Annotated in this window: 41 protein-coding genes, 2 pseudogenes and 1 CRISPR repeat array (1 of these 44 running past the window's edge); of the genes and pseudogenes, 20 read left to right on the top strand and 23 right to left on the bottom strand. The window is 46.2% G+C overall.

Features of this window, described 5'->3' with window-relative positions:
- From BUC22_RS10605 to mtpB, 9 genes and pseudogenes are all read right to left on the bottom strand, one after another.
- On the bottom strand, positions 1 to 3,197 hold the 5' portion of the coding sequence (locus BUC22_RS10605; protein WP_013378452.1) for an Ig-like domain-containing protein. It extends 2,914 nt beyond the left edge of the window; the window shows 3,197 of its 6,111 coding nt (coding positions 1-3,197); its start codon is at positions 3,195 to 3,197; its stop codon lies beyond the left edge, outside the window.
- Positions 3,198 to 3,201: 4 nt separating this feature from the next.
- A complete protein-coding gene (locus BUC22_RS10600) occupies positions 3,202 to 4,014 on the bottom strand; it encodes a nucleotidyltransferase family protein (protein WP_013378453.1) in 813 nt (270 codons plus the stop codon).
- Between the two features lie 192 nt (positions 4,015 to 4,206).
- On the bottom strand, positions 4,207 to 5,445 hold the full coding sequence (locus BUC22_RS10595) for a tyrosine-type recombinase/integrase (RefSeq protein ID WP_013378454.1): 1,239 nt from the start codon (positions 5,443 to 5,445) through the stop codon (positions 4,207 to 4,209).
- Between the two features lie 343 nt (positions 5,446 to 5,788).
- Positions 5,789 to 6,478 (bottom strand): GntR family transcriptional regulator, encoded by a 690-nt coding sequence (locus BUC22_RS10590; RefSeq protein ID WP_013378455.1) that lies wholly within the window; start codon positions 6,476 to 6,478, stop codon positions 5,789 to 5,791.
- Between the two features lie 21 nt (positions 6,479 to 6,499).
- Positions 6,500 to 7,000: a UTRA domain-containing protein gene (locus tag BUC22_RS10585; RefSeq protein ID WP_013378456.1), complete on the bottom strand. Its 501-nt coding sequence runs from the start codon at positions 6,998 to 7,000 to the stop codon at positions 6,500 to 6,502.
- Positions 7,001 to 7,009: 9 nt separating this feature from the next.
- Positions 7,010 to 7,177: pseudogene (locus BUC22_RS22635) on the bottom strand (winged helix-turn-helix domain-containing protein); the annotation flags it as partial.
- Between the two features lie 10 nt (positions 7,178 to 7,187).
- On the bottom strand, positions 7,188 to 7,835 hold the full coding sequence (locus tag BUC22_RS10580; protein ID WP_013378457.1) for a cobalamin B12-binding domain-containing protein: 648 nt from the start codon (positions 7,833 to 7,835) through the stop codon (positions 7,188 to 7,190).
- A gap of 16 nt (positions 7,836 to 7,851) precedes the next feature.
- Positions 7,852 to 9,228, bottom strand: a complete 1,377-nt coding sequence (locus tag BUC22_RS10575; RefSeq protein ID WP_013378458.1) for a trimethylamine methyltransferase family protein — start codon at positions 9,226 to 9,228, stop codon at positions 7,852 to 7,854.
- 105 nt (positions 9,229 to 9,333) lie between these two features.
- Positions 9,334 to 10,791 (bottom strand): proline betaine:corrinoid methyltransferase, encoded by a 1,458-nt coding sequence (gene mtpB / locus BUC22_RS10570; protein ID WP_013378459.1) that lies wholly within the window; start codon positions 10,789 to 10,791, stop codon positions 9,334 to 9,336.
- Between the two features lie 333 nt (positions 10,792 to 11,124).
- Here mtpB and BUC22_RS10565 point away from each other — a divergent pair, with 333 nt between their 5' ends.
- Entirely contained in the window at positions 11,125 to 12,642 is a 1,518-nt protein-coding gene (locus tag BUC22_RS10565; RefSeq protein ID WP_013378461.1) for a BCCT family transporter, read from the top strand.
- 58 nt (positions 12,643 to 12,700) lie between these two features.
- The gene (locus BUC22_RS10560; RefSeq protein ID WP_013378462.1) at positions 12,701 to 13,975 is read left to right on the top strand and encodes an MFS transporter; all 1,275 of its coding nucleotides are present in this window, start codon (positions 12,701 to 12,703) and stop codon (positions 13,973 to 13,975) included.
- 110 nt (positions 13,976 to 14,085) lie between these two features.
- Here the strand turns inward: BUC22_RS10560 and BUC22_RS10555 are convergent, their stop codons facing one another.
- Both BUC22_RS10555 and BUC22_RS10550 read right to left on the bottom strand, forming a co-directional pair.
- Entirely contained in the window at positions 14,086 to 15,468 is a 1,383-nt protein-coding gene (locus tag BUC22_RS10555; RefSeq protein ID WP_013378463.1) for an SLC13 family permease, read from the bottom strand.
- 18 nt (positions 15,469 to 15,486) lie between these two features.
- Positions 15,487 to 16,869 carry a uroporphyrinogen decarboxylase/cobalamine-independent methonine synthase family protein gene (locus BUC22_RS10550; protein ID WP_013378464.1) on the bottom strand — a complete coding sequence of 461 codons (1,383 nt, stop codon included), beginning with the start codon at positions 16,867 to 16,869 and terminating at the stop codon, positions 15,487 to 15,489.
- Positions 16,870 to 17,547: 678 nt separating this feature from the next.
- On the opposite strand from BUC22_RS10550, the gene BUC22_RS10545 reads away from it, so the two are divergent.
- Entirely contained in the window at positions 17,548 to 19,023 is a 1,476-nt protein-coding gene (locus BUC22_RS10545) for a hypothetical protein (protein ID WP_013378466.1), read from the top strand.
- 127 nt (positions 19,024 to 19,150) lie between these two features.
- A complete protein-coding gene (locus tag BUC22_RS10540; RefSeq protein ID WP_013378467.1) occupies positions 19,151 to 19,957 on the top strand; it encodes a class I SAM-dependent methyltransferase in 807 nt (268 codons plus the stop codon).
- A 296-nt stretch (positions 19,958 to 20,253) separates the two neighbouring features.
- On the opposite strand, the gene BUC22_RS10535 is transcribed toward BUC22_RS10540, so the two are convergent.
- The 3 genes from BUC22_RS10535 to BUC22_RS10525 form a co-directional block, all read right to left on the bottom strand.
- A complete protein-coding gene (locus BUC22_RS10535; RefSeq protein ID WP_013378468.1) occupies positions 20,254 to 21,636 on the bottom strand; it encodes an SLC13 family permease in 1,383 nt (460 codons plus the stop codon).
- 17 nt (positions 21,637 to 21,653) lie between these two features.
- The gene (locus BUC22_RS10530) at positions 21,654 to 23,039 is read right to left on the bottom strand and encodes a uroporphyrinogen decarboxylase/cobalamine-independent methonine synthase family protein (protein WP_013378469.1); all 1,386 of its coding nucleotides are present in this window, start codon (positions 23,037 to 23,039) and stop codon (positions 21,654 to 21,656) included.
- A gap of 162 nt (positions 23,040 to 23,201) precedes the next feature.
- Complete coding sequence (locus BUC22_RS10525) at positions 23,202 to 24,599, bottom strand: SLC13 family permease (protein ID WP_013378470.1); 1,398 nt, start codon at positions 24,597 to 24,599, stop codon at positions 23,202 to 23,204.
- Between the two features lie 304 nt (positions 24,600 to 24,903).
- Between BUC22_RS10525 and BUC22_RS10520 the strand changes: the two genes are divergently transcribed.
- Entirely contained in the window at positions 24,904 to 26,784 is a 1,881-nt protein-coding gene (locus BUC22_RS10520; protein WP_013378472.1) for a sensor domain-containing diguanylate cyclase, read from the top strand.
- A 40-nt stretch (positions 26,785 to 26,824) separates the two neighbouring features.
- On the opposite strand, the gene BUC22_RS10515 is transcribed toward BUC22_RS10520, so the two are convergent.
- From BUC22_RS10515 to BUC22_RS10505, 3 genes are all read right to left on the bottom strand, one after another.
- Positions 26,825 to 27,721: a hypothetical protein gene (locus BUC22_RS10515; protein ID WP_013378473.1), complete on the bottom strand. Its 897-nt coding sequence runs from the start codon at positions 27,719 to 27,721 to the stop codon at positions 26,825 to 26,827.
- 168 nt (positions 27,722 to 27,889) lie between these two features.
- Positions 27,890 to 29,317 (bottom strand): trimethylamine methyltransferase family protein, encoded by a 1,428-nt coding sequence (locus BUC22_RS10510; RefSeq protein ID WP_013378474.1) that lies wholly within the window; start codon positions 29,315 to 29,317, stop codon positions 27,890 to 27,892.
- Positions 29,318 to 29,338: 21 nt separating this feature from the next.
- Positions 29,339 to 30,508: an MFS transporter gene (locus BUC22_RS10505; protein WP_013378475.1), complete on the bottom strand. Its 1,170-nt coding sequence runs from the start codon at positions 30,506 to 30,508 to the stop codon at positions 29,339 to 29,341.
- Between the two features lie 300 nt (positions 30,509 to 30,808).
- Between BUC22_RS10505 and BUC22_RS10500 the strand changes: the two genes are divergently transcribed.
- The 3 genes and pseudogenes from BUC22_RS10500 to BUC22_RS22535 all read left to right on the top strand — a co-directional run.
- Positions 30,809 to 32,215 (top strand): sigma-54 interaction domain-containing protein, encoded by a 1,407-nt coding sequence (locus BUC22_RS10500; protein ID WP_013378477.1) that lies wholly within the window; start codon positions 30,809 to 30,811, stop codon positions 32,213 to 32,215.
- A 214-nt stretch (positions 32,216 to 32,429) separates the two neighbouring features.
- Positions 32,430 to 33,248, top strand: a complete 819-nt coding sequence (locus BUC22_RS10495; RefSeq protein WP_013378478.1) for a hypothetical protein — start codon at positions 32,430 to 32,432, stop codon at positions 33,246 to 33,248.
- A gap of 952 nt (positions 33,249 to 34,200) precedes the next feature.
- A pseudogene (locus BUC22_RS22535) lies at positions 34,201 to 34,278 on the top strand (SEC-C metal-binding domain-containing protein); the annotation flags it as partial.
- Between the two features lie 48 nt (positions 34,279 to 34,326).
- Here the strand turns inward: BUC22_RS22535 and BUC22_RS10485 are convergent.
- The 6 genes from BUC22_RS10485 to BUC22_RS10460 all read right to left on the bottom strand — a co-directional run bounded on the left by BUC22_RS10485 (position 34,327) and on the right by BUC22_RS10460 (position 43,000).
- The gene (locus BUC22_RS10485) at positions 34,327 to 34,686 is read right to left on the bottom strand and encodes a helix-turn-helix domain-containing protein (RefSeq protein ID WP_073382986.1); all 360 of its coding nucleotides are present in this window, start codon (positions 34,684 to 34,686) and stop codon (positions 34,327 to 34,329) included.
- A 516-nt stretch (positions 34,687 to 35,202) separates the two neighbouring features.
- Positions 35,203 to 37,929 (bottom strand): bifunctional diguanylate cyclase/phosphodiesterase, encoded by a 2,727-nt coding sequence (locus BUC22_RS10480; RefSeq protein ID WP_013378481.1) that lies wholly within the window; start codon positions 37,927 to 37,929, stop codon positions 35,203 to 35,205.
- A 7-nt stretch (positions 37,930 to 37,936) separates the two neighbouring features.
- Positions 37,937 to 39,490, bottom strand: coding sequence for a sensor domain-containing diguanylate cyclase (locus tag BUC22_RS10475; protein ID WP_013378482.1), 1,554 nt, complete (start codon positions 39,488 to 39,490; stop codon positions 37,937 to 37,939).
- Between the two features lie 264 nt (positions 39,491 to 39,754).
- On the bottom strand, positions 39,755 to 40,687 hold the full coding sequence (metA, locus tag BUC22_RS10470; RefSeq protein ID WP_013378484.1) for a homoserine O-acetyltransferase MetA: 933 nt from the start codon (positions 40,685 to 40,687) through the stop codon (positions 39,755 to 39,757).
- Between the two features lie 78 nt (positions 40,688 to 40,765).
- Positions 40,766 to 41,692: a cysteine synthase A gene (gene cysK, locus BUC22_RS10465; RefSeq protein ID WP_013378485.1), complete on the bottom strand. Its 927-nt coding sequence runs from the start codon at positions 41,690 to 41,692 to the stop codon at positions 40,766 to 40,768.
- A gap of 21 nt (positions 41,693 to 41,713) precedes the next feature.
- Complete coding sequence (locus BUC22_RS10460) at positions 41,714 to 43,000, bottom strand: O-acetylhomoserine aminocarboxypropyltransferase/cysteine synthase family protein (RefSeq protein ID WP_013378486.1); 1,287 nt, start codon at positions 42,998 to 43,000, stop codon at positions 41,714 to 41,716.
- Positions 43,001 to 43,228: 228 nt separating this feature from the next.
- Between BUC22_RS10460 and BUC22_RS10455 the strand changes: the two genes are divergently transcribed.
- From BUC22_RS10455 to cas2, 12 genes are all read left to right on the top strand, one after another.
- Positions 43,229 to 44,491: a deoxyguanosinetriphosphate triphosphohydrolase family protein gene (locus BUC22_RS10455; RefSeq protein ID WP_013378487.1), complete on the top strand. Its 1,263-nt coding sequence runs from the start codon at positions 43,229 to 43,231 to the stop codon at positions 44,489 to 44,491.
- Positions 44,492 to 44,859: 368 nt separating this feature from the next.
- A complete protein-coding gene (gene aroF / locus BUC22_RS10450) occupies positions 44,860 to 45,870 on the top strand; it encodes a 3-deoxy-7-phosphoheptulonate synthase (protein WP_013378490.1) in 1,011 nt (336 codons plus the stop codon).
- A gap of 1 nt (position 45,871) precedes the next feature.
- Positions 45,872 to 46,774, top strand: coding sequence for a prephenate dehydrogenase (locus BUC22_RS10445; protein ID WP_013378491.1), 903 nt, complete (start codon positions 45,872 to 45,874; stop codon positions 46,772 to 46,774).
- Between the two features lie 396 nt (positions 46,775 to 47,170).
- Positions 47,171 to 47,941 (top strand): TatD family hydrolase, encoded by a 771-nt coding sequence (locus tag BUC22_RS10440; protein WP_013378492.1) that lies wholly within the window; start codon positions 47,171 to 47,173, stop codon positions 47,939 to 47,941.
- Between the two features lie 218 nt (positions 47,942 to 48,159).
- A complete protein-coding gene (cas6, locus tag BUC22_RS10435) occupies positions 48,160 to 48,852 on the top strand; it encodes a CRISPR-associated endoribonuclease Cas6 (RefSeq protein WP_013378493.1) in 693 nt (230 codons plus the stop codon).
- A gap of 14 nt (positions 48,853 to 48,866) precedes the next feature.
- Entirely contained in the window at positions 48,867 to 50,606 is a 1,740-nt protein-coding gene (locus BUC22_RS10430; protein WP_013378494.1) for a hypothetical protein, read from the top strand.
- Entirely contained in the window at positions 50,599 to 51,534 is a 936-nt protein-coding gene (locus BUC22_RS10425; RefSeq protein WP_013378495.1) for a type I CRISPR-associated protein Cas7, read from the top strand. The genes BUC22_RS10430 and BUC22_RS10425 overlap by 8 nt, the downstream gene beginning before the upstream one ends.
- A 1-nt stretch (position 51,535) precedes the next feature.
- The gene (gene cas5b, locus BUC22_RS10420; RefSeq protein ID WP_013378496.1) at positions 51,536 to 52,276 is read left to right on the top strand and encodes a type I-B CRISPR-associated protein Cas5b; all 741 of its coding nucleotides are present in this window, start codon (positions 51,536 to 51,538) and stop codon (positions 52,274 to 52,276) included.
- Complete coding sequence (locus tag BUC22_RS10415) at positions 52,263 to 54,848, top strand: CRISPR-associated helicase/endonuclease Cas3 (protein ID WP_013378497.1); 2,586 nt, start codon at positions 52,263 to 52,265, stop codon at positions 54,846 to 54,848. Before cas5b ends, BUC22_RS10415 begins: the two co-directional genes overlap by 14 nt.
- Positions 54,849 to 54,858: 10 nt before the next feature.
- Positions 54,859 to 55,353: a CRISPR-associated protein Cas4 gene (cas4, locus tag BUC22_RS10410; protein WP_013378498.1), complete on the top strand. Its 495-nt coding sequence runs from the start codon at positions 54,859 to 54,861 to the stop codon at positions 55,351 to 55,353.
- Positions 55,354 to 55,364: 11 nt separating this feature from the next.
- Entirely contained in the window at positions 55,365 to 56,363 is a 999-nt protein-coding gene (gene cas1b, locus BUC22_RS10405) for a type I-B CRISPR-associated endonuclease Cas1b (protein WP_013378499.1), read from the top strand.
- Complete coding sequence (gene cas2 / locus BUC22_RS10400) at positions 56,360 to 56,650, top strand: CRISPR-associated endonuclease Cas2 (protein ID WP_013378500.1); 291 nt, start codon at positions 56,360 to 56,362, stop codon at positions 56,648 to 56,650. The genes cas1b and cas2 overlap by 4 nt, the downstream gene beginning before the upstream one ends.
- A 180-nt stretch (positions 56,651 to 56,830) precedes the next feature.
- Positions 56,831 to 57,648: direct repeats of the CRISPR family, unit length 30 nt; unit sequence GTTGAAGATTAACATGAGATGTATTTAAAT.
- Positions 57,649 to 57,671: the final 23 nt, after the last annotated feature.

The raw sequence follows: 57,671 nt of genomic DNA, 5'->3' as shown, positions 1-57,671 counted from the left end.
TTTCCATCATAAACCTTACTCTTGACAGTGGTACCGGAAACTGTTAGCTGAATGGGCTCCTTAACCGTGATGGTACATTTTGCTGTCTTGCTGCCATCGGCGGTTGTGGCGGTGATGTCGGCGGTTCCTGCTGTTAGGGCGGTAACCGTTGCTTTTGTGCTATTTTCAACTGCGGCCACTGTTGCCACAGCGCTATCGCTGCTGCTCCAGGCAAGGGCTTTATTGGTCGCGTTTTCTGGGGTAACCGTTGCGGTTAACTCAAGGGTTTTGTGTCCTTCCACGGTGTAGAGCTCTGCGCTCACAGGTGCTAAGGTTACACTTTCCACAGAAATTACCGGATTGGTGACAGTGACAGCACAGGCAGCGGTTTTTCCGCCGTCTGTTGTGGTCACTGTGACAGTGGCCTGGCCCGCTGCCACAGCGGTGACTTTGCCGTCTGCGTCAACGGCTGCCACGGCTGCGTCACTGCTGCTCCAGGTAACGGTTTTATCCGCCGCGTACTCCGGTGTGACCGTTGCGGTCAGCACTTTGGAATCGCCGGCTTTCATGTCCAGCGTCGCTTGATCCAGGGTGACGTCCGTGACCTTGTTATCCAGAATCTTGCTGATGCTCGCGCTTGAGCTGCCCTGATAATCGCCGGTTCCGGTGACGGTCAGCTGTAGCACCTTACCGATATCGTCGCTTCTCAGGGTATAAACCGCGCTGTCTGCGTCAGGAATGGGTTCAAAGGCGGTGCCGTTGCCTCTCTGCCACAGGTAGTTGACTGTGGCGTCTTCGGGGTCAGTGGTGGCTGTGACCTGATGCCCGACAACGGCCTGATTCTTTTCAATACTCAGGCGAACAGCGGTGACAGGTGTCTTTAAGACCAGCTCGTCCATGGCCTTGCTGATGGTTTCTGTTTTTGCCACAATTTCTGCCTGTGTGGTTTCGGGCAGTGCTTTTGCTGCTCCATAGGCGCTCTGGAATGCCTGCCAGCTGGCAGCGGTGTAGTCACTTTCCTGCTTGGCGTCGGCTGTCTTTTTCAGTTCTTCCAGCTTGTCGATACCGGCAAAAATCAACTGGGCTTTTGCGGTACCAATGTTGTTGATGGCAGCGCTCACCTGCCCGGTGGTGGCCAGTGGATCGGCTTCCACACCAATGGCGGCATTGACGGCATCGGTGTAGGTGTTCCAGGTGACTGCTTTATAGTCGTCTTTTTTCAGCTTATAGGTGGGGTTCTGGTGATCCTCCCCGATCTCTGCATTGAGGGCAGCGGTTAAAGCGGTCTTGTTGGCTGTGACGGCTTTGGTGGCCTCGCTTGTCACACTGCCGGTGTAATGGCTGTTTTCTTTGCCGGTGACGGTCAGGGTCAGGGCTTTGCCGATATCCCCTTCGCTCACCGTATAGGCGCTGCCGTTGCCAACCTCCTGCCCGTCTGCTTTCCAGGAGAACAGGGCATCGGATAACCCGTTTTCCGGGTCGACTGAGGTGAAGGTAAGGACATCCCCGACCATAACCGCTTTTCCGCTGCCGCTCATGACAACCGCCTTAAACGGCGCGGTTACCCGGAGGGTGATGGCGGTAGTGACGGAAGGCGAGGCCGGATTTTCAGGAGTCGCTGTGATAACCGCGTCACCGGGCGCCTTGGCGGTGACGACGCCGGCTTCATCGACGGAGGCAACGCTCTCTGCGGCGCTGTGCCACTTGACGTTTTTGTTCGTGGCATTATCGGGTTTAACAGAAGCGGTCAGGCGCAGGGTATTCCCCACCTCAATGCTGTCCGCTGTTTTCTGAATGGCAATGCTCTCAACGGGGATATCCGTTGGCGCTTTTTTGTGGATGGTAATATCGCAGAAGGCTTTGTGGTCCCCGTCCCTTGTGACAACGGTGATCCTGGTCTGGCCTTCTGCAAGGGCGGTTATTTTGCCGTTTCCATCGACGGCTGCGATTTTGCTGTCCTCGGCATACCACGCGATGGTCTTGTCTGTGGCGTTGTCCGGAGCGACCCTGGCGGTCAATACAGTGCTGTCACCCACGGTCATGATCAGCTGGCTTTGATCCAGGGTTACGCCGGTCACGTGTACCACAGATGGTGTTGGTGTTGGCGTCGGCGGTGGAGTTGGCGTTGGTGTCGGATCAGGTGCCGGCTGTGGCGCTGGGCCGGGAGCTGGCTGCGGTGCCGGTGGATTGTCCTGTCCGCTGCCGGTATTGCCAGTATTACTGCTGGTATTGTTATTTTCAGGACTGGTGCTGCCAGTGGAGCTGTTGTTGGCCGTCGTGCTGGTGTTTGTATCGGTATTTTTGGCCGCGTCTGTTTTGCTGTTTACATCGTTTCCGTTGGGGCTTTTCGCGATTGGATTGGCGGAAACCCGGATGCCGGCGGGCTTGATGCTGCCCTGAATATTTTCTTCTTTGTTGGTAATAACATTCTCGACGCTGCCTTCGCCGTTAAGGCTCAGTGGGGTTTCTGTGGCCAGTGTGCTCACCTTGGCGTCCTTTGCGATGTTCACAGTGCTGTCTTTGGCTTTGTCTGTCACGATGAGCTTTCCGACTTCGGCGCCGGCATTGAGGTTGATCTCTGCTTTGGCGTTCACGTCAAGCTTGTCAACCCTGCCATTGATGACGAGTCTGGATTCCTGGGCGTTTTCCCCGATGACCAGTGTCTTGAGCGGGCTGTCGACGGTCATTTCAGCCTTGCCGTCCAGCTTGACGGTTTCGACCTTTGCGTCTTTGGCGATGGTAACCGTACTCCCCTCACCGTTTTTAGCGATTGACAGGGTGGTGACTTTCCCGCTGAGCTCCAGCTTTGCGGGCTGGATAACGTTCAGCTCTGCCGCCTCAGATTCTTTGTCCAGTGTAAGGCGGACGTCTTTCTTGTTGAGGCTGACCTTATGCAGCGCAGTTTTTTCAAAATGGACGGAGTTCGCACCGCCGCCATTGATGTCTGTATCCTTTGATATACGGCTGTTCCGGATGATGACAGTCCCTTCTCCGACGGCCTTGTCTACGGTCAGGGTGCCGGTGATAGTGGCGTTCTCTAAAGTGACGCCGTCCGATTTAATCTGCACGTCACCATAGGTGGCCTGATCGCTGTAGGTTCCGGCTGTGTCAAAGACCTTTGCCTCTGCCTGAGGGCTGCTCTTTTTACCGCAGCCAAAAACCAGTAAAAGTATGGTGATCACTGCCAGAAGGACGATCGCGATGTTTTTCTTTTTCATCTTTTTACCTCTCGTGTATAATTGTTTTATCTATATTTAAGGGACGTTGCCCTTGATGGGAAAATAGGGATTTCAAGTTTACCTGAAAAGCGCTGTGTCTCGCGGGTAAACTAAAATGATAAAAGCGCTGGAGCATGCTTAAATCAAAGTATGGCCAGATAAACTCTTTTTGGCCGCGGGCGGCTTGGGCGGCACTGCCGGCCAGCTGTCTGTACAGAGCTTCCGGTGGTGGCTCATATATGTTTGAATAATGCTTGTATTTTTGAATTTTTTCGCCAGAGGATGGAAAGGAAGCTTCATCAGCGTATTTTTTTACAATGAGGGTGGTTTGGCCAAACCGGCAGCAGCCAAAATCCGTGCTCTCCGCTGCCACGGGCGAACCGCCCAAATCCCGCAGGATACAGCGGGCACAGGGAATGGCTTCAGCGGGCATAAAAATCTCGACTTCCTGGCGGCAGCGCAGGTCTGGATAGGGGTACAGGCGCTTTAAAGGCAGATCGCTGCACAAAAGGCATTTTAGATTTTGCGCGTCAAAACCGCAGAATACATTTGTCAGCAGCCGCTGCTGTTCGGCTTCTTTTAATATACCCTTAATTTTCCATTTTTTTAATTCTGACATGACAGAATTACTGGGTTGATCGTTTTCACCTAGGCCTTCCAAACCATAACAGATAAATGAAAGCATGGATAAACGCTCTGCCTCCCGGCAGACAAGCTCCCAATTTAATTTTGAGGGAGGACGGGCCGGCGGGCGCACTTCAAGCACTGAAGCTGCCAGTTCATACAGATATTGCATTTCAACCGTATTTTCTTTCATACTGTCTCCTTAAGCCCAAAAGCGATTAAATATTTCTTTAACCTTATTTGTTTATAATATTAGCTGCCTGTTTAGAGGATACAGGCACAGCTCGTTTTTCATTCGTGGAATAATGTCATTCCACGAACTTATCTGCATTCATCCCATAAGTACGGGGATTTTTCGATTCTGTGACCAGATTTTGACCAGATTTTAAATACTTTCGATTTTAGCCATCTCGATACGGTCCTGTTCATCAACGGCGTGCACGTAAATCTGTAAGGTTATGGTGGGAGTTGAGTGTCCAAGAATTCTGCTCAGCGTTGAAATCTGCATATTTTTGCTGGCCGCGATGGTGGCAAAGGTATGCCGCAAAGCATGAAAATTCACACAGCGGATGCCTGCTTTCTTCAAAAGCTTTGAAAAATAATTTTGATAAGCCCGCGGGTCAAGATAGGAGCCCTGCCGGTTACTGAACACAAAGCTTTCTTCAGTGAAAATGCCGCTTTTTTTCAAGACCTTCTGGTATGAGTATAAAAGGGTGTAGATACCGTCGTTCATAGGGATGTCTCTTTGGGAACAGACGGACTTTGTTTGGCCAAATACAATTTCGGTTTTATTTTTTCCAGGCGATTTGGCCTTGACCCGCTGGATTGAATGGCGGACATGAATTGTTTTTGACTGAAGATCAATGTCTGTCCAGCGCAAGGCTGCCAGCTCACCCAGGCGGATACCTGTTTTTAAGGCGAGCAGGATGGCGCGGGCTCTTTTGTCGCAGATTTTATCCTCGAGTACCTTTTCTAATTTTTGATACTCATTCTGTTTTAGATAATTGGGTTTTTTCTTCTGACTGGGTGGAATCCGGACCGCTTCACAGGGATTGTTCTGAACCATTTCTAATTCGATCATTTTTTCAAAAAAAGATGACAGCAGAACAAGGTGAATTTTTATCGTCGATGGCGCCAGTCCCTTATGCTTATTCGCGTCTGTACGAAGATAATGAATATAGTCCTGGACTACCGCCGCTGTGACATCAGCGACCGGAAAATCACCAAGCTGCGGCACAATATGTTTATAAACGATGCTGCAATAGCGCGTGTATGAGGAGGCTTTTACTGAGAACTTTTTATGTTCTTCCAGCCATTGGACAAGGCATTGTCTCAGCGTTGTGCCTCCCTGGACAGAGTTTCTGAAAGAATAATTTTCGGCCATGTGCTCTAAACTTGTCACGGGCAGATTGTTTCTTTTCTGTTTGCGAATCAGACGTTCAAACGCTACTTTTTCAGAGACACTTTTTTCAGCTTCTTCCAAGAGCGCTACAATTTCCCGATAAGTGTCGGCATAGATTGACCGATAAATTGCTTTACCATGAATTTCCTTATAGCCAGTAATATAACGCCCTTCGTAGCGGTTATCAGAGCGTTGATATATATTTTTGCGATGCTTCTTCATTGCCTTACCTCCTTATACCATTTTTTTGACCAGATATATAATAATTATAAAACTTCAATAGCTCTAAAAGTGCTACTTAGGCAATCAAATTTTTGCAAAAAAAGATTTTAATTGTAATTTTTTTAAAAATTAATATACATATTTAATGAAGAAAGTGATATAATAAAAACAATATTTAATATTTTCTCTAAAGAGCACGTTATTTTTGCTCGTGGAATGACATTATTCCACGAGCTTTTTATATTTTTGAGCTTTATTTTGATAAAGAGAAGATTTCTGCAAATTTTGGAAGTAAAAAAGCACAGCTGTTTCCATGCAGCTGTGCTTTTTCTAAAAGAAAAGTTTATTTCAAAAAAGATTTCCCATACAAATCAATGTTCTCCCCCGCTGCGTAGAGCACGCTTTTTCCAACGGGTTCGTCCTTCATGGTGTAATAATAGGTGGTAAAGCAGAACACGGGGTCGTCTCTGTCCACCAGCAGCTTGTTCTGGATAAACCGGTTGGGGGTATCCATGGTGATCTCGAGGACTTTTTTGATCTCAAAGCCGTCGAGGATTTTATTGATGGTCTGGAGGTTCCTTTCGGTCATGTCCGCCATGCTTTCCGGATTATAGCGGCCGTTTAAGAGGAGCGCGGTAATGATGTAGCAGATGGGAAGTGTGTCGGAGTACAGGATCTGGCGCATTTCCACGGCTTTCATTTCCTGCCGGATCTCCCGCATTTTAATGAGGGACAGGCTGATGTCCTCCACGCTGATCTCGGTGATTTCTTCGTTAATATTGGCCTGGGGCGCAAAGCTGATGAGGTACTGCTCCTTTTCGCATTCCCGCACAAAGGTCCCGACCCGCTCCACTGCGCTCAGATACCCCTTGTTAATTAAGGATGAGATGCTCTTGCGGACTGTGACGATGCTGGTATTATACTTTTTCGCCAGCTCGGCATAGGTGGGGAGTTTTTCTCCGGGCTTCAGGTTGCCGTAGTGGATGTCATCCATAATATCATTGATGATTTGATCGTATATTTTTACTTTCATTGATGTCACCTGCTTTGGCCTTTACGGCAGATAGGTAATGCCGGTCAGCTTGCAGCATTCCTTCCTTATATAAAGCTTGCGCATGCCCAGCGGGTCGTCGTTATCCATGAGGTTCTGGGTAATCTGCATGACAGGGGTGTCTTCTGGGATGTTCAGCTTTTCCGCGGCCTGGGCGTCACAGCCCACAGCCTCGATATGGATGCGCTCTTGGGTAATATAAAGGTGGTTCCGCTGGTTGACGATTTCGCTGAAGCTGTTGTACTCAAAATCGTCGTTCCAGGGAGAAATGCCGGGGAAATAAGGAATAAACTGATTGTCGTAAATGACAGGCAGGTCGTCCCTGAACAAGAGCCAGTTGATGAGCACAATACGGGAGTCCGGCGCGACCCGCAGATGGTAGACCAGCTCGATGGTGGGCTTGATGATCTCTGAGCCCAGCAGTTCTACGCGGTTGTAGGGCTCCTTTAAAATATTTTCAGGCTTCAGGGAGAGGACAAACTTGTCATTGGTTTTAGCCAGCACATAGTTGCCCTTTCCGGGAATGGTATAGACATAGCCCTCCTCGATCAGGTTGCGCAGGGCGTTGCGGATGGTGATCCGGCTGACCTTAAATTCCTCAGCAAGGGTGTTCTCCGGGGGCAGCGGCGTATCCGGCAGATAAATGCGCTGCTTGATTTTATTTTTTATTTTATCGCAGATTTCGTCGTATTTATAGCTTATGGGAAACGCCCCCCTCCATCCATTCCTTACAGAGGTTTACACCCTCGTAAACATCCTTGGTAAAAGCGTCGGCGCCCACGTACTCCACAGCGTCCTTATGCGTTGACAGGCCGCCGAGGATGATCTTCACCTCGTCTCTCAGGTTTTCCTTTACCAGAAGCTCGTTGGTTTCCTTCATATATTTTACGCCGTTTGCCATAATTGAGCTGATGGCAATCACATCGGGATGGGATTTTTTTGTTTCCGCCACAATTTTTTCCGGCGAAATGTCAATGCCCAGGTCGATGACCTTAAAGCCGGACATAAGGGCCGCGCTTTTAAAAATCGATTTTCCAATGTCGTGGAGATCACATTCGATGGTGCATAAAAGAATGGTGCCGATGGCCTCCTCTGGGTTTTCTTTTTCGAGCTTCAGACAGTCGAGCTTCAAAATTTCCTCAAAAATGATGCCGGCCATCATGAGATCTGTGACGCCATAGCGGCCGGTCTCAAAGTATTTGCCCACCTCGTCCAGTCCGGCCTGAACGGATTCGATGATCTGCATTTGGGAGGCGCCTTCCTTAACGGCGTAGCGTACCAGCTTGATGACCTTTTTTTCTTCCAGTTTTTTTACAGCGGTTACGATGGATTCTAGCAATGGGAATGCCTCCTTTTTAGTCGATGAATGCTTTGGGCAGATAGCCTTCGACGTGTTTTTGCTGCGCGCGGGTAAACGCCGGTGCCACATAATTTTCAAGCCGCTCGTCGATGACGGCGCTGGTTTCTTCCAGGATGTCCTGCTCCCCGTTGGTGTTTTTAAAGGGATAGGGCGCGTAATGCTTTCGGATGAGCCGGAGATTACTCATGTTGATATAGTTATCAGTACAGCCATTTTTTTTGATGGCGTCGAGCATCAGTGTAACTGCGTTCACCTCAAAGCCGTTCAGGTAATGCTTGATGGTGCTGTAGAGGGCTTCGTCCAGGATGTATTTATTGTAATTGACAGTGTTCAGGGAATCCTCCATGCCAAAGGCGTGCATCATGCAGTCGACACCAGAAAACAGGCAGGAAAAAAGATTCATGAAGCTCTCAGCACCGTTTTGGTAATCCAGGTATGTGGAGTCTGTAAAAACGCCGCCGGACCGGACGGGAATCTTATAAAACCGCCCCATTTCCGCCGCGGCCATGGTAAAGAGCGCGGTGGTCGGCTCGCCGGGGGAGGCGTCTGCGCTTAAAGGGTTCACGCCAAAAAGCGGGAAGCCGTAAACAATGGGAAGGCCTGGCCGTACCATCTGGGCCAGAATAATGCCGGCCAGCACCGCAGCGTTGCTGATGAGGAAGTTGGCTGCTGGCAAAGGCGGTGCGGTCAGCCCGCTCAGTCCGCTGCCGCAGGCTACCATCAGAGGCTGGCTTTCCTCGCCGTGTACCAGAATAACGTCGGCAGTACCCTCTCCCATGATCAGCGGCGCGGAGATATTAATATTTCCGATGAGTATATTGCTGTCCTGGGAGTCCCAGTATTCTCTTGCAAAACGAATGCTCTCCCGTGCCGACGGGCCGTCCTGGGTCATGGAAAATGTGGGCTTGTCGGAGTATTTCAGGCACATGGCCATTTTATACTTTTCTCTGAAATCAATGGGAACATCCATGGGCTCAAGGACATAGGGGCAGGCCATGCTCATTTGGCTGCTCACCTGGTTGAGCTTTGTAAAATTGATAAAGTCTTCACGCCCTGCCAGATGGCTGACATTGTTTTTCTTTGCGTAGGTGGCGCCGTAGGGCGGCATGGTGCAGGTGGTGCCGTCACCCACGGTTACTCGGTGTCCGGGAGTGTTAAAGGTAAAGGAGGAGGGCACATGGACAAGATGGTCTTCTACGATTTTGGGCGGGAGAAAGACCTTTTTGCCTTCCACCTTTGCGCCGTTTTTTTTAAAGGTGTTTCTTGCTTTTTCAGAATGAACAACAATACCTGTGTTTTCCAAAATATCCAGAGAATATTCATGAATTTGCTGGCACTCTTCTTTTTCAGCAAATGAATAGCGTAGTTTCATGGGTGACCTTCCTTTTAAGTATAACCGGGTAACAAAAATAAAATCTGATACCACTAATGATACCAGATTTTATCCGAAAAATGAATACTATATATAGAGGGTTAATTAAAACTTTTCGTCTTCAGGCAGATAACGGTTCAGGATATCCTTCTGGGTCTTGGTTAAGTCAGGTAATGTATAGCCTGCGACACGTTCTTCAACTTCTTTGCTGGCGCGTTCGCGGAGATCGCCGATTTCGTCGAAAATTGGCTGCGGATTACCGGCCTGGCGGTTAAAGAGCTTGGTCAGCCAATGTTCCTGACGGTATTCCTTCGGTGTTCTTCCGGACAGGTAATTGCCCAGAGGACCGGCCTTTTTGATTTCTGCAAAAACCTTTTCAGCTCTCATGTCTGAAATGTCCATGCCCCGGTTGAGCCGCATGAGGATACGGTTGACTTCTTCATCCAGAACAAATTTTTCGTAGCTGCCCAGCGCGTAGGACTGGAGAATGCCGGCATGATTCAGGACAAAGTCGGATTTTCCAAGATAGGTGGTCATAAGAATCATGAAGCTTTCAACACCGGCCTGATAGTCTGGCTTTAAGGAGTCTGTGCCGGCAATACCGGTTCTCACGGGTAGCTGGTAGTAGCGGCCAAGGGCCAGAGAAGCCATCTGGATGAGCTGGGCTTCCGGTGCGCCGATTGCCAGTGAAACGGTACGCATATCCGTCGGGCTGGAAACCGTACCGTAAATTACCGGACAGCCAGGGTTAATGAGCTGTGTCAGAACGATACCAGCCAGAATGGTGGCGTTATTCTGGATAACAGAGCCGAGCAGCGCTGCCGGAGCGGTCAGGTTGGTCATGGAACAGGTAATGATGGTAACAGGCTGTCCTTCTTCAACAAGGCCCATGATATTATCTAAAACTTCATATGAATAACCGAGAGGTGATAAAGCACACGCATTTGTCAGAAGAACCGGGCGATCCCAGATGTCATAGAATTCTTTGTAAAGCTGCGCGATGCCCTTAGCAGCTTCCTTAAGACTTTTGCCGCGAACATTCAAGCTGTTAGCAACATTTCCATAGGTTGGCTTTTGAGAGTATTTTAAGCACATTGCAACCTGAGGCATGTAAAAGTCGTCCTTGGTTTTGTCCAAATCGGCTGTATCGTAAGCGGAGTTGTTGACAAAGTCAGTCACATCGCTGGTATCCATTAGCTTAAGGAACTTAACCATGTCGTCTTTCATAGCAACACGGTATTCATCATCTTCAAATAAAAACTTCGGTGGTCCGTAGCAGCCAACGGTTTTTGGTTTAAAACGTTCGCCGATTTTGGTTTCGCCGGCAGATGTGGTAACAGTAAATGTCTTAGGAGCGGTTTCCAGCGCCTGGTTTAACAGGTCTTCATCAATTTTTACAATACTGCCTTCAACGGTTGCGCCGTGTTTTTTAAATATTTCCAGTGCTTCTTCACAATCGAAGGAAACCCCTACTTCCTTCAAAACTCTCAGTGAGTATTCGTGTAATAATTCAACATCTCTGGTAGAAACATATTTGTCATAAAATCTTCTGTTAACGTACATGGTACACCTCCAAATTTAATAAATACATGTATTTCACAAGCACAATATATCACGATATGGAAAGGTTGTCAATACTAAAAAATGGAAAAATCAAAAAAATAACGATGAATTTCAAGGATAAAAACCCGCTATTTAGTAAAAAATCTGGGTTTTCTTCTATAGAAGCCTTGGATAAATGTCGTAAAAAAAGAAAAATATTTATTTTTTAGGTTGACGGTTCCAATAAAATCGTGTTATACTGCGTTTATAAAAGACATGTATTTCACAAATTGGCATGCTTTTTATTAAAGTATTCTGATCGTTGTCATTGTTTATCTCAGAATGGAGGCAATTATGAAAAAGATATTTGAGTCTGTAGATAAAACAATTTTTTTGGTAGCCGGAAGTATCACTTTGTTACTGGCCATTGTCAGCATTGTTTTTACAGAACAGGTCGCAAGCGTATTTTCTGGTATTTTTAATTTCTTTACGAACACATTGGGATTTGCCTATATTGGCTTTGCGCTCTTTGTAATTGCCGCCTGCTTGTTTGTCTCGTTCAGCAAATATGGAAAAATACGGCTGGGCGGAGATGATGAAAAGCCTGAGTACAGCAACATCAGCTGGTTTTCAATGATTTTTGCGGCAGGTATGGGCATTGGCTTGGTATTCTGGAGCGTGGCAGAGCCCATGAACCATTTTATGGTGCCGCCCTTCGCGGACCCGCAGACACCGGAGGCGGCTGTGGAGTCCCTCCAGTATACTTTTCTGCACTGGGGAGTGCATCCCTGGGCATTGTACGCGGCGGTCGCGCTGCCCATGGCCTACTTCCATTTCAGGAAAGGTTTGCCGCTGCTGGTAAGCTCTTCCTTCTACCCATTTCTTGGCGATAAGGCGCTTAAGGGTGGGTTTTCAAAAGGAATTGACACCTTTACAGTTATTCTCATTCTGATCGGCGTAGCCACATCCTTTGGGCTGGGCGCGCTGCAGATTCAGAGCGGTCTGGAATTTGTTTTTCATATCTCGGGCGGAACGCTGCTGGCAGTGGTGATTGTCATTATCTGCACGATTCTGTTTGTGATTTCCTCGACAGCGGGCATTGACCGAGGCATGAAGCTTCTCAGCAATACCAACACGGTCATCGTATTCGCTGTTATGCTGTTTGTCCTTTTGGCAGGACCAACACTGTATATTTTTAATATTACGTTGGAAAGTATCGGCGATTATATTTTTAAATTTATTCCCATGAGTTTTTTCACCGATGCCAACGGCACCGTGGCGGCTCATACGGGTGAAAACTGGATCGGTAACTGGACAGTCTTTTACTGGGCCTGGTGGATTACCTGGACACCCTTTGTGGGCAGTTTTATTGCCAAGATTTCTAAAGGGCGCACGATCCGGGAGTTTGTCCTCGCCATTCTGGGCGTTCCGACCATCATGAGCTGTATCTGGTTTGGGATTATGGGCGGAACCGGCCTTAATATGGAGCTTGCCAATCCTGGCAGCGTGATTCAGAACGGCGCTGTGGATACCAACAGCTCAGTATTCCAGATGCTCAGTAATCTGCCGCTGTCCGGTGTTATATCTGTCCTTGTCATGCTGTCGCTGCTGGTCTTTTTCCTGACCTCAGCCGACGCGGGTGTGCAGGTGGTGAGCACCATGAGCTCCAGGGGCAGAGAAAATTCCCAGAAGCTTATCAAGGTCATCTGGGGTGTGATCTTAGGCTTGCTGGCCATTATGTTTATTGTGACTGGAGGGCTTTCTGCAGTGCAGTCATTGTCCTTTGCTTTCAGTTTCCCATTCCTGATTATTATCTGCCTGATGCTGGCAGGATTTTTCAAGTATCTTAAGAAAGAGGAATTCGATAAGTAGTGCTGCCATCAGCAAAGAGTGGGAAAGATGATTGTTTGTTAAATTTGGAGGGGTAATTATGGAATTAGATAAAAAGAAAAGAAATATTGTTCTCGTCATTCTGAGTATGATCGCTGGGATCGCTTACCTGACGCCGCTGATCCGGTTTTCCTTTTATGACCAGATGATCGTGGCATTGAATATCAACGATGTTCAGCTGGGGACCATCGCAGGCGTTTACGGGCTCTTTAATGTTATCGGCTATGTGCCGAGCGGTATTCTGGCTGAAAAGTTTAATACAAAGAAATTGTTGATTCTGTCCTGTGGGGCCATGTGCCTGGTAACACTGTGGTATTCGAGTTTCCCGGGCTACACAGCGCTCATTATCATTCACGCGCTTTACGGCATCTTCAGTGTGGGCACCTTCTGGTCGCCTTACCTTAAGGCTATCCGCAACCTGGGCAGCGAAAATGAACAGGGACGTTTGTTTGGTATCAGTGAAGGGCTGCGCGGTATCGGGCAGACAGCAGTCGCCTTCCTCTGCCTGTGGGCCATGGGCCTTTTTGCCACTCAGGCGGCTGGCTTCAGAGCAGTGCTTTTAATCAACGCTGCGGCCTTTGCCCTGCTGACGGTTTTGGTAATTGTTCTGGTACCGGATTTTGATAAGGGCAAAAAAGAACAGAACGCCAAGGCAGAAAAAAAGGAAAGCATGTGGAAAGCTTTTGGCATGTCCTCCACCTGGCTGTGTATTTTTGTGATCATGTGCGGCTATACCCTCTGGAATACCGCCAATGGCTACATGGGCACCTACTGTACCCGTGTGCTGAACATTTCACCAGAGCTCTCAAGCACCCTGTCCATTATCCGGAGCTACATCATTGTCTTTGTGGCCGGCATTTCCGGCGGGATTATCATGGACAAGTTCAGTTATAAAGGCAAGGGCATGTTCTGGACCTTCCTGGCCACGGGCGTCTGTGTGCTGGCGATATTGTTTACCTCCAAGATTGTGGCGGTCTGTGTGGTCATTACCGTTATTCTGGCTTACCTGGTCAATGTGCTTAAATCCACCTACTGGTCGATTCTGGGTGAAGCGGGCGTGCCGTTAGCCATGACCGGCATCGCCACTGGAATTATCTCCTTTATCGCGCTGACGCCAGACATCTTTGTGGCACCCATCATCAGCCGTTTTCTGGCCTATGGTGAAGCAGGCGGCAATGTAGAGCTGGGCTTTAACATGATGCTGGTCTGGATGGTGGTCTGGGCTGTTCTCGGTGTTTTCTCCGCTATTTTACTGAAACGGCGCGGTGTTAAGACCAAACAGCTGGAACAGGCAGCGCAGGCAGAAAACGTGTAAGCTGAAAAGTTAATGGTTATATGAGTCGGATGATAAAAATATTGAACCTGCTCCTTAATTTAAAGGAGCAGGTTTTTTGATTCAGTGTTTCAGCATAAGAGCTGTAAGGTTTATATTAACCCGATGAGCATCCAGTAAGGCACTGCGATGGCAAGGATAAATACAAAACTCATAATAAGCTTGGTTCCCCATATTTTGGTAAAGTCTTTACCGCTGGTTAGGTTATATCCCATGAAAATAAGGACCAGCGCCCATTGGTATGGAAAGAGTATTTCAGTGGTGGCTACACTCATGGTGTAATAAATAACCAGAGGGCTTATGCCGAGGCTCAGGGCAATTTGCGTTAATGGGACGGTCAGTGTCGCGTAAGTCGCCAGTGGTGTCAAAAAGAATTTTACCACGACGCAAACCAGCCAGACTGCGCCAATTACGAAAAAAGCGCTTTTTCCCTGAAGCATGGGCAGCACTGCGTCTGCAATGATCTGTCCAACGCCCAGAGCGTTTGCGACATAACCAATAGAAAGACAGGCTGTGGTGAAAATAGTCATATTAAAGTTGATTTTACTGATATCTTCGGCTTTACCAACGTTAATCCCGGGGATAAAGAAGAGCAATGGAATTAAGGCAAAGCCCCAGCCCACATCAATGCCGTGCATGCCGCTTGTAAAGAGGAAGATAAACAACAGAGCCACAACAAAGATAGATCTTATTTCTGTTTTTGTTATTTTTCCAAGTTTAGCGTATTCCTCAACGGCGTAATCTTTGATGTTGATGGCAGTTTTTGGCTTGCAGAGCTTGATAACCATAAAAATACAGAGGGCCAGCCAGAGCACAAAGGGAAGGTTGTTAAAAAAGTACTGTATCCAGGTTACCTGAATTGGCATGACTTCTTTTCCTAAAGAGGGCATGATGGCGAAAGTTGGGTTATAGAGGAAGAAGGTCGGAAACCATGAGGCAAAGAATCCGCCCATCATAATGCCAGCACTTTCTCTGGATTTCTCGAAATTAAGAGCTTTGCAGATACCAAAAGATAAAGCGGCCATGGGAACAAAGGATTCCCCTGGTGCAATGAGGTTCAAAATGATACCCGCGAGAGTAAGTCCCCACAGAATACCACTGTAAGTTCCGCCGGTTTTGATAATACTCCATAAGGCAATGCGGTTGAGTAACCCGATGCGTTCGAGAACATTCGCCAGCAAAAATCCACCCATAAACATCCAGGGGATACTGCCATACCAGGCGGCAAAAGCAACGTCCGGAGCTGCTACATTCAGCAGCATGTAGGAAATTGGAAGGGCTATAGCCACAATAAAGTTAGGCAAAAGGCCAAAAGCAAAGAGTAAAATCGCGGTAATGGTAATGGCGCTGAATGTGCGGAGCGCGGGGGTAAAAACCCCCTGCACCGGTATCAGCATTATAAGAATGGGCACAAGTAAGACGCAGATCCACTTGACCAGATTTTTGCGATCCATTTTTTTCAAAGTATCATTCATGACAATCCCCCCAAATACTTAAATAATGGTAAAAATCATCCGAAACAGCATTTCTTCATAGGATTGTAAAATGGGATTAACAGTGTCTTTAAGCTGAGTTTCAATTTCGTTTTTTTCAATTTTCTGCCAGTCTGTAAAACAGGGAGATTCAAAACGCGGCACCTTGGTGTCGGGCTTTTCATATTCGGCTGTTGACGCTTTGACAGCAGTGCCTGCGTTGGCGTAATTGGTATTTTCAGCGACATATTGAATGACGGCAGCATAATTTTCCATATTGATCGTATCAAGGGACATGGCGCTCTTATCAAAATCAAAAATATAGCGTCCGCCGGGTGCCATGATGTCGATCATTTCTTTTGCTTTATCAATGCACTGCTGTTTAGTCGCAGTTTTTATATAGGTGATGGGATACAAGCCGGAGAGAATGTGTTTATTGCCCAGCTTTTCCTTAATAATTTTTGGATCGCCGTATTCAAATAAGATTCTTGTATTTGCTGGAAGATCCTGCAGTAAATCAAGATAGCGCATCCAGTCATGTTCACAGAAAAGCGAGGCAGTTTGTCCGTGTTCTGCCATGATATGGATAAATTTTGAGAAGCTTGGCCAATACAGTTTCTCAAAATCTTTTTTTCTCAGGTAAGTTCCCAGATGGAGCGGCATGAATACTTCGCCAAGTTTATGAGGCTTTGGCGGGAGCCCCCTTTTCACCTGCATGGGCAGCATCGCCTCGCAGGCTTCCAGAATTTTTTCCGGACGCTGGCGCACATCCATGTAAATCCCTTTAATGCCTCTTAAAAAATCACCGATTAAATCAAAGGAGGCCTGGCAGAGGGTGGTTGAACCTTCCGGTGGTGAATAGTAGCCGTATTTGGCAAAAATCGGTGCTTTTATAGAATCAAATTTTGCCAGATAATCATAAAAAGCTTTCATCGCTTCTGCGAGCGCCATTCCGCTTCTTGGTGAATGACTGTCAAGGTTTTCAAATATACGCGGAAGAGATTTCGTCACAATAAAGGCGAATGGATCCTTAATAAATTCATCATATTCATCAGACTTGAGTGTTTCAAGGTCGACATGCTGCATATAACCAGTCTGCCCCATGGAGTAGCCTCTTGAGCCCAGAAGCTTGAAGACCGCCGGGTTTTTAAGAATCCCACCCACTGCCGGTGTGTCGGAGGGAATCATTTCGCAGACCTTGTCTAAAGCCCTGGCAATACTGTCTGCATCTAAATCCCAAATCGTTTTTCCAACAGGGATGTCTGAATATTCCAAAGCAGCCTCAGGCGTCATACTCGCCACTATTGGAACACGTTTTGGGATAACACCGCTGTATACATCTTCGAATAACTTTGTCCGTTCCGCCTTTTTTTCCTGTGCTGGTGTCAGCTTTTGTTCATTCATTTTTTTACCTCATATATTTTTATTTGCATTGCAATGCTTTTATAAAATTGTGTATTTCTTGTTATTACGAATCAATAAGTTTTAAAGACATGTTTAACGGCAAGGATTGAGCTTTAGTGACAGAAGGAAGATTGAAGCTTAGACTGAAAAACCATTGGACTGGAATTTTTCAGATCAGTCTGCCAATTTTCTGTATGATAAACAACCAGAGTACGCTTTCAACCGGGAGAGAAGCATGCTGCTCATAAGCATCTGGAAAACAGCATTTGCTCAGGGTGAAAATACAACCTCTATGGAGTCAGGGTTTATGATATTATAAAAGATAAGAGTGGTAAGGCGGCAATGGGGTCAGCGCATTCCCAGAAGTAAAAATAACAATCGCTTTGAGTATAGGAGCTAAAAACGTTTTAATATTTAAGTAAAAAGTTACTTCTGGGAATTGATAAAATAGTAATTGCAGGATAAAGAATGTGAATCAGGCAAACTTTATTTTATCAGTAGATACCGATTTTTTTATTTCCGGCTTTTATCTGCGGATGTATGGGTTTTCTTGTTAAGCTGATTCGTATTTAAGTTGATTTTACAAAGATTATATAAAAACGTCAATTGAATCACAGGAAATGTCAATTTTCACGTGTTGACAGATTATGGACAAAAAAGAATTTAATGGAGGGGAAAATGAAAAGGGATCAGGAATTATCACGTTTAAACTATCTGATGGATTTATTTCATGTAAAAGGAACCGACTTGGCAAATTATCTTCATGTCGATACCTCTTTGGTCAGTAAGCTGAAAAATGGGAAACGTAAGCTCAACGTCAACTCAGAAGCCTGCGGGGAGATCGCAAATTTTTTTATTCTCCTGGATAAAGAGACAGAGTACCGCACTGTTAAAAAGCTTTTGGCCGAAACCTATCAGGAAACCGATGATCTCACAAGAGAGGCTCTGGTCATATTACTGAAGCGCTGGCTGACCTCCCTTGATGAGGTAAGCGCCGGAGGAGGCAGCTTTACAGATAAGACAGTCTATACCGCCAAGGTAAAAACATTTCAGGGAAAGAACGGCAGAAGAAAGGCGGCTCAGGAATTTATCCAGTCAGTTTTGCTCGAAAAAACACCGCAGGAGGTATACGTGCTCGACTGGACCGAGCATTATAGCTGGCAGTCTGAGGACACCGCGTTTTTTACCGAGTGGAAAAAGCAATATTTAAAAGTTGCAGAAGCCGGACACCGGATTACATTTTTGATCTCACTAAATCATAGCATTGATTACCTTATTAACACATTGCTGTACCGGCTTCCCATGCTTCTTACCGGAAATGTCGAGTATCTCTATTACCCGGATTACTCATACATGCTGTATAAACCCAATATTGTCGTGCTGAAAAATAAGATGGCACTTGCGAAAATTTCGTCTGATGATATCACTCAGAAGGATATTACTCACATGTATACGGATCTCCCAACAGTCCGCCATTGCGAAGAGATGGTGCTTGCGGCCAAAAAACACTGCCGGCAGTCACACACCGTTATTCCAAAAAATCAGGTACCAAGCACCTTTGAGGAATTTTCAGGACAATACGGGAACGCATATATAAAGAATGATTTGTCCTTCTTTATGAATATGCCAAAAGATAATTTTAAAAACATTTTAGAAAAAAATGAAATTCCGCCGGAGAATATCAAAGCTTTTTTTGAAAGCTTTCGGAATTATAATCAAAAGTTTTTAAAGGACATTAAAAATTTTGAATATCATTTACTCATCGATAAGGAAAGTCTTATCCGAGGGATGTGCGATGACAAGACAAAAGCCAAGGAGCTGGAATTATATACAGGACAGCTGATATACTTAGAGAGCGGGGATATCCGCAGACAGGTAGAGTATCTGATCTGGCTTTTGAAAAATTTTCCCAATTTTCAAATTGCGTTTTTCAGGAAGAATCAGGGAAATTTGCTGGACGGGCTGGATTTGTGGATAAAAGAACATGGCTCTGTGTTAATTAATAAAGAAAATAACGAGGATGCTTTTGTTTTGATGAATGAGTCATCAATATGCGCTGCTTTTTATAACTATTTAGAAAAGTACTGGTATTCTATTCCCTTTGTTGACCGCGAAAAAGAGGAAGTTATCCGACAACTGAAAAACATGCTCTGATTTTATGATCACTGCGAAAATTTACAGATTTTTTTGAATGATAACGGTATAGAAGCGTATATTTAAGGATTAGGAGATATGATTACACTATGTCAATAAAATGGCGATTGAATATAAGGAGGGAAAAATGAATAAGGAAATCATCATCGGCGACTGGAAAATGCCGGAATGCGATACAGAAGCGTCCATGAATATGTGGAACGCCCGGGCACAGGAGTTTGCAAAGCAGAGAGGTGTTGAGGATGACGACTGGGTGGCTGCTCTTGTTAAGCGGCACGGCATGCTGCCAGCGGACGGCGCGTTTCTGGATGTTGGCTGCGGCGCTGGAAAATACACGGTCTATTTTGCGAAAAAATGTGCCGAGGCCTGGGGAACCGATTTTTCGGAGGAAATGATTAAAAACGCTGAGCAGCGGGCCAGAGAGGCCGGAACAGGCAATGCTTTCTTTTCCTGCGATAACTGGCATACCCTGGAGATGGCGGACAAGGGCTGGAAAGGCAAGTTCGACTTTGTGCTGGCGAATATGACCCCGGCCATCCAGTCGGCAGAAACCTTTGAGAAGCTGACAGAAGCCAGCTGCGGCTGGTGCCTGTATATCCATCCGGTTTTGAGAACCGGCTCAGTGGCGGACCGGCTTAAAAAGAAAATTTTTGGTAAAAAGCCAGATCCCCGCTATCCCCAGCTTCAGTATGCCTTTAACCTGCTCTGGGAGAAGGGGCTTTTTCCGGCTGTGGAATACCGGGAGCATAACTGGGTGCGCAGCTTTGAACTGGAACGGGCCGTCGATATTTTCAAAAACGACCTGAGAAGTAAAAGAACACTGACTGACGAAGAAGAGGCCAGTATCGAAAAATACCTGATCGAGCACGCGATAAACGGTATTGTGGAGGAAGAGGTCCGGACAACCCAGTTTGCGCTGTACTGGGAGGTGTGATTAAAAAAGACTGGAGGCCAGCCTTTTAGCGTGTCAAAGAAAAGGCACAGTCCGAGACTGCGCCTTTTATCCAGATAAGCAAAAAGGTGCAGGCGCTGTGGTAAACGGCCAGGAATCGTGCCGCACTATAGGAACAGCTGGACACTGGCGAGATCAAGAATCTACTTTGGTGAAAAAGCTATCCGTGTAAGGGCGGTGCCCGCAGGACGCTTTTTCTTCCTTAGGTAAAAGGCTTCGTCTCTCAGGGGTTATGACAGACTGAAAGACTGGAGGGGGATTCCAGTCTTTTTTTGATATTATATAAGTCCGATAAGCATCCAATATGGAACAGCGATGGCAAGGACAAAGACAAAGCTTAAAACCATCTTGGTCCCCCAGATTCTGGTGAAATCTTTACCGCTGGTTAAATTATAGCCCATAAAAATAAGAACGAGTGCCCATTGATAAGGGAACAGGATTTCTGTGGTCGACAGGTTCATGGTGTAATAGATGACAAGCGGACTGATACCAAGGCTGAGGGCAATCTGAGTAAGGGGAACGGTCAAGGTCGCGTAAGTCGCAAGGGGTGTCAGGAAAATTTTAGCGACGACACAGACCAGCCAGACTGCGCCGATAACAAAGAATACACTTTTACCCTGAAGCAGCGGCAGCACCGCGTTGGCGATGATCTGGCCTATTCCCAGAGAGTTCGCAACATGACCAATGGACAGACACGCGGTGGTGAAGATGGCCATGGTAAAATTGATTTTACTGATATCGACAGGCTTGCCTACGTTGATCCCCGGAATAAAGAAAAGCAGCGGAATTAAGGCAAAGCCCCAGCCGACATCAATACCATGGAGGTCGCTGGTAAACATGAAAATAAATAATAGAGAGACCACAATGATGGACTTTTTTTCTTCAAGGGATACTTTTCCAAGTTTTGAGTACTCCTGAATGGCATAATCCTTAATATCAATCTGCTTTTTGGGTTTGCAAAGCTTAATAACCATAAAAATACAAACTGCGAGCCAGAGAACAAAAGGGATATTATTGATAAAATATTGAAGCCATGTTATCTGAACCGGAGCGACCTCTTTGCCTAAAGAAGGCATGATGGCAAAGGTCGGATTGTATAGAAAGAAAGTAGGAAACCATGAGGCAAAAAAGCCGCCCATCATAATGCCCGCGCTCTCTCTTGATTTTTCAAAATTTAAAGCCTTGCAGATACCAAAAGATAAGGCGGCCATTGGGACATATGCCTTGCCGGGTGCGATGAGATTTAAAATAATCCCCGCGATGGCAAGCCCCCAGAGAATACCGCTGTAGGTACCGCCCGTTTTAATAATGCTCCAAAAAGCAACTCTGTTAAGCAGTCCGATTCTCTCCAGAACATTGGCGAGTAAAAACCCGCCCATAAACATCCAGGGAATATTGCTGAACCAAGCGGCAAACGCGATATTTGGTTCAGCGACGTTCAGGAGCATATAAGAAACAGGCAGGGCGACTGCCACGACAAAATTGGGTAAAATATTAAAAGCGAACAAAAGAATTGCTGTGAGTGTGATGGCGGAGAAGGTTCGCAGCTGAGGGGTAAAAACACCCTGCGTGGGAATCAGCATGACGATAATGGGCGCAGCGATCACACAGATCCACATGATCAATGTTTTGGGATTTGTTTTGCGAATAGCATCTGGCATAGGGCGCCTCCTTTAAGTTAAATGATTGTAAAAATCATTCTGTAAAGCATGTCTTCATAGGATTGAAGAAGAGGATCGACGGTGGATTCAAGCGATGCTTCAATTTCCGTTTTGGGAACATCTTTCCAATTCGTGTAGAAAGGCGATGCAAATGAGCTGACCGTGGTATCTGGTTTTTCGTATGGAGTATTTTCAGGGCCTCTGGCTGTTGCTCCTGCGTTTTGATAATTGGTATTTTCAGCCACATACTGGATAACAGCCGCATAGTTCTCGATATTGATCGTATCGAGCGACATGGCGCTTTTATCAAAGTTGAAGATAAAGCGTCCGCCCGGAGCCATAATATCAATCATTTCCTTTGCCTTGTCAATACATTCCTGCTTTGTGCCGGTCTTTGTCAGGGTGATGGGATATAATCCGGATAAAATATGCTTATTGCCAAGCTTTTCCTTAATGACTTTAGGATCGCCGTATTCAAACTGAATCCTGGTATTTTCCGGAAGGTCCTGGAGCAGGTCAAGATAACGCATCCAGTCATGCTCACAGAAAAGTGACGCGGTCTGCCCGTTTTCTGCCATAATATGGATGAACTTAGAGAAGGAGGGCCAGTATATTTTTTCAAAGTCTTTTTTTCTTAAGTATGTTCCGAGATGGAGCGGCATAAAAACTTCTCCAAGCTTATGGGTTTTAGCTGGAAGGCCTCTTTTTACCTGCATGGGCAGCATCGCTTCACAGGCTTCAATAATTTTTTCCGGACGCTGGCGGACATCCATGTAAATGCCTTTAACGCCTCTTAAAAAATCACCGATAAGGTCAAATGATGCCTGGCATAATGTGTTTGCGCCTGCCGGTGGTGTAAAGTAACCATATTTTTTAAATACAGGGGCCTTAATCGCATTGAATTTTGCCTGATGGTCATAAAAGGCTTTCATCGCTTCGGCTAAAACCATACCAGCCCTCGGAGAATCGGTGTCCAGGTTTTCAAAGATACGGGGTAAGGACTTTGTAACAATAAAAGTGTAGGGATCCTTGATGAAGGCGTCATATTCGTCTGCTTTTAATGTCTCAAGATCGGTATGCTGCATATAACCAGTTTGTCCCATTGAGTAGCCTTTTGAGCCAAGGAGCTTAAAGACAGCCGGATTTTTTAAAATGCCGCCGACAGCCGGTGTATCGGATGGGATGAACTCACAGACGCGGTCCATGGCTGTGGTTATATTTTCAGGGTCGAGATCCCAAAGCGTTTTACCGACAGGAATTTCTGAATACTCCAGAGCGGCCTCAAGGGTCATTGAGGCTTTAATCGGTACACGTTTGGGGATAATACCACTGTATACATCCTCGAATAACTTTGTTCTTTCCGCCTTTTTTTCCTGGGCGCTGGTCATTTTTTGATCACTCATTTTATTATCCTCACATATTCAAATGATTTTTGAAGTTCAAATTTTTCTCCATTGCAATGGCCTGACTGAATTATATATTATCTTGTAATTACGAATCAACGAAATAAGAAGACTTGTCAATTTACAGCGGTTGACACTTAATTGACAGCGTATTCAAAAGGCCTAAATCAAACCGATCAGCCGCCAGTATGGAATATAAACCAAAAGCATGTAAAAAAAGTTAAGAATCATCACCGTTCCAAAAATTTTGGTATAGTCCTTTGTCTTAATTAAGCCAAAAGAAAAATAGAAAAGAGGGAGCGCCCATTCATAAGGAAAAAGGACCTGGCAGGAAGCCTGATACATCTGGTAATAGACCACCAGAGCGTTAATGCCGAGTGATTGCGCAGCCTGTACAAAAGGGACCGTATAGGTGGCCCAGATTGCCAGAGGGGTCAGTGCGAAGTTGGTAACGACGCAGATTATCCAGATAATCATGAGGGTAAGTGTAATGTTTGAAGCGCTGAGGTGAGGCAGGATCAGTCCGGCAATAAGACTGCCGAATCCAATATAGTTAGCCACGTAACCGATGGACAGGCAGGAGGCAATAAAAACAATCATCCCAAAATTGACAGAAGTAAGATCCTCTGGCCTGCCAAGTTTTACGCCAGGAAGGAAGAAAATCAGTGCGACTAAAGGGAATCCCCAGGCAAGAGGCAGATGATGAAGGCCCGAGGTCAGGAAATACAAAAAGACCAGAGCGCTGACAAGCGCTGTTTTTTTCTCTGTTTTTGTCATAGGCCCCATCTGCGCAAGCTCATTTTGAGCGTGATGCACTGCGTTCAGCTTATGCTCCGGCTTTGTGAGCCGGGCGGTAACAAAGACAAGAATAAAAATCCAAAGGATACTGGGGATATTGTGATAAAAGTACTGAAAGAAGGTCAGATGTGTCTGAGTCACTGTTGAGCCTAATGTCTGCAGGTTATTGATTTCACTGCTGTAGATAAAATACTTTGGCATATAGGACGAGAAAAATCCCGTCAGCATGATCCCGGCAGAGGTAGATGATTTTCCAAGTTCCAGCGCTGCGCAGATACCATAGGTGAGCATGGCCATTGGGATATAGCTCTCCCCCGGTGCCAGAAAATTCATGATAAATCCGGAGAGCGTAATAGAGAGCAGGAGCTTGTAATAAGTATTGCCTGCGTGCTCAATAAGCATATAAGCGATTCTTTTAAGAAGGCCAGTCCGCATGAGAATGTTTGAAAGAATCATGCCGCCCATAAACATCCATGGAACTGTGCTCGTCCAGGGAGAAAATACCACCTCTGTGGGGGCGAGATTTGTAATATTATAAAATATGGGCAGAATGAGTCCAACAACAAGTTGGGGAATGTACCCAAAAGCAAATATAAAAATAGCCGTTAAGGTGATGGCTGAAAAAACCTTTATTTCATGGGTGAATACCTCATTTTCAGGGATCAGCATTATAATCGCTGGTACCAGAAGTGTCACAAACCAGGACCATTTTTCTTTATTAACCGCTGTGAAATATTTTTTTAGAGTGAATAGAGTATTCATGTACCTCTCCTTAAAATGGCATGTCGCTAAATATCAGATATTCGTACGTTGGTATGATTTTACAAAGAATTTTAAAAGCCGTCAATGTGCAGAAAGGAATTGTCAATTTTCTGAAATTGACAGTTTGTGGACAAAATTATAAAGGACGTCAAAAATTTTGCGGTGCGGCAGAAAAATACTGATATTCAATATTATCCGTTCAGTTAGAATAAATCAGTAAGGTGCCCACAGTCATTGACTTATAATAGGACTTCCGATATACTGAGCTTATCAGATCATAAGATTGGAAAAACGAGGCGTAGGGATGAGAGATAAGCGCAGACGCTCCGGCTGGCTGCGCAGTGGCGTTATTGTCATTGCGGCGGTTCTGGTTGTGATTGGCGTTTCTTTTATATATGTTAAATCCGTTGAGAGGAAAGTATCAGAGGAAACTGGGCAGTACCTGGAGGAGGTTGGAATCCAGAGCGCTGCTTTGATCAGGCAAAAATTTGATGATGATATTGAAAATCTTAAGGCCGCGGCAGTGGTCATTGGCGCGACAGACCTGGCGCTGGGCGATGACCAGATTATGGAGGCGCTGCGGCAGACCGATGAAGCACTTGATTTCAGAGATGTGGCTGTGGTCGGGGCAGACGGAGTAGCCTATGAGATTAAGGACAATGCCGTTTACACCTTTGACGTGTCAGATAAGGAGCACTTCCGGTACGCCATGGTGGGTGTGCCTGTCATCTCAAACCCGACAATGCCAAAGGACAACATGGAGGAGTCCATTGTGATGGCTGTCCCGGTTTACCGGGAGGGCGCCATCATTGGCGCGGTCATGGGCCGGTATTATCTGACCGATCTGACCGAGCTTCTGGATGTCAACACCTTTGACGGAAAGGGTTATTCTTATATGGCCCGGCGCAATGGCGAGGTTTTTGTCACCTCTAATAATGAGAATGCCGATAAAACACTGAAAAATCTGAATACGGATTTTGAGGACTCTTATTTTGAGGACCCCTTTGCCCTCCAGACCATGCAGGTCAATATGCTGGAGGGCAAAAGCGGCAGTGTGTCCTATGAGTGGAACGGCACAAGGCGCATTATGCGCTATCTGCCAGTGGGCATTAACGACTGGTATCTGCTCTCAGTGGTGCCCAATGAGGTGGTTGAGAGCCGGGCGGCAGGTCTGGTCATGCAGGCTGCGGTTTTCTGCTGCATTCTCTTCGGTGTATTTACCGTGCTCTGTCTTTATGTCCTCGGAATCCAGAAACGGAAAAATGAAGAGCTCCGCAGGGCCCATCAGGAGCTTGAAACCAATGAGCGGCGCTATGAAATCGTCATGGCTCAGTCAAAGGATATTATTTTTGAGTGGGATATAAAAACCGGGCATATTTATCATTCGGACACGTTCAGGCAAAAGTTTGGATTTGAGTCCCCCAGCGAGCATTTTCCCGAGGCGGTTATTGAGGCCGGGGGCGTGCCCGAAAGCGATGAGGCGGTGTTCCTGCAGACCTACAGGAAAATTGCTGGCGGAGAGCCCTATGCCGAAGGCGAGTTCCGCGTGTATGACAGCAGCCATTACCCGCTGTGGTGCCGTTCCCGGGTCAGCCTGATTGTTGACGAAAACGGAGCGCCCAGCAAGGGCATTGGTATCCTGATGGATATTGATGAGGAAATACGGGAAAAGGAAAAGATCATGGAAGCCGCGGAAAAAGATTTTCTGACTCAGACCTTCAATAAGGGCGCGGCGGAAAGTCGTATTCAGCTTTGGATGAAAGAAAACGCCGGCGTCCAGAGGGCCGGGCTTTTGATGATTGACGTGGATGATTTTAAACAGGTCAACGATACCTTTGGGCATATCTCCGGAGACCGGGTCCTGCGGGAGGTTACCAGGAAAATTTCCGGTATTTTCAGAGAAAGCGACGTTGTGGGAAGAATCGGCGGCGATGAGTTTGTCGTGCTTATGAAGAATATTCAGGATACAGAGGTGGTGACCAGAAAGGCGCAGGAGATCATCCGAATTTTTGAGAGCTGCCGCGTCGGAGTCCAGAAAAAATACTGCATTTCCGGCAGTATCGGCATTGCCCTGTTCCCGGAAAACGGAACAACCTATAAAGAACTGCTGGGTAAGGCTGATCAGGCGCTGTACTTTGCAAAGGCTCACGGAAAAAACCAATTCATTTATTTCAAAGAGAATTAAAATAAAAAAGCTTTGCTGTCCGGCGAAGCTTTTTTATTGGTTAAAAATTATGTTCGATGGGGCCTGTATGGTTGATCTGGCTGTAAACAATCTGTATCGGACATTGCGGCGGTTCAGGGGAAATGCTGCCAGGCCACCTGAAATGATTGTCATCCTCAAAGGGAAGGTTATGTAAAAGCGCATTGACTGTGTCCAGATAATAAGAAAAATTTCCGGAAATCGCCAGCGTTTTTTCAGGATAATCGCTATAGGACCAGTTTCCTTTTATGCTGTCACGTCCCTCAAGGATTCTGCCGCTGTTCTGCAGAAAAGGCTGACAGAAGCCCTCGCTTTTTACTGTGCGTTCAAGGGTGACAGGCTTTGAAGCGTTGACCGGGCTGGGCTCTGGTCTCAGGATTGTTTTTCCATAGGCCTTGAAAAATTCGGGATCGTCTAAAAACAGGATGCCGTCAACGGCGCGCAGAGTTTCCGGGTCGCTGGTTTGCAGCGTGCTGTAGCTGCCGTCTTCCTGGGGCAAACTTAACAAAAGCCGGCCGTCCTTAACGGACAGAAACTGGTATTCTCCGCCGCTGCTGAAAGCGGCTGTTTTATTTACCCGGTCCACAGCGATGTCCAGCGGGCCGCCGTTACCTTTTGCCACGGCGTTCACCCAGCTCCAGAAGGGCAGGTCTTCTAAAGAAGAAAAATCCAGGGTCTCCCCAGGACAGCCGCCGGTCAGATAGAGGCGGATAGAATAATTATTGCTGCTGTACAGGCTGTTGTTCATCCAGGACACAAAGGTGTCCTCAGCCTCGGCGGAGGCCTGCTGCGGCGCGTCCCCCTTATCCTCCAAAGCAATCTGATAGACAAAATAGATAAAAAATGCGGTGAGAATCAAAGCCAGGATAAGCCGTGTAGCCAGCATCCTTTTTTTCATTTTTTTAGTGTCATAGCTCATGTCAAACCTCCGTATGAAAAGCATATCATAAAGAAAAGCGTCTGACAATGGCATAGCAGGAGGGAATAAGGAGAAAGATTGTTAAAAAAAAAACATAAGAAGCTTTCTGACAAAAAACGCGCAGCCTGTCCTTTTTATGCGTTGGGCGACAGGCTGCTTTTTGACAGTCTATTTATTCTTAAGCTGAAGGTTCTTGGGAATGTACTGATCAATGATCTTTTGCTGTATCCGGTCAAAATCGCCGGGCTCATACTCAGCGATGCGCTCAAGGTATTTTTTCCGGGCTTCGGCTTCAAGACTGGGACGGCCCTGGGCCATCCACTCCGCTGAGCTTTCTTTAAAGTATAAAGATGAGCGGTAGAAATCTTCCCGGTAAGCTTTGTCCGTTCTCGCCAGATAATTTCCGGCGGGGCCTGCTTTTAAAATTTTATCGATTTTCATGCGTTTTTCATCAATGGCGACAGGTGACAGTAATTTTAGAATGGACTGAACGTTTTCTTCGTCCATAATGAATTTTTCGTAGCTGATGGTATTATAGGAATCCAGTACGCCAAGAGATTGGGCAACCAGATCCGGACTTGAATGGTAGGCAAAATAAAACATCATAAAGGCTTCTGCGCCGCACTGGTAGTCGAGCTCCTTGGCGTCTGCCAGGCCAGTGGTCCCAAGGCTTGGCAGACCATAGAAGTCGGCCATATCCTTTTCGGCCATCATGCGGTAGGGAGATTCGGGTGTGGCTACAACACAGGAGGTGTAGCGCAGGTCGGAAAGCATGGAAATCAGGCTGTACATAACTGGATTTCCAGGGTTGATGGTCTGAGAAAGAGTGATGATTCCCAGCTTTTCAGCATTGCCCTGGAGCAGGGTTCCTGCCAGGGTCGGCGGTGTTGTTAAACCGGGCATTCCTGAGCCCTGGGCCCATAGAAGCTGGTTGCATCTGCAAAACGACAGTAAGGTTTCGCAGGTATCCTGGGTCAAACGAAAAGGTGACGCAGTGCTGATACAGATCATGGCGTAGACATCCTCGTCACGGACGCCGCCGTAAAATTGCTTGATCATTTCAAAGCTTTTGTCAGAAATTTCGCCGCCTTCACAAAAAGTTTGAAGCGGTTTGGTAGAATAAGCAAGGGTGATTGCCAGCCGGGTCATCGCGTTGTCGAGGGGTGACAGCGGCAGATCACGGGGTCTCAGCATATTTGCCCCTACTGTTCGCATTAAGCTGCTGGTTTCATGCAGTACTGTGAAATCCACCATGTCCTTCATGGTCGTTGGCCGGTAATGACCGTCCTCCAGGACATTCATAGGCCCAAGAGCCGGAGCGAGCTTTGTTCCGTCCTCCCGGATACTGAAAGCCTTACGTCCATCCCGTCCGCGAAGCATAAAGTCTTTGGGGGCCTGCTCTAAAGCGGCTTCAACCTTTTGCCGGGGATAGTAAACACGCTGTCCCTCAACACGAAACCCTGCTTTTTTACATATTTCCAGGATTTCATCACTCTCGATGATCTCGCCGTTGTTTTCCAGCAGGTAAAGAGACTTTTCATGGATTAATTCCATTTCTGTTTTTGATAATACAGGTTGATAGTTTGTGATTTGCATTTTTTCCTCCATAAAGTAATACTATTGGTTATTGCTTGTTTTTGTTTTTAAAACTGATTTTTTCAGAACAAAGGTAGCAGCGATTCCAACAACACAGGAAACCAGGCACAGGATAAAGATCTGCTGATAGCCTGAGAAGCCGTTGGCGTCGATCATTCCGCCGCCGACTTTATAGAACCAGATATCGCTGGAATATCCCACACAGGAAACAAAACCAGAGATGGTGCCCGTATATTTAGCGGAAATACCTGCTTCTGAAATCGGGATAAAGCTGCAGGTGACAGAAATATTATAGAGGGCAGATACCAGGCATAAGGAGGTAACAATTACCCAGGCAAGCGCTGGATTCAGTGGTGTGAAAAGAACCATTGCAAAGGCTAGGATTCCGATGACAAAGGCGATCCGCATGACGATCGACGACGCGCCGATTTTGTCGCGAAGCCAGCCGGCCAGCGGGTTGGCCACTAAGCGCACAACCTGCTGCCGGAAGATGGCAATGACTGAAATCCAGGCGACAGGAACAGCAAAGTATTCGCTCATGTAAGGCTGAAAATAACTTTGGGAAGACTTTGGAATGTAGGCACACAAAACAACAATGGCCATAATCCAGACAATGGGCATTTTTAATACCTTTCCAAGATCACGGAGATTGACTTTGCTTTCTTCGGAGCCTGTATCTGGCAGCGCTTCCTTTTCCTTGAAAATTACAAAGAAGATGAGCGTTGGAACAGCGACGACCAGAGCAAAAAAGATGATCAAAGCTTTAAAAGCAGTTATATTTTCGCCTAAACCGCTGTACAAAGCGGTTGCCGCAAAGCCCTCCAGTGCGCCAAAGATGCCGGAAAAGGCAAAAAACAATCCATAGAGCTTTCCCTGCTCACTGTCATCTCCCATAATGCGAATAAATTTGATGATCGCTCCCCAAAAAGTAAAAATGGTGGTAACGGCAAAGCCAAACTGAATGACAAGCATGATTGGAAGCGGAGGAATCAGCAGCATACAGAACCCGAGTGCGGCTGTTCCTAAGTAAGAGACTGTTATCAGGGCTTTAACGCTAAATTTGTCGGAGAGATATCCGCCGGGAAAGTATAGAATAACGGAAACAATCCCAAAAACAGTCATCATTGAGCCAATCTGTTCATTTGTAAAGCCAAAGGCCTGCTGTACAGGGATATAGTAGGTTTCCAGCATATACGGGAACTACCAGACAGCCCCATAGCTGATCGTCACTAACAGAATGATAATCCACCTTTTCTTTTTAAAATCCATTTTCGCTTCTCCTAAATAAAATATTTAACCGGTTATGCTTGTTAGAATAATGCAAGTTGTGTGCCAAGTCTGTTTTTAATGAATATAACACTTAAAACTTTTTAAAGCATATAAAAAAGTGATAAAATAATGAATTCAGCAGATTAAACGATATAGCTCTTTGTGCTTTTGCACCATTTATGGTACAATATGTTCCTATAATGAACGCAGAGGTGCATGGAAATGTATAAAAAATATAAACCGAGTAAAGAATATCTGGCTTATCTGGATTCATTGCCCAAAAGCTTTTTTGTAACAGTGCTTGAAAACAGCTATAATGAGCATATTGTTTACGATGCTGATGGAAAAATTTTGTATGTAAATCCTGCCTGTATAAGGCATTATGGATTAAAGCCAGAAGAAATGATCAACCGTAATAATGCGGATGTGTATCAGGGCTACTGGACGCCTCCGGGACTTGATGTTTTCCATTCAAAAAAGGATACTGCGTTCCTGCGGCAATATTTTATCCCTTCAGATTCTGTTTTTTATACAATTGGCGTTCCTGTCCTCAATGAAGCCCATTGTATTGAGATGATTATTGGAACCGTGCAGGAAGAACCAGTAAAGGAATGGGATGTTGATTATAATAAAAAAAGCCGGTCCTCTAAGAGTCATTTTAAGTCGGAAGAGATTCCGTTGATCAGCGTTTCATATCAGTATTGGAAGGTTGTCAGTGAATTAAAAGAAGTATCAGAATCGTCCATCCCCATTATGCTCCTGGGAGAGTCTGGGACTGGCAAGACCTATATGGCAAAATATATTCACGAGAACAGCCATAAGGAAGGCCTCTTCATGACACTGAATTGTGCCGCAATTCCAGAAGCGCTTCTGGAGTCAGAGCTTTTTGGCTATGCCGGGGGCGCTTTTACCGGTGCCAGCAAAGCTGGAAAAGTGGGATTAATCGAAATGGCCAATGAGGGAACTTTGTTTTTAGATGAAATTGGGGACATGCCGCTGTCAATACAGGCAAAGCTTTTAGATGTCATTGAAAACAAACGTTATCTGCCTGTGGGCAGCACAAAAATGAAATATGTGAATACGCGCATCATAACAGCCACCAATAAGGATATTGACCAGCTGGTGGACAAGGGAGAATTTCGGGAAGATCTTTATTGGCGAATCTGTACCTTTAAAGCCATTATTCCCCCGTTAAGAGAAAGAGTAAAAGATATTCTCCCCCTGGCGAACTTTTTCCTGAAACATTTTAATCTGAGCTATAATAAGTCGAAAAGATTTTCAAAAGAGATCATAAACTTTTTTCAGGAATACCCGTGGCCGGGTAATATCCGGCAGCTTAAAAACCTGATCGAACGCCTGGTGGTAACAGGCCGGGGAAATGAGATTGCCATGAAGAACCTGCCGGATTACCTTTTGGAGGAGACAAAGAGGCTTCCAGACTACCAAAAAACAGGTATGGGCCTAAACAAAAGAGTGGATGCCTTTAAAAAGGAGCTGGTACAAAAAGCATATGAGCAGTATCCAACCATTAGAAAGCTCGCGCAGGCCCTTGAGGTAAGCCCGACAACAGCCCAGAGATTAGTAGAGAAATACTGTAAAGAGGTTTCTGAAAGATCGTCGGAAATGTAAAAGAAGCAGCCCGCCACGGCTGCTTTTTTATTGGTTAAAAATTATGTTTGATGGGGTCGTATGATTGATCTGAAGTGAATAAGCCGCAGAGAAGAAAGATTGTTAAAAACAAAACATAGTTATCTTTAAGAAAAATAATTTTTTATGAGAAATGATTTACTTTTATTTCTTGCTGTGCTAAGATTAAACCATTACAAAAGTAAGGGGATTTAATATGTTTACAGAAATTGAAACAGACGTGCTATTGGAAGAAATTGCTCAGGGGGATGAATTGTATGAGAGCGATGCAAACAGAGCGATCGATATCTGGTATTCGGTTTTCCTGAAAATTGCAAATGAGAGTAAAGCAATGAAGAGCACCTATTTATATGCGGGCATCAGGGATTATTGGAAAGCGATGGAAATCAGCGGTTGGTTTGATGATCTGGTGTCGGCTTTCTTCTGGTCCGGACGCAATCGGGAGAAGGAGCGGGAAGAGTTCTGCAAAATTATGATGAATGATTTTGATACAGGCAATATCCGGAACGTTTTTCAGGTTAACCTGGCCGATCTTTTTTATCTGCAGGGCAAAGAAAATGAAGCCAATGCGCTGGTGGAAAACGCGCTTTCAGATTATCCGGTGAATTTTTTTGGCTGGCAGCGCTACGCTGAGCACTATACGAAAAAAGAAACAAAGAAAGATATGAACAAGGCTTACCGTATCTGTGAAAGAGGTGCGGCGGCATTTTTGAACAGCAGAATGGATGCCAGCATACTCATAGAAAACGGCGCGGATATTTTTATAGCGGGCTTTGCAGCGCTGTGCGAAAGCCTCGGAAAAGATGAGGAAATGGACTATTGGCAAAGAACAAATAAAGACCTGAAAGTACAGTGCGAAAGGGAAATCCGGAATCACAGAAAGTATGAGGCTTATAACATTTTGTATAAAGAAAAAGAAATAATAGAAACACTTGACGAGCGGGTGCTTTCTGAAATTCTCGATCCATGCGCAGGCTGCAGAAAACGAGGCAAATGTAAATCCAAATCCGCGTGAAAGTGATAAGAAGGACTGAGTTATCAGAGAAAAGAAACCGAAGATCTGGAGGAGGAGACGGCAGCATCGCCTGAAACGGCCGAACCGGTAAAATAAAATTTTAAAGCATTTCGGAAATAATTTTTTTGTAAGAATAATTTACTTCGAAATGTATTATGATTAAACCATTACAAATTAAAGCAGATTAAGGGGAAAAATGTTTACAGAAAAAGAAACAGCCGATTTGATGAAGGAAATGCGGAGAGGGTATAGCTTCGTAGAAAAAAATATCGATAAAACCATTGATGTCTGGTACCCGATATGGGAAAAGTTCGTTGAGGAAAACCGTAAAACGGGGAGCCGCAATTTTTTGGCCTGCCTTGACAGCAAGGCGAATAGCAGGGCATGTGTCAGCTTTGGGAACTGGCTTGGCGATCTGGAGATGGTGTTTTTAAATTCCGGAAGAGGTAAAGCGCGGGAGCGGGAAATCTTCTGCACGACGATGCTCGGGGAGTTTGAGCGGTCCTGGAGCACGGGAGATATTGAGCAGAACCTGGCAGAGCTTTATTATTTACTGGGAAAGCGTGAAGAGGGAGACGCCCTTTTTGAAAAAATGCTCGAGGAAGATCCTGAAGATGTCTATCTCTGGGCAGGCTACGCCAGAGAATATGGCGGAAGGCACGGTGACGATAATGAGAGGGCTTACACCATTTATAAAAGGGGAATCGATACTGTGCTGGCAGAATGCGCCAAGCAGCCTGAGTTGGATTTGCTCCACTACCGGGATATCGACCTCCTGTATGACGAGATAGCTGAGGTCTGCACCATTCTTGGCAAAACGGAGGAAGCGGACGAATGGCTGGAAAAAAGCCGGGCTATCAGCAGGAGTGCGGAGGACCGCTATACGACGGTGACAGAGGCGCCTGATTTTTCCTGTGAACCGCCAAAACAGCAGCCCATCGTCGCCCCGCCAAAGGTTGGCCGGAATGATCCCTGCCCCTGCGGCAGCGGAAAAAAGTATAAGAAGTGCTGTTTGAATAAAGCAGACTAAACCTTGTTTTTGCAGCGTAAAAAAGCAGCCGTGGCGGGCTGCTTTTTTTTATTTTTGGGCTCTGGGTACTTCCTCAACCGGGTCATGACTCAGCAGAAACAGGGTCAGAATCTCTTCCGCGTATTTGCCTTTATCCTTGGGGCAGCGCTCAAGCAGCTCCAGTATGGCTGAATATTTTGTACCCATGTACTCCCGCGGCCCATAGAGGATCGCGTCCGACGACATTTTGAGGGTGCTGCAGAAATAATTCAGGCTTTTGAGTGAAAAGCCCTTTGTGCCAAGCTCAATATCTGCCAGAAAGGTGGGGGTGATGCCGATTTTTCTGGCCAGCTGGTCCCGTGACATATTTAAAAAGGTCCGCTGTTTGCGGATGCGAAGGCCAATGGCCTTGTGGTCGAGTTCCTGCATTTTTCTTTCCTCCGTCATTGTGTTTTTATCCGCGGGACAGGGGTTCAGCCCCGCTGCCCCGCAGAAGGCAAACAAAAAAGCCATGCAGGGCCAGACGTGACCATACACAGCTTCAAAAAACGAATTAAGGATACAGAAGTCCCCTCGATCTCTTTCTCCGAAAACGCGTTACACAAATACACCGCTTTATTAGCTTGGCGCACAAAAAATCACTTGTGATAAAACACAAAATGGCATATAATAAATAAGCGGTACGTGCCCGGGAGGGCCGTTGTGTATGGTGGTGTCTTCACCTGCGCAAGCCGGTAATGTGTTCCCGCACATTGCCGGATGCCGCACTTTTTATTTGCTTTTACTTTATCATTATATCCCCTCTTCTATAAATTTGCAAGCTTAATTGTGCATAACTCTTTTCAAAGTTATTTTAAATAAATTTTTGTCTTTAAAAAACGCCGCCTGGCATTGCCGTTCTAAAAACGGTTTTGCAGGCGGCGCTTGTTTTTGTTAAGCCTTGATTTAATTGTCTGAGGCGCGGGTCTTCTGGCTTAAAAATTTAGTCAGGGCTTCTTCACACATGGGCCGCGCGTAATAATAGCCTTGGATATACTGTACCCCGGAGGCCGCGACCTCCCTCTGCTCTTCCAGGGTCTCAACCCCTTCGGCCACAACCGTCAGCGCATTGACTTCGGCCATCTCTACAATGCTGTTGAGCAGGGCGCGCTGTTTATGGCTTGTGCAGATCTGCTGGGTCAGCGAACGGTCAATCTTGATGACGTCTACGGGCAGGTTAAAGAGGTAGTTGAGGCTGCTGTAGCCTACGCCAAAATCATCCAGGGCAATCTGGATGCCTGCCTGGCGCAGGGCTTCGAGAGTGGAAGAGGCGTGCTCAATGGACTGAATGAGGACGCTCTCGGTTAATTCCAGTGTGATCTGTCCGTTGTCTGCGCCGGAAGCGCGGATGATGCTGAGCAGATGGTCTGAAATGTTTTCCACCAAAAGCTGCTGAACCGAGAGATTGACATGTATGTTTTTTAAACCCAGAGCCTTGCCCTGAGCGTTGATAAACCGGCCCGCCCGGCTGAGGACATAATTGCCGAGCTGGTCAACCATGCCGCTGCGTTCTGCCAGGGCGACAGCCTGGCCGGCGGAGAAAAAACCGCCGTTACCATCCGGCAGACGCACCAGCACCTCTGCGGTGCTAAAGGAGCCTGTGGCCAGGTGCATGATCGGCTGATACCAGACCTCAAGGGTTTCCTCTTTAATGGCGGCTTCCAGCCGGGTTATAATATCGGCCTCGCTGCGGATAATTTCGTCCAGCTCATCATTGTAGAACATGATCTTCTGGCCGGACTCCTTGGCGTAGCGCATGGCGGACTGGATACGGTCCAGGAGAATTTCCGGGCTCGGGCCGTTTGCGGGGTAGAGGCAAACGGCTGTGCGCACCCGAAGGGTAAAGGTGGCGTGCCCGGCTGTGACCGGTGATGAGAGCAGGGTCTGGAGCTTGGTGGCAAAAGAGGTTTCATCCTCGCCAGACAGAGTAATGCCCAGAAAGACGTCACCGTTGATGCGGTACAGGTAGTTGCCGAAGAGCCGCGACAGACGCTGTACAACCTCATGCAAAATTCTGTCGCCGATATCTGCGCTGAACAGCTGGTTATACTGGCTGAAGGCGCAGATATCCACACAGAAAAGACTGAAGGGGCGCTTTTTATCATAGGAGATGAGCATGTTGGCGTCCCGCTGGTATTTTGACCGGTTCCCCACATTGAAGACCGGGTCAAAGTAGGCCAGCTGCTCAACCTGTTTCCGGTATTGATTAAAGGTTTTGGAGAGCTCCATCATTTCAAGGTCTGTATATTCGTCAAAGGTGACATTATTCTGCCCCGCGATCAGCTGGCGGCATTTTTCGGTAAGCCGGTGGGCAGGCGATTCGCTGGAACGGTGTTCATAATAGCTGTGTACCAGTGCGGTGATTTCCTTTTCGGCCTGGTTTCTGCCGGCGCTGCAGTGTCTGTATTGATAGTGGGTGGTTAAAAAGAGCTTCTTGCCGTTCAGGCGGGTTCTCAGCAGGAGCTCAAGCGTTACGCCCTTTGCGAAGTCCTCCTGCTGGTTAAGGCTCATATCCTCACAGACGGCGATGGCGAAATTGCCATCGCCCAGGCGCCCTGCGATAAAGGGGCTCTGGATAAAGGCATTGAGACGTTCGGGAATACTCTTTAAAAAGATGGATTCCTCTGCCGGGCCGATCAGCTGTGATACCTGATTGTAGCTTTCGTACACAAAGTAAAAAAGATAAACAGGGCCACTGCTATCGTCGGAGAGCCATCCATCCAGGGCGGCGGTAAAACCGGGCAGATTGTAAAGACCTGTCTGGATATCTACGGTGGAGACCTTCTTTAAAATCCATTTTCGTGTGAGGGACTGGTACATCGCGCAGGCCATACCCAGCATCAGAAGTGCAGCGGCAAAACAGCTGCTGATGATGACAGCCCGGTTGGCGGGAGAAATCCAGCCGTCTGTCGGCTGGATGCTGATGTTCCACTCTGTCGGCAGGTTAAAGGAGGTTTTTACCGCGTTGGAGAAATCGATATTACTGCCTGAAACGGCGATGACGTCCTTGCCGCCGTTTTGGGGATTAACACGCCATAATTCATAGTCATATCCCTGGTCTGAGAGATACTGGAGGCTGAGCTGCCCCAAGACATACTCGCTGTCCAGAGCCAGGGCTACCTCCCCCAGATAGGCGTTGTCCTTGACAAAGGGCTGCAGAAAGAGAAAGACCGGCCGGTCATCTGATGCGCCCTCCAGCACAACAGGACCCTCGATCACAAGTTCTTTGACGACCTTGGAAAGGGTAAAAATATAGGATAAATCCCTCAGGCTCTGACCTGTCTGATAGCCGAAGGTTTCCCTGGGAAGGGCGCTGGTAATGGTATCGCCTTCGATCAGGCAGACATAGCGCACCTGCTCCTGCGAAAGCAGAGGCGCCGCTGCGTTTTCAAACCAGGCAGTGCTGCTTCTGTCCATGATCAATGCCATTTGGGCCAGGGCGTCAGCTTCGTTTAACCGGCCCTGAAGCTGAAATTGGATATCTTCACTGTAAAAATGGAGAATCTGCTCCGCGTCGCTCCGGCGGATGCCGGTCAGCGCCCGGGTCATGCCCATACCCAGTGCTGCGGTGAAAGCCAGGATTAGCAGAATAACGGCACAGGCCAGAAGCCGCCGCTTGACACGCTGTTTCATACACACCTCAGTTCTGATGAATTTTGTAATAACCTTTTCCGTTTTGTTTCACAAAGTACAAGGCCTCATCGGCGTCGGCGATCATTTTTTCCAGCTTCATGCCAGGCTGGCAGAGGGATACGCCAACACTGCACTGGACATTGATCTGCTGACCGGCTGAGCCGATTTCAGAATGAAGCCTCAGAACAAGCTCCTCCAGCACGCTGCGCAGTTCAGCTTCGTCGTCCAGGTTGATCAGCAGCATGACGAACTCATCACCGCCGTACCGGCTGACGAGGCCGTCGTATTTCTTCTCGTATTCCCGAAAGATATAGCCTACATTTTTCAGGGCGACGTCGCCGCCGTAGTGGCCATAGGTATCGTTGATGGATTTGAGGTTATCCATGTCCACAAAGCAGAGGGCGCTGGTATATTCGGGATTGATCTTCTGCAGCTGGGTCTCGGCCTGGTTGAGAAATACCGAACGGGTCACCAGACCAGTTAAGGCGTCGGACAGGCCATCGCTGGTCAGGCGGATAATTTCATTGAAATCGACGTTTTCGGGACGCTCATCCTGATAGAGCTTCTTTTCAAGCTTTTCCACAGATTCTACAAGGAGGTCCACGCTATGCATCTGTCCCGCAATATAACGCCGCAGCAGAAAGGACAGTCCAAGACACAGCAGCGCCGCCAGCGCCGCGACCAACAGGAGGCTGGGGAGGATTCCCAGGAAAGCGGTACGGAAATCAACAGAGCACAGCAAATCCCAGCCTGTGTCCTCGACCCGCTGGTAGGCAGTGTAGACAAGACTGCCGTTCTGGAGGCTCCAGTAATCCCCTGGTTCCGCGGCTAAGAGCTGCTCCTGAAGCTTATCCGGCGTTGTGCCGATGACCCTGGCGTTTTGCAGCTCCTTCATCAGCGGCTCACCGTAGGGCAGCCCCGCGGTAGAGGACATGATTTGCCCCTGTGAACCGATCAGGGTTGCCTCATAGCCGCTGGTGGCCGCGGACTGTTTTAAAATATCGACCACCTCGTCAAAATAGATGGCGCAGAAGAGACAGCCGGTAATATTATTCTGCGCGTCAAGCAGAGGAACAGCCACTGTATAATTGAGGGTTACACCGTCGGCTCCGGCGGCAAAGCTGTCGGTAACCTGGCGCTGTCCGGTGGAAAACAGCCGCTGCATATAATCCCGGCTGGCCAGGCTGGCAGGCTCGGAACCATCGGAGTAGACGGTGATATTGGAATCCACATAACAGATCATCAGGTAGTCGAAGTATGGGGACATCTGGTCGAGCTTTTTCACCTTTTCAATGGGCGGGACATTTGGGTCATAAAACTCCGGCAGGCTTGCCAGTGATTCCAATAGCGTAATGGATTCGTCGATGCGCTGCGAAGTCTGCGCATGGACATTCGACAATAAAACCTGGGCGTTGGATTTCATCTGGCTGAAGGACAAAACAGCGCCGCCAAGCATAATGGTGGCAAAAATTAAAAGACAAAAAACAGCAACATACCGAAAAATCGGCGAGAAGGAAATTTGCCAGTTTCCGTCCTTGCTTTTTTGATTATTTTTATTCATGGAGAGCTTGCCTTTCTTTCGGGTGCGATCATTTACAGGCCAAAATATAAATTGTTTTTCATAAAAGATCAGTATTTTTTATAGTTTGCTTTCTTGGTACCTTTACAGAACAAATTATATCATACTTGCCGGGACAAAGCAATTTGCCGGCAGGGGCTGCTGTCCTTTATAACGCTGGGATTGAGCGTGATGGCTGATGTTTTTTAGAAAACAAAAAGCTGTAGCATCCCTTTGAGGAATGGTACAGCTTTTGCGGAAAATCGTTTAGTGATGATCAAAATCCGGATTGTTATCCAGGTCATAGGGCGTTGCCTGATAAACGTAATAATTGAGCCAGTTGAAAAAAAGCAGATTGGAGTGGCCTCGCCAGCGCACCACGGGTTTTTTCGAAGGGTCGTCGCCCGGGTAATAGTTGTTGGGAACATTGATGGGCTTCCCCTGAGAGACATCCCGGTCGTATTCTTTTTTCAGAGTATCCCAGTCGTATTCGCTGTGGCCTGTGATAAAGATCTGCCGCCCTTCCCTGGCGGTTACAATGTATACGCCCGCGTCGTCGGACATGGCCATCATGGAGAGCTCTGGTACCTTTTCGATATCCTCGCGCCGTACCTCGGAATGACGGGAGTGGGGCACGTAAAAAATATCATCAAAGCCGCGGAAAAGCGGAATGTATTTTTCTTCAAGATGGTGTTCGAAAACGCCGAAGAGCTTGTGGTCCAGGTTGTGCTTGGGCACGCCGTAGTGGTGGTATAAAGCCGCCTGGGCGCCCCAGCAGATGTGAAGCGTGGAATAGACGTGGGTCAGGCTCCAGTCCATGATATCCACCAGCTCGTCCCAGTAGTCCACTTCCTCAAAGGGGAGGGTCTCGATGGGCGCGCCGGTGATGATCAGGCCGTCAAAGTATTCGTAGCGTACATCGCTGAAGGTTTTATAGAAAGTATCCAGATGCGCCTGGTCGGTATTTTTGCAGTCATGGGTATCGGACTGCAAAAGGGTGACATCCACCTGGATAGGGGTATTGCCCACGAGCCGCAGAAGCTGGGTCTCGGTAACAATCTTGGTGGGCATCAGGTTCATGATGGCGATTTTCAGCGGACGGATATCCTGTGTGGTTGCCCGGTCCTGGTCCATGACAAAGATGTTTTCATTCTCGAGAATCTGAAAAGCAGGCAGATCGCCTGGAATTTTAATAGGCATAGAGTCACTTCCTTTTTTAGTTAATGTCGGTTAAGGTCAGATTGCTGCGCCTTGCAATCCGGCCTGCCCGGGCTTTATTTAATTAAAAAGCGGTGTGGATAAATAGCGTTCTCCTGTGTCGGGCATCAGGACAACAATGTTTTTTTTCGCGTTTTCTGGCCGCCTGGCAAGCTCTATGGCTGCCCAGACCGCGGCGCCGGAGGAAATACCGACCAGAAGGCCCTCAGTTTTGGTTAACACACGGGCGTAGGCGTAGGCGTCTTCATCCTTGACTGGAATGATCTCATCGATGATGTCAAGATCCAGGACCGCTGGAACAAAGTTTGCGCCGATCCCCTGGATGGCGTGAAAGCCAGCGGGCTCACCCTTTAACACCTGTGAACTCCAGGGCTCCACAGCAATGATCTGCACGTCTGGATTTTTTTCCTTTAACCCCTTTCCCACGCCGCCGAGGGTGCCGCCTGTGCCAACGCCGGCCACAAAGATATCCACGCTTCCGTCCAGGTCATCTAAAATTTCGACAGCGGTGGTCTTTTCATGGGCGATGGGGTTGGCGGGATTTTCAAACTGCTCCAGAATAATGGAGTTTGGAATCTTCTGGTTAAGCTCTCTGGCCTTGTCGATGGAGCCCTGCATGGCCATATCGCCATCGGTCAGGACGATTTCTGCGCCAAAAGCCTTGAGCAGGCTCCTCCGTTCAATGCTCATGGTTTCCGGCATGGTCAGAATGAGGTGGTACCCTCTGAGGGTTGCCACCAAAGCCAGGCCAATGCCTGTATTGCCGCTGGTGGGCTCAATGATCGTGCCGCCGGGAGCAAGGAGGCCCTTCTCCTCTGCGTCGAGGATCATGGACAGGGCGATCCGGTCCTTGACACTGCCGCCGGGATTGAAAAATTCCAGCTTGCCGAAAAGGTTAGCCTCCAGCGCCTCCTTTTCCATCAGGTGGTTAAGCTTCAGCAGCGGTGTGCCGCCGATGAGCTCGGTTAGTTCTTCATAGACTTTCATTTGATTATACTCTCCCTGTTTCTATTTCTGTGAAAGCTGCAGCGCGTCGTCTAGGGCGCCGATTAAGTCACCGGCGTTTTCCAGACCGATAGACACGCGGATCATATCCTCTGTAATGCCAGCTGCCAGCAGCGCGTCGCCGGAAAGCTGCTGGTGGGTCGTGGTCGCCGGGTGGATCACCAGGGACTTGGCGTCCGCTACGTTGGCGAGATGGGTGAAAATCTGGATATGATCGATGAACCTGCGTGCAGCCTCAATGCCGCCTTTAATGCCAAAGGTAAAGATGGAGCCTGTGCCGCGGGGAAAATATTTTTTGGCCAGAGCATGGTATTTGCTGTCTGTCTGGTCAGGATAATTTACCCAGGTAACCGCGGGGTGGCCGGATAAAAAGTCAATGACCCGGCGGGTGTTTTCCACATGGCGGCCCAGCCGCAGCGAGAGGGTTTCAAGGCCCTGAAGAAGCAAAAAGGAATTGAACGGGCTGATACAGGCGCCAGTATCCCGGAGCATCTGGACACGGGCCTTCGTGATAAAGGCAGCCTCACCGGCATCCCGGGTGTAGACAATGCCGTGGTAGCTTTCGTCAGGCTCTGTGAATTCCGGGAATTTGCCGCTGCCTGCCCAGTCAAAGGTACCGCCGTCCACGATGACGCCGCCGATGGTGGTGCCGTGGCCGCCGATGAACTTGGTGGCAGAGTAAACCACAATGTCCGCGCCAAAATCCAGTGCCCTGAAAAGATAAGGGGTGGCAAAGGTGTTGTCGATGATCAGCGGGATTTTATGGTCATGGGCAATTTTCGCAACAGCCTCGACATCGACGATGTTGATGCTGGGGTTGCCGAGGGATTCGATGTAAATGGCTTTGGTGTTTTCATTGACCGCAGCTTCAAAGTTCGCAGGATCGTCCGGGTCCACAAAGGTGGTTCGGATGCCGAATTTTGGCAGAGTCGCGTCAAGAAGGTTGAAGGTGCCGCCGTAAAGGGTAGAGGCAGCGACGATTTCGTCACCGGCCTGGGCGATGGTCATGATCGTCAGGGTGATAGCCGCAGAGCCAGAAGCTACCGCCAGAGCGCCGACACCGCCTTCAAGGGCGGCCATACGCTTTTCCAGTACGTCAGAGGTCGGGTTCATGATACGGGTGTAGATATTGCCGTTTTCCTTTAAGCCAAAGAGGTTTTCTGCGTGTTCGGTGCTGTCAAAGGCGTAGGAAGTGGTCTGGTAAATGGGCACTGCCACAGAATGGGTTGCAGGGTCCGGGGTTTGTCCGGCGTGAAGCTGGAGGGTTTCAAATTTCAAGTTTTTATCCATGATTTATCTCCTTAATGCATGAAAACATATTAATTTAATAAGAATTATATGTAATATACCATTATTCCATATGCTTGTCAATGCAAATAATGCTTTACGGGCTTTTAAAAGTGCTGTATAATAAAATTTAAGGAAGCATTTGGACCTGAGGAATCCATTTGTGGAAGAAAGCCCGACGGAAAGCCCGGAGGGCTTTTTTTAGAATTTACGGAAAGAAGGTGACAGGAAATGATCAATACACAGGGGCGTCTGGCTAGGGTGGCAACTGTTCCAGAGTCCGGAAAATGGAAGGCCGCCACTGCCAGACAGCATACGCTGTACCAGAAGGAAGGCGATATCCGCACACCCTTTGGGAGAGATTTTACACGGATACTCCACAGTACAGCCTACAGGCGTCTCAAGCATAAAACCCAGGTGTTTTTCTCGCCGGGGAATGACCACATCAGTACCCGTATCGAGCATGTAAACTACGTGGAATCGGTAGCGTCCACCATCTGTGAGTACATGGGGCTTAACGTAGAGCTGGCAAGAGCCATTGCCATCGGCCATGATCTGGGGCATCCGCCCTTCGGCCATCACGGTGAAAAAGTGCTCAATGACATTGTCCGAGATGAGAAGCTATGGAGCGGCCAGAATGGTCAGTATTACTGGCATGAAAAAAACGGGCTGCACTTTGTGGATAATATTGAGCTTCTGGAAGGGCCGGACCGGAAAAAATATAATCTTGATTTGACCTACGGGGTGCGGGATGGTATTATTTCCCATTGCGGCGAAGTCAGCGAGGCCGCCCTGTACCCAAGAGAAGAAGCCATTGACCTGTCAACCTTTAAGCGCGTCAACCAGTTTTCACCCTTTACATGGGAGGGCTGTGTGGTTAAGCTGGCCGACAAAATATCTTACCTGGGCCGTGACATCGAGGACGCGCAAACGCTGGATATTCTGAGTGACGGCCAGTTGGAGATACTTGACGGCATCGTGGCAGAGTATTTTGAAAAGCAGGGACAATCCAGAGGAAATGTCAACAACACCACGGTGATTCACCTTTTGATCCTGGACCTTGGAAAAAACAGCTCTGTTGCGAATGGCCTGCGTTTTTCTGACGAGGGTTTCGAGGTCTTGAAAAATATCCAGGATTTTAATGTAAAAAACATCTACCATCACGAGCGGCTGAACGGCTATAAAGACTATGGCGAATTGATTATACACCGGGTGTACGACGCGCTGAAGGAGCTCTACAATAGAGGCGAGATTGCGGAGAAACTTCCCTATTTTCAAAAGCAATTCCCCCTGTTAACTACCAATTTTATGAACTGGATCAGCGACTACTGGAATCAGACCGACCGGCGGACAGAAGGATGTCCTCTGCAAAACCAGATCATCTACCACATTCCCGAAGAACCTTTGGATTTCTACCGGGCCATCATTGATTATATCTCCGGTATGACGGACCAGTTCATCGAAAAGATCTATCAGGAGCTCATCCGGTTTTAACAGGAAGTTTTGAGAATGTATTTTTACAAAAACGCGTTGACAACTCGCGGAAACAGGTCTATAATGAAAAACAACTTAAAAAACTCAGTAAAGGAAAAACGTCATGAAGGATTTAAGAATGAGCTTAAATGCATACTTTTACTTTAGCCAGGGCTATTATTATGGTGCTGGTTACTTTGCGTGCATGAAATTAAGTTCACCTGAGAGTCGTTTTGCGGTGTCATAGAGGCATTGTAAATTTTCCAATACTGAAGAAAAATCAGTTTATTAAGGGAGACTCGGTGAGTCTCCCTTTTCTTTTGCCCTAAAATGCCTGCAAGTGCACATGCAGGCCGTGAATTCAAATAAAAACCTAAGGAGAAATACAAATGATTGTTGTCGTAAAACCAGGAACCCCGGAAGAAGAAGTACAGAAACTGGCCGCTGCCATTGAGAACCAGGGATTAAAAATCCATTACTCTCAAGGGGTGGATCATACAATTTTAGGTTTAATTGGAGAGACCCAGACCATTGACGTCCATAAGCTGCGTTCAAATCATATCGTTGAAAAGGTCATGCGGGTACAGGAGCCTTACAAAAAAGCAAACCGTGCTTTCCATCCAGATGATTCAATTATTGATGTTCAGGGAAACCTCATCGGTGAGGGCCATGTTTCCGTTATCGCAGGCCCCTGTTCTGTGGAAAGTGAGGAACAGATCATTGAAATTGCCCGAGCTGTCAAAGCATCTGGCGCTAAATTTTTGAGAGGCGGCGCTTTCAAACCCAGAACATCGCCTTACTCATTCCAGGGGATGGGCGCAGATGGTCTGGAGCTGCTGCTTTTGGCTAAAAAGGAAACCGGGCTGCCCATTGTGACTGAACTGATGGACATGTCTCAGCTGCCGCTCTTTGATGAGGTGGATGTTATTCAGGTTGGCGCCCGTAATATGCAGAATTTCACCATGCTCAAGGAACTTGGCAAAATTGATAAACCGATTCTGCTGAAACGCGGCCTGTCCGCTACCATGCGGGAATTCCTCATGTCAGCGGAATACATCATGGCAGGCGGCAATGAGCAGGTGATCCTCTGTGAACGCGGTATCCGCACCTTTGAAAACGCGACCCGCAATACCCTTGACCTCAGCTGTATCCCACTGCTCAAGAAAAAGAGCCATCTGCCCGTGGTCATTGACCCCAGCCACGCCACAGGCATTAACTGGATGGTGGAATCCATGTCAAAGGCCGCCATTGCCGCCGGCGCGGACGGCGTTATGATTGAAGTGCACAATAAGCCTGAGGAAGCGTTGTGTGACGGGGACCAGGCCATTACGCCGGATGAATTCAATAAAATTATGACCACACTCAAAAAATACGCAGAATTTGAGGGAAAGGTTCTTTAGGATGGAGACATTAAAAGGAAAAACTGTCAGCTTTATCGGTCTGGGACTCATGGGCGGCGCCCTGGCCATGGGCATCCGAAAGCAGGGGCCGGATAAGATCTGCGCCTTTGACATTAACGAGGAGGTTCTGGAGGACGCTCTGAGGAAAGAGGTTATCGACTGGGGTGTCAGCGAACCGGAAGGGATCCGCCAGATTCTGGGAGTATCTGATCTGGTGGTGATTTGTCTTTATCCACAGCTTGCGCTGGATTTTATTTTGGAATATATGGAGGACTTCAAAGAGAACGCTGTTATCACTGATATTACCGGCGTTAAAAAGCTGTTGGTCGATCAACTCAGGGGAGTGCTTCGGGAGGATCTGGATTTGATTCTGGGCCACCCGATGGCCGGCAGCGAAAAAGAAGGCTTCGGCAATGCAGATGATGCCATCTTTAAGGACCGCAATTATATTTTAGTTCCTCAGCCGGAAAACAAACCGGAAAATCTGGCTTTTATCAAAGAGATTATCCGCAATCTGGGCTTTGTGAATATCGTGGAAACCACTGCAGAAGTCCACGACCAGAAGATCGCCTTTACCTCGCAGCTCTGCCATGTTATCGCCAGTGCCCTGGTGGACAGTGAGGAGGATCTCCACATCACGGATTATGAAGGCGGCAGTTTCGGAGACCTCACACGCATTGCCATGATCAATGCAGGCATGTGGACAGAGCTGTTTATCTGCAATAAGGAAGCATTGGTAGACCAGATTGAAAAGTTTGAAAAAAGTATGGACACCATGAAAAAAATGATCCAAGCTGAGGACAGTGACGGACTCACAGAAATTTTAAGCAATGTTCGGAAGAAAAGAATTACCATGGAAGTGGACCGACAGAATAAAACATCGGCGAGAACACAAAAAGCTTAAAACTTTCTGAAGGGAAGTTTGCACAAAGTGAGAGCGAAAACGAGTATCATTATCGTGAAAACTGTTACAGAAAAGGTGCAACGCATTTCACTATTGACTTATTTTCAAAAGGTTGTATACTATAGACAAATAAACAAATACCAATTGAAACTCCCCTGTTTCAAGCGGTGCAGATTTGTTTATTGAGCTGTGAGTAGTGAGGCTCACAGCGGAATAAAATCATATATTACCCCCCCTCTCCCCTATAGAGAAACCCTCGAGACAACGTCCCCCCTTATGCGTTGCGAGGGTTTTTCTCTTTTTTGAATTTATTCTGGAAATTTGGAAATAAATCTTTTTAAGGACTTTCATAATGACATCTGTTCGATTATAATAAACCAGAAGGAAGTGATAAAAATGTTAGCAGACAGCCACGCGCATTTAGATGACGAGCGTTTTGAAAATGAAGTGGATACGATCATCGAAAATGCCCGGGAGGCCGGTATCGGTTTTATTTTAAACCCCGGCACCGAGGAAAGTACCAGCGTTCGCGCTATAGAGCTGAGCCAGACCTATGATATCGTCTATGCCGGTGTCGGGTTTCATCCCTCTGACTGCGCGTCCTTTGATAAAAATAAGCACCCAAAAATGATCCGAAAGTGGTGTGAACAGGATAAAGTACTGGCCATTGGAGAAATTGGCCTGGATTATTATTATGACGATGGCGCTCCGAGAGATTTGCAGAAGAAGGTATTTGAGGAACAGATCGGCCTGGCAAATGAACTGAAAAAGCCCATCATCGTTCACGACCGCGATGCCCACGGCGACTGCCTGGATATGGTAAAATCCTGTCTTGATCCCAATGTCGGCGGGGTATTTCACAGCTATAGCGGAAGTGTTGAGATGGCCAAGATTCTCCTCGATTTTGGGCTCTACCTCTCCATCGGCGGCCCCCTGACCTTTAAAAATTCCAGAAAAGCCCCCGATGTGGTCAAATATATGCCGCTGGACCGGCTTCTCATCGAAACCGACAGCCCTTACCTCACCCCAGTCCCCTACCGGGGAAGACGCAACGAGCCCGCCTATGTCCGTTTTGTGGCCGAAAAGGTCGCAGAGATTAAGGAGATACCAGTGGAAGAGGTGCAGGAAACAACATTTGAGAATTGTCAGAGGTTGTTTGGCGTTTAATATTGTGAGGAGTATAAGGAACCGCTAGTCGGTTCTTTTTTTATTTACTTTCAACTGTAAACGTGATACAATCGAAGTGGAATCTAACTTTTCTGAAATAGAAATTTATCAGCATACAGAGGATTTCAACTGGGAATTCAGAAAAGCATTGTGTGCTGGTATTTTTAAAGAACTATAGAACTTTCTGAATTTTTAATTATTAAAATGGGGTGATGGATATGCAGGTTTACGAAGGACGGTTAAAAGTATTTTTACTCAAGGATATTTCAATTAATTCAGTTCAGGAAAAAATCAGCGCATTGATTGACAAAGCGCTGGTCCAGAATGAAAAGATGGCGGCGTTTCATCAAAAGATCAGCTATAAAAATTATTGCTTTTCTGGTTTTTGTCCAGTAGAGAGTGAGAGAGTCTACAGACAGGATAAAATTTACACCATACAGATACGGACAATAGATGAAAATTTGATGAATTATTTCAAGGAACACCTCATCAATGCTTATACCGAAGAGATGAAGTCCCTGACCATGGCCGTAAGAAGAATCAAAAAAATTCCCATCAGCCGAATCTACACGTTAACGCCAGTCATCCAGAAATTCGATGGCGGTTATTGGAAAGAGATTGTCACACTTGATGAATTTGAACGGAGGCTTAAGGAAAACCTGATCAAAAAATATAACAACTTCACGGGTGAAAAATGTGACGAAGACTTTGATCTTTACACGCATCTGCAATTTGACAATAAAGGCCCGATCTCCTGTCCTTATAAAGGAATAACCTTATTGGGAGACAAGATTACTTTGCAGCTTGCGCAGAATCCCATGGCTCAGGAGCTTGCCTACATGGCACTGGGCTGCGGGCTTGGAGAAAATAATGCCAGGGGAAACGGCTTCTGTGGTTATAGATACCTTTAGAAAGGGGTGATTGAATGCTTAAGGAATGTCTTGATGTCTTTAAAAAAATTTATGAAGAAAAAGGGGAAAGCCTGATTTTAGATACCTATGTTCCAGCGGAAGGCTCTTATGTTTTGGTCGACAGGGATGGAGCGATTAAAGAGATTAAAGAACTGCCGAAGCAGAAAGAACCGCCGGAGGATTTTGAAAGCTTTATTGAAAAGGATTATCTCTCTGCGCTTATTGACATGAATAAACCCATTGATAAAAAGAAAGTTATTCACAGTAATAATTATTACGCGTTTTGGGTGAAAAAGGACAGCATAAGACCAGATAAAAACGGAAAGGTTAAACTGACCCAGGAGATTATTGATGATTATTACGGACTTTTAAAAGCGCCGGAAAATAAGTACAGGAAAAAGGGACTGGAGCTTTATGAGGTGGTTGAGGCTGAGATTGGAAAGCCTGACTTGGAGATGATTGAAAGGCATAAAGACTGGATTAAAAACAATATTTTTTCCATTGTCCAGGATAACCATTTAAAAGACGATAAAAGCTACCTGAAAATCTATTTTGATGCGAATAAAGAAGCTTACCAGCGCGAAAACCGGCGCTATGTCATCCCGAATGTTTACAATACGACCGACTATAATGTGCCTGTGGAGGATAAAATTTTTGGTTTGCCCAATGACAATATGGGTCTTAACGCGAAAAAACCCTATCTCGAAAACAAGACTCGTAAAAACACCATGCCTTACCTGATTTCGACAGAAGAAGTGGCAGTCCAAAAGAAGTTTTTCGATTATTTATACAATCAGGCCTGCCTTGGGAAAAGCAATATTTATTTAAACGAGAAAGACGGAATAATAGCGCTCAGCAACAACGAATCACTCAAACAATCCTTTAAAGGGTATTATTTGAGAATACAAAAGGGGAAAGAGCTTGAAATCCACGACTTCGACGAGATTACAGGGTTTGAAGCGGAAATCGAGCCCATTGAGTTGAAACAGTATATCCCTGTTCCGGAAAAGAATGCGACAGATCTAGTGTATGAAAAAGTTAAAAAACTCGAAGATGTAAAAATACTTATTAATTCAGTATTTTTAAAAAAGTTTTTAATCACAAATTTTTTTACAGACGCAAAGGATATCCGGCTCAATGATACAAAGGTTAAGGAGGAGCTGCTCAGGTGCCGTACCGGGTATTTCAACTGGTTTTTTAAAGGAGAGTCCGTGGCTGTAAGATCCTTTTTTGCGGAGAGCTCGCTGGTATTGATTAAAAATTCAATTTTAAACAGACATATTCCAAAAGCGATCGAACAGTTTAATGTGCGGGAATCAATATTGAATTATTTTGAAGGAGGAGAAAGAATGGAACAAACATATGAAGAGATTTTTGAGCGTTTAAGTGAAATGATAAACAGCGACACGCGGAGTACAATTGAAGACGATGCAATGTATTATTATGCTGCCGGACAGATCGCCCAGTTTTTGCTTTCTTTAAACCAGTCAAGCAAACCAACACCAGCCCTCGTCAATCCGGTTATTAACGCGAGAACAGCGCAGCAGCTTCAGGTTGTTTTAGAGAGATTGTATAAAAAGTATAATTACGCGATTAAATACCCCCAGAGGATTTCAAGGCTATACTCGATGTTTTTGCTGCATATGCCAGAGAATAAAAAAACGGACAGTCAGATGCTTATCGCGGGATATTTGGACAGAAGCCTGGTCTATGAAAAGAAAAATAAAAACGAAGGAGAAGCAGAAAATGAATAAACGTGTTTACGGTGTGCTCGGAATTAAATCAATTATGGCCAATTGGAATGCCGATTTTAGCGGAATGCCAAAAGCGATTTCCACAGGTGAGGTGTTTGGCAGTGACAAAGCCTTTAAATACCCCATGAAAAAAATGTGGGATGAACAGGGAGAAAAAGTGCTCTATATTAAGTCTTTCAAAGCGGAAGAAGATAAAAAAGAAGGCATCAAGGTGCGTCCGCGATCATTGAAGGAGCGCTATGAACAGATTTTTGAGGTAGAGGATCTTAAAAAAACAAATGATAATAAAGCAGTGTTAACAAATCTTTTTAAGGCCATCGATGTCAAAAACTTCGGTGCAACCTTTGCGGAGGGCGGTAATAACACTTCCATCACCGGGGCGGTCCAGATCACCCAGGGTTTTAATCAATATGACGGCCATAATGTTGAAGAACAGCAGATACTGTCACCCTTTAGAGATGGCACAAAGGAAGATGCTGAGCAGTCCACCCTCGGCACAAAAATTGTCAGCAACGAAGCCCATTATTTTTACGGATTTGCCATTAATCCGACAGCCTACAAAGATTTTATGGAAATGGGCGTAACTGAAGGCTATACCGAAGACGATTATGAAAAATTCAAGGAAGCCGCTTTAATGGCCGCTACGGCCTTTAACACCAATGCAAAGGTTGGCTGTGAAAATGAGTTTGGCCTGTTTGTGGAAACGGAAGCGGATCTGTACTTGCCGGATTTAGCGCAATTTATCCGATTTAAAAAAACAGAGGATAATGAAAAAGGCGTCATATCTTTAGGGTTAGACGAGCTGTTAAACGCCTTTGGCGACCGGATTTTATCCATAGAAATCTATTATAATCCCCTGACGACAATCCTGGAAGGCAGCTTGGATAAGGCGAAGGCCTACCATATTTTCACAAAGGAAGCGCTTTAAAATGAAAGCCCTGAGATTTCTGTTAAGGGGGAAGACCGCTTTTTTCAAACAACCGGATGTCAATACTTACTGCTATTATACCTACGGCTGTATCCATAAGATCGCCCTGCTGGGAATATTTGGTGCGGTGATGGGCTTCCGGGGGTATAACGGGCAGACTAAAGCAGAAACCTACCCGGAGTTTTATGAAAAGCTGAAGAGTCTGAAGGTATCGATCTGTCCGCTGAATGAAAAGGGCTATATTCCCAAAAAGGTACAGACCTTTAACAATTCGGTGGGCTATGCCTCTAAGGAGGAGGGCGGGAACCTCATCGTCAAGGAGCAATGGCTGGAAAATCCGAAGTGGGAGATTGCTTTTCTCGTAGACGATCCACAGTCTGAGAACCTCGCGGAGCGGATTTTAGAATCCCGGTTTGAGTTTTTACCCTACCTTGGAAAAAACGACCATACTGCGGTCATCGAAAATGTGGAGGAAGTGGAACTGGAGGCAGAGACAAAAAGGGAGAATTTGAGAGTATACGGACTTTTTCCGGCAAATCAGGGCAGCCTGTCAGAGAATTCTGTCCGCCGCCCTCTTGGCCGGGAAGTACCATACAAATACCAGGAACGACTTCCGGTGGCTCTGGAACCAGCATGTAACCAATACGTGACGCAGGCGATGATCGACACGAATCAGCGGGTTTCTCTGACCGATGCGGCCAGCGTTTTCCGTCTGGAGGAGAGACATTATGTCTTTTTCTAAAAAAGTAGATTCTTATTTTGAAAAGACGCCAGTTTTTGATTTTGCAGGGCTTATCGAAACCGATAAGCCCTTTTATGCACACATCAAAGATGAAAAAAAAGCGGAAAACTTACAGGAGCATCTGGATTTAACTCTGGATTATTTCGGTCTTCTGTGCCGGGAAAAACACCTGGAAAGTGTGTTCAGATGTCTGGAAAAAAACTTTTTTCCAGACTGCGCCAGAGAAACGGTGTCTTTGTGGCGCGAAATGATTTTGAATATCCTTTATCTGCATGACATTGGAAAGATTAATCCCAATTTTCAGCGGGGTAAGATGCAAAACAAGGCTTTTAGTCGCACTGAATCCAATAACCAGAACCACTCTGCTTTTTCAGCCCGCGTTTATTTTGATTATTATTATCAAAAAATTGATGCGGTAGAGGACGACCGGCAGTATGATTTGTTTTTCGTTTTTCTGCTGCTCAACACCTTTGTCATCCAAAAGCATCACGGCAGTCTGACGGAATTCAGCGTTTTTCTGGAGCGGTTTGAGAATGATTTGAGCGAGACGAGAGAGGAACTGGAGGCTTACAGGAATCTGACGACTTTTGACACTGCCGCTGGACTCGGTTTGTTTTTTGAGGAAAGGCTGAATATTATACATAAAAATAACCCGTGGAAATGTGTGGATTTTTACATCTATACCCGATTCCTCTACGCTATTCTGGTTGCCTGCGATTTCTACGCAACCTCAGAATACATGAACGGCGCCCCGGTTGATGATTTTGGCGTACTGGATGACGTCACGCCCTATCTAGATGCGTTCAATGCCGATCCCGTCACACAAAATATCCGAAAAATTAAAAAAGATCAAGCGCCTGATGGCGATATTAATATTTTAAGAAGCCGGTTGTTTTTAGAAGCAGAAGAAAATCTGCTTCATAGCCAAGAGGATAATGTGGTTTTTTTGGAGGCGCCTTGCGGTTCTGGAAAGACGAAAACCTCCATCAATCTGGCTTTGCAGCTCATAAAAAAGGATCAACAGCTCAACCGGATTCTCTACGTTTTTCCCTTCAACACCCTGGTCGAGCAAACCCGGGATTCCCTGGAAGAATGCTTTGGGAAAGCCCTCGGCGAAAAAATGGGGGTCATTAACAGCATTACACCCATCAAGAAATACGGGGAAACGACCGATGAAGGCGAATGGGATTATACAAGGCAGGATAAAATTGATTATGAAAAGTCTCTGCTGGCCCGGCAGTTTATGCACTATCCCATTGTGCTGACCACCCATGTGAAATTTTTTGAGGGTATTTTCGGAACAGGCCGCGAGGCGGTATTTCCGCTGGCGCATCTGGCGAATTCCGTCATCATTCTCGATGAAATACAGAGCTATAAAAACCAGATCTGGAAGGAAATCATTATCTTTCTGAAAGCCTATGCGCGTATTCTAAATTTTAAAGTGATCATTATGTCCGCAACCCTGCCAGATTTAAACCGGCTCAGTGTTGGAGATGAAAAGGTGACTTATCTCGTGAAAAACCGGGAATTTTATTTTCAGAATCCCCTGTTTAAAGACAGAGTAGAGCTGGATTTCTCCATGCTGGAGCTGGAACCGGAAGAAACCTTTGATGCGCTTTTAAAAAAGGTCCTCGAGGTTTCAAACGCCCTCAGGAAAAATCCAGACGCTGAAAACAAAATTGTGGTTGAGTTTATCAAAAAAGCTTCGGCTGTTGATTTCTATAACCGTTTGAAGGACGTTGTGGAAAATGATCGGGTATCCATTGAACTGATGACCGGGGATGACCACAAGGCGGAACGCAAACGGATTATCAGCCAGGTGAGAACAGCAGAAAATATCATACTGGTAGCCACCCAGGTCATAGAAGCCGGCGTCGATATCGACATGGACATTGGCTTTAAAGACACCTCTATTCTGGACGCCGAGGAACAGTTTCTCGGGAGAATCAACCGTTCCTGCCGGAAAAAAGGCGCTGTCGTGTATTTTTTCAACCTGGATTCACCCGATATGATTTATCAGAAGGATATCCGTAAAGCCGATAATTTGAGGCTGACCGGCGCCAACAAGGCCATGCAGGAAATCCTGATCAATAAAGAATTTTCAAAATTTTATGCCTGCGTTTTAGAAGGCCTTGAGGCGCAGAGCCGAAAAGAAAATGATTTAAATCTGGAAGTTTTTCGGGACCGGCATCTGTGGACTTTCAATTTTCCCGAGATACAGGAAAGGATGCGCCTGATTGACGATAATCGGAGGAAAGTATCCCTGTTCCTGAATACGGAGGTTATCAGTGAAGACGGAGAAGTCCTTGTTGGAAGCCAGGTGTGGAAATCCTACGGAGCGCTATTGCAGGATGCGGCAATGCCCTATGCTGAAAAGCGGGTCCGTCTGTCAGAGGTGCAGGCAAAGATGGACTACTTTATCTATGAAGTTGACAAAAGCTTTGCTGATGCCTGTGTGTTGTGCCAAGACGAGCTTTTGGGTGAGCTGTACTATTTTAAGGACGGCGAGCGATTTTTTGAAAACGGAAAATTCAGCCGTGAAAAACTAAAGCGTGAAAACGACTTTCTGTGAGGAAAATAAAATGAAGGTTAACGGAACCCTGGTCAATTATTATTTTCATTGTAAAAGGCAGTGCTGGCTGCATGGAAACCGCATCAACCTGGAAAGCAACAGTGAAGATGTGAAAATTGGAAAAGCCCTGCACGAGATAAGGGCAGAAGAAAGTGAATCGACGGAAATCAGCATTGAGAATATCCGTTTAGATAAGATTACGAAGGATTATCTGGTCGAGGTAAAAAAATCGGATGCGGATTATGAAGCGGTCAAATGGCAGGTACTGTTTTATTTAAAGGTTCTGAAGGATAAGGGGATCGAGCGCAGAGGAAAAATTGAATTTATCGAAAAGAAAAAGGCCGAGCGGAAAATCTATTATGAGGATTTAACCCAGGAGCGCGAAAAAGAATTAGAGGAAATCATTCGCGCCATTGAGACACTGCTGGAAACCCCCTTTCCGCCTGAGCGGGAGACGGGTAAAAAGTGTCGTCAATGCGCGTATTTTGACTACTGTGTTTTATAGGAGAAGGTAAAATGGGAACAACAAAGTATTTAACCTCCATGGGTGAGCTGAGCCGAAAGGATAATTCGCTGTGTTTTCGAGTGGGCAGCCGCAACAAGTATATTCCAGTTGAGCAGGTCAGTGAGATTTATTGTATGTCTGAAATATCGCTGAACACCAAGCTGTTGGATTTTTTGGCGAAAAATGAAATCATTGTACATTTTTTTAACTATTACGGCGGTTACAGCGGTACCTTTTATCCCAAAGAGCATTTGGTCAGCGGGAAACTGCTCATCGCGCAGGTAAAAGCATTTGAAAATCGGCGTTTAGGCATTGCGAAGGCCATCGTAGGCGGCATTGGAAAGAATATCGATGAACTGCTGTATCATTATTATAAGCATGATAAAAAAGACGTCAAGCCGACCATTGACTGGATCAGGCATGACTTGCCTGATCGGCTCGGCAAAGCAGAGGATGTCAAGCAGGTTTTGCAGGCCGAGGGCGAAATCTGGCAACGGTTTTACAGCAGCTTTCAGTATTTTCTGCCTGAAGATTTTATCATGAACAAAAGGGTCAAACGGCCTCCGGATAATCCAATCAATGCTTTGGTCTCCTTTGGAAACAGCCTGCTGTACAGCAAAACCGTGTCGGTGATTTATCAGACCCATCTTGACCAGCGGATCAGCTTTCTTCATGAGCCTTCAGAGGGACGTTTTTCTCTGAGCCTCGATTTATGCGAAGTTTTTAAACCAGCCATTGTTTTCAAGACAATTTTTGATGTGGTCAATAACCGAAAACTACAGGTAGACAAGCATTTTGAAAAAAAGCTGAATTATTGTATCCTGAATGAGGAGGGGCGAAAAATTTTTATTAGCGCCTTTGAAGCCCGTTTGGACAGTGTGTTTGAGCATCCAAAGCTCAAACGAAAGACCAGCTATCGGACTGCGTTGAAGTTGGACTGCTATAAGCTGATCAAAGACATTCTTGAGGAAAAGCCATTTATCCCCTTTAATATGGGAGAGAAGCTATGAGTACAGATAAAAATTTTAATTATAATTATGCCTTCGTGTTTTATGATATTAATGAAAAGCGTGTGGCTAAAATTTTTAAAATTTGCAAAAAATATCTTGTGCATTATCAGAAATCTGTATTCAGAGGAGACATAACCCCTTCAAAATTGATTGCCCTGAAAAACGAACTGAAAAAAATTATTGTTGAAGATGAAGACTTCGTCTGTATTGTAAAACTGCTGAATGGAAATGTCTTTGGAGAAGAAGTCATGGGCATCTCCGAATCCTCAGAAGACCTTTTTCTGTAGTTCTGTTTTACCAGGCACAGAAAATTTTAAAAAGTCAAAATCCTTTTAAACAAAAGGTTTGAGCGCCATTTGAAAGAAGAATTGACGAAAATCTCTGCGGCTGGTAAATTTGTAGAGAAATGGCTTGAAATCAAGGGTCTTAGAGAATATAAATAGAGGAAGAATGGCTTGATTATTATGGTTGAAGATTAACATGAGATGTATTTAAATCCGTCTACGCGCTGCACGATGAAAAGCTGGAAGCCGTTGAAGATTAACATGAGATGTATTTAAATATGCCCGTTCGGAAACCATTTTAGAAAAGAAAACCTGTTGAAGATTAACATGAGATGTATTTAAATGGTCGAGAATAAGCCAGCCCTTGAACTGATTAGAAGTTGAAGATTAACATGAGATGTATTTAAATGCTTGATCGTCTCTTTGACGCTGGAATTGACGCGGGTTGAAGATTAACATGAGATGTATTTAAATGCTTTTTCCTTTTCCCGATCAGCGGTCCGGCGTTCAGTTGAAGATTAACATGAGATGTATTTAAATGGTCTTTGTCGCAGATAATCTCTTTCCAGCGCGCGTTGAAGATTAACATGAGATGTATTTAAATGGCATTGCCGTGCCCACGCCGCCGCTGTTGATGGGTTGAAGATTAACATGAGATGTATTTAAATCCAACAGCCAGATTTTGCCGTAGCGCCTTCATAGAGCGTTGAAGATTAACATGAGATGTATTTAAATATTCCCAAAGGTTTATTATTTTTTTCAAAAATTTCTGTTGAAGATTAACATGAGATGTATTTAAATATTCCAGCAGCGCATAATTCTCATAAAACTTTAAAAGTTGAAGATTAACATGAGATGTATTTAAATTCGTTATTAAAAACAAAACCGGGATTACTTTCTTTGGTTGAAGATTAACATGAGATGTATTTAAATTGGCTGTACGCCCAGCAGCTCTAAAATTTTAGGACCGGGTTGAAGATTAACATGAGATGTATTTAAATTCGGCTTCCTTGCGCAGCTCCTG

Source organism: Eubacterium callanderi, assembly GCF_900142645.1.
GTDB classification, from domain to species: Bacteria; Bacillota; Clostridia; order Eubacteriales; family Eubacteriaceae; genus Eubacterium; species Eubacterium callanderi.
The sequence above is the reverse complement of the archived record's forward strand: the minus strand, read 5'-3'. Positions and strand labels throughout refer to the sequence as shown.

Bases quoted from the DNA above. Each gene is read 5' to 3' on its own strand.
- BUC22_RS10445 (WP_013378491.1), top strand. From the start codon at position 45,872: ATGGAGACATTAAAAGGAAAAACTGTCAGCTTTATCGGTCTGGGACTC.
- metA (WP_013378484.1), bottom strand. From the start codon at position 40,687: ATGCCTATTAAAATTCCAGGCGATCTGCCTGCTTTTCAGATTCTCGAG.
- BUC22_RS10500 (WP_013378477.1), top strand. From the start codon at position 30,809: ATGTATAAAAAATATAAACCGAGTAAAGAATATCTGGCTTATCTGGAT.
- BUC22_RS10560 (WP_013378462.1), top strand. From the start codon at position 12,701: ATGGAATTAGATAAAAAGAAAAGAAATATTGTTCTCGTCATTCTGAGT.
- cas2 (WP_013378500.1), top strand. From the start codon at position 56,360: ATGAGTACAGATAAAAATTTTAATTATAATTATGCCTTCGTGTTTTAT.
- BUC22_RS10535 (WP_013378468.1), bottom strand. From the start codon at position 21,636: ATGCCAGATGCTATTCGCAAAACAAATCCCAAAACATTGATCATGTGG.
- BUC22_RS10480 (WP_013378481.1), bottom strand. From the start codon at position 37,929: ATGAAACAGCGTGTCAAGCGGCGGCTTCTGGCCTGTGCCGTTATTCTG.
- BUC22_RS10475 (WP_013378482.1), bottom strand. From the start codon at position 39,490: ATGAATAAAAATAATCAAAAAAGCAAGGACGGAAACTGGCAAATTTCC.
- cas4 (WP_013378498.1), top strand. From the start codon at position 54,859: ATGAAGGTTAACGGAACCCTGGTCAATTATTATTTTCATTGTAAAAGG.
- cysK (WP_013378485.1), bottom strand. From the start codon at position 41,692: ATGAAAGTCTATGAAGAACTAACCGAGCTCATCGGCGGCACACCGCTG.
- BUC22_RS10595 (WP_013378454.1), bottom strand. From the start codon at position 5,445: ATGAAGAAGCATCGCAAAAATATATATCAACGCTCTGATAACCGCTAC.
- BUC22_RS10590 (WP_013378455.1), bottom strand. From the start codon at position 6,478: ATGAAAGTAAAAATATACGATCAAATCATCAATGATATTATGGATGAC.
- BUC22_RS10430 (WP_013378494.1), top strand. From the start codon at position 48,867: ATGCTTAAGGAATGTCTTGATGTCTTTAAAAAAATTTATGAAGAAAAA.
- BUC22_RS10440 (WP_013378492.1), top strand. From the start codon at position 47,171: ATGTTAGCAGACAGCCACGCGCATTTAGATGACGAGCGTTTTGAAAAT.
- BUC22_RS10460 (WP_013378486.1), bottom strand. From the start codon at position 43,000: ATGGATAAAAACTTGAAATTTGAAACCCTCCAGCTTCACGCCGGACAA.
- BUC22_RS10505 (WP_013378475.1), bottom strand. From the start codon at position 30,508: ATGCTGGAAACCTACTATATCCCTGTACAGCAGGCCTTTGGCTTTACA.
- BUC22_RS10545 (WP_013378466.1), top strand. From the start codon at position 17,548: ATGAAAAGGGATCAGGAATTATCACGTTTAAACTATCTGATGGATTTA.
- BUC22_RS10600 (WP_013378453.1), bottom strand. From the start codon at position 4,014: ATGAAAGAAAATACGGTTGAAATGCAATATCTGTATGAACTGGCAGCT.
- BUC22_RS10555 (WP_013378463.1), bottom strand. From the start codon at position 15,468: ATGAATGATACTTTGAAAAAAATGGATCGCAAAAATCTGGTCAAGTGG.
- BUC22_RS10485 (WP_073382986.1), bottom strand. From the start codon at position 34,686: ATGCAGGAACTCGACCACAAGGCCATTGGCCTTCGCATCCGCAAACAG.
- BUC22_RS10495 (WP_013378478.1), top strand. From the start codon at position 32,430: ATGTTTACAGAAATTGAAACAGACGTGCTATTGGAAGAAATTGCTCAG.
- BUC22_RS10525 (WP_013378470.1), bottom strand. From the start codon at position 24,599: ATGAATACTCTATTCACTCTAAAAAAATATTTCACAGCGGTTAATAAA.
- BUC22_RS10550 (WP_013378464.1), bottom strand. From the start codon at position 16,869: ATGAATGAACAAAAGCTGACACCAGCACAGGAAAAAAAGGCGGAACGG.
- cas1b (WP_013378499.1), top strand. From the start codon at position 55,365: ATGGGAACAACAAAGTATTTAACCTCCATGGGTGAGCTGAGCCGAAAG.
- BUC22_RS10455 (WP_013378487.1), top strand. From the start codon at position 43,229: ATGATCAATACACAGGGGCGTCTGGCTAGGGTGGCAACTGTTCCAGAG.
- cas6 (WP_013378493.1), top strand. From the start codon at position 48,160: ATGCAGGTTTACGAAGGACGGTTAAAAGTATTTTTACTCAAGGATATT.
- BUC22_RS10520 (WP_013378472.1), top strand. From the start codon at position 24,904: ATGAGAGATAAGCGCAGACGCTCCGGCTGGCTGCGCAGTGGCGTTATT.
- BUC22_RS10530 (WP_013378469.1), bottom strand. From the start codon at position 23,039: ATGAGTGATCAAAAAATGACCAGCGCCCAGGAAAAAAAGGCGGAAAGA.
- BUC22_RS10425 (WP_013378495.1), top strand. From the start codon at position 50,599: ATGAATAAACGTGTTTACGGTGTGCTCGGAATTAAATCAATTATGGCC.
- BUC22_RS10540 (WP_013378467.1), top strand. From the start codon at position 19,151: ATGAATAAGGAAATCATCATCGGCGACTGGAAAATGCCGGAATGCGAT.
- BUC22_RS10415 (WP_013378497.1), top strand. From the start codon at position 52,263: ATGTCTTTTTCTAAAAAAGTAGATTCTTATTTTGAAAAGACGCCAGTT.
- BUC22_RS10510 (WP_013378474.1), bottom strand. From the start codon at position 29,317: ATGCAAATCACAAACTATCAACCTGTATTATCAAAAACAGAAATGGAA.
- BUC22_RS10565 (WP_013378461.1), top strand. From the start codon at position 11,125: ATGAAAAAGATATTTGAGTCTGTAGATAAAACAATTTTTTTGGTAGCC.
- BUC22_RS10575 (WP_013378458.1), bottom strand. From the start codon at position 9,228: ATGAAACTACGCTATTCATTTGCTGAAAAAGAAGAGTGCCAGCAAATT.
- BUC22_RS10515 (WP_013378473.1), bottom strand. From the start codon at position 27,721: ATGAGCTATGACACTAAAAAAATGAAAAAAAGGATGCTGGCTACACGG.
- mtpB (WP_013378459.1), bottom strand. From the start codon at position 10,791: ATGTACGTTAACAGAAGATTTTATGACAAATATGTTTCTACCAGAGAT.
- aroF (WP_013378490.1), top strand. From the start codon at position 44,860: ATGATTGTTGTCGTAAAACCAGGAACCCCGGAAGAAGAAGTACAGAAA.
- cas5b (WP_013378496.1), top strand. From the start codon at position 51,536: ATGAAAGCCCTGAGATTTCTGTTAAGGGGGAAGACCGCTTTTTTCAAA.